The sequence below is a fragment of the Nonomuraea marmarensis genome, assembly GCF_043197025.1.
GTDB lineage: Bacteria > Actinomycetota > Actinomycetes > Streptosporangiales > Streptosporangiaceae > Nonomuraea > Nonomuraea marmarensis.
In genome coordinates this window covers 1-55957 of record NZ_JBICRM010000045.1, presented here as the reverse complement: position 1 = coordinate 55957, position 55957 = coordinate 1, and the positions used below count along the sequence as shown (strand labels likewise).

Annotated in this window: 54 protein-coding genes and 1 pseudogene (1 of these 55 cut by a window edge); 37 read left to right on the top strand and 18 right to left on the bottom strand. The window is 70.3% G+C overall.

From position 1 onward, the window contains the following. From murJ to ACFLIM_RS44430, 6 genes are all read left to right on the top strand, one after another. Nucleotides 1-1061, top strand: partial view of a murein biosynthesis integral membrane protein MurJ gene (gene murJ, locus ACFLIM_RS44455; RefSeq protein ID WP_393175821.1) — the 3' portion only. 574 nt of this gene lie to the left of the window's left edge; only the last 1061 of its 1635 coding nucleotides appear in the window; its start codon lies beyond the left edge, outside the window; its stop codon occupies nucleotides 1059-1061. Between the two features lie 184 nt (nucleotides 1062-1245). Then, nucleotides 1246-2472, top strand: a complete 1227-nt coding sequence (locus ACFLIM_RS44450; protein ID WP_393175819.1) for a glycosyltransferase — start codon at nucleotides 1246-1248, stop codon at nucleotides 2470-2472. Between the two features lie 175 nt (nucleotides 2473-2647). Next, the gene (locus ACFLIM_RS44445; protein ID WP_393175817.1) at nucleotides 2648-3631 is read left to right on the top strand and encodes a TerC family protein; all 984 of its coding nucleotides are present in this window, start codon (nucleotides 2648-2650) and stop codon (nucleotides 3629-3631) included. Nucleotides 3632-3740: 109 nt separating this feature from the next. Beyond that, on the top strand, nucleotides 3741-4382 hold the full coding sequence (locus ACFLIM_RS44440) for a phosphatidylserine decarboxylase (protein WP_393175815.1): 642 nt from the start codon (nucleotides 3741-3743) through the stop codon (nucleotides 4380-4382). Continuing rightward, nucleotides 4369-5190 carry a CDP-diacylglycerol--serine O-phosphatidyltransferase gene (gene pssA / locus ACFLIM_RS44435; RefSeq protein WP_393175813.1) on the top strand — a complete coding sequence of 274 codons (822 nt, stop codon included), beginning with the start codon at nucleotides 4369-4371 and terminating at the stop codon, nucleotides 5188-5190. Before ACFLIM_RS44440 ends, pssA begins: the two co-directional genes overlap by 14 nt. A gap of 36 nt (nucleotides 5191-5226) precedes the next feature. After that, nucleotides 5227-5502, top strand: coding sequence for a hypothetical protein (locus tag ACFLIM_RS44430; RefSeq protein ID WP_393175811.1), 276 nt, complete (start codon nucleotides 5227-5229; stop codon nucleotides 5500-5502). Nucleotides 5503-5605: 103 nt separating this feature from the next. On the opposite strand, the gene ACFLIM_RS44425 is transcribed toward ACFLIM_RS44430, so the two are convergent. Continuing rightward, nucleotides 5606-6262: an MBL fold metallo-hydrolase gene (locus ACFLIM_RS44425; RefSeq protein WP_393175809.1), complete on the bottom strand. Its 657-nt coding sequence runs from the start codon at nucleotides 6260-6262 to the stop codon at nucleotides 5606-5608. A 505-nt stretch (nucleotides 6263-6767) separates the two neighbouring features. Here ACFLIM_RS44425 and uvrA point away from each other — a divergent pair. Continuing rightward, nucleotides 6768-9608, top strand: coding sequence for an excinuclease ABC subunit UvrA (gene uvrA / locus ACFLIM_RS44420; protein WP_393175807.1), 2841 nt, complete (start codon nucleotides 6768-6770; stop codon nucleotides 9606-9608). Between the two features lie 28 nt (nucleotides 9609-9636). Here uvrA and ACFLIM_RS44415 read toward each other — a convergent pair whose 3' ends face one another. Then, on the bottom strand, nucleotides 9637-10395 hold the full coding sequence (locus ACFLIM_RS44415) for a DUF2306 domain-containing protein (protein ID WP_393175805.1): 759 nt from the start codon (nucleotides 10393-10395) through the stop codon (nucleotides 9637-9639). Between the two features lie 206 nt (nucleotides 10396-10601). Between ACFLIM_RS44415 and ACFLIM_RS44410 the strand changes: the two genes are divergently transcribed. From ACFLIM_RS44410 to whiA, 7 genes are all read left to right on the top strand, one after another. Then, complete coding sequence (locus tag ACFLIM_RS44410) at nucleotides 10602-11045, top strand: Rieske (2Fe-2S) protein (RefSeq protein WP_393175803.1); 444 nt, start codon at nucleotides 10602-10604, stop codon at nucleotides 11043-11045. A gap of 110 nt (nucleotides 11046-11155) precedes the next feature. After that, nucleotides 11156-11608 carry a Rieske (2Fe-2S) protein gene (locus tag ACFLIM_RS44405; protein ID WP_393175801.1) on the top strand — a complete coding sequence of 151 codons (453 nt, stop codon included), beginning with the start codon at nucleotides 11156-11158 and terminating at the stop codon, nucleotides 11606-11608. A 45-nt stretch (nucleotides 11609-11653) separates the two neighbouring features. Continuing rightward, a complete protein-coding gene (locus tag ACFLIM_RS44400) occupies nucleotides 11654-12100 on the top strand; it encodes a Rieske (2Fe-2S) protein (RefSeq protein WP_393175799.1) in 447 nt (148 codons plus the stop codon). A gap of 116 nt (nucleotides 12101-12216) precedes the next feature. Next, nucleotides 12217-14121 carry an excinuclease ABC subunit UvrC gene (gene uvrC, locus ACFLIM_RS44395; RefSeq protein WP_393175863.1) on the top strand — a complete coding sequence of 635 codons (1905 nt, stop codon included), beginning with the start codon at nucleotides 12217-12219 and terminating at the stop codon, nucleotides 14119-14121. A 58-nt stretch (nucleotides 14122-14179) separates the two neighbouring features. Then, a complete protein-coding gene (gene rapZ, locus ACFLIM_RS44390; protein WP_393175861.1) occupies nucleotides 14180-15088 on the top strand; it encodes an RNase adapter RapZ in 909 nt (302 codons plus the stop codon). A gap of 101 nt (nucleotides 15089-15189) precedes the next feature. Then, the gene (locus tag ACFLIM_RS44385; RefSeq protein ID WP_393175798.1) at nucleotides 15190-16143 is read left to right on the top strand and encodes a gluconeogenesis factor YvcK family protein; all 954 of its coding nucleotides are present in this window, start codon (nucleotides 15190-15192) and stop codon (nucleotides 16141-16143) included. 71 nt (nucleotides 16144-16214) lie between these two features. Next, on the top strand, nucleotides 16215-17195 hold the full coding sequence (gene whiA, locus ACFLIM_RS44380) for a DNA-binding protein WhiA (RefSeq protein WP_026214667.1): 981 nt from the start codon (nucleotides 16215-16217) through the stop codon (nucleotides 17193-17195). A 243-nt stretch (nucleotides 17196-17438) separates the two neighbouring features. Here the strand turns inward: whiA and ACFLIM_RS44375 are convergent, their stop codons facing one another. Together ACFLIM_RS44375 and ACFLIM_RS44370 are read right to left on the bottom strand one after the other, a co-directional pair. Next, on the bottom strand, nucleotides 17439-17912 hold the full coding sequence (locus ACFLIM_RS44375) for a hypothetical protein (protein WP_393175795.1): 474 nt from the start codon (nucleotides 17910-17912) through the stop codon (nucleotides 17439-17441). Between the two features lie 90 nt (nucleotides 17913-18002). Further along, on the bottom strand, nucleotides 18003-18641 hold the full coding sequence (locus ACFLIM_RS44370; RefSeq protein WP_393175793.1) for a hypothetical protein: 639 nt from the start codon (nucleotides 18639-18641) through the stop codon (nucleotides 18003-18005). 185 nt (nucleotides 18642-18826) lie between these two features. On the opposite strand from ACFLIM_RS44370, the gene gap reads away from it, so the two are divergent. The 5 genes from gap (at nucleotide 18827) to ACFLIM_RS44345 (ending at nucleotide 22585) form a co-directional block, all read left to right on the top strand. Then, nucleotides 18827-19831 (top strand): type I glyceraldehyde-3-phosphate dehydrogenase, encoded by a 1005-nt coding sequence (gap, locus tag ACFLIM_RS44365; RefSeq protein ID WP_393175791.1) that lies wholly within the window; start codon nucleotides 18827-18829, stop codon nucleotides 19829-19831. Between the two features lie 34 nt (nucleotides 19832-19865). Then, nucleotides 19866-21053, top strand: coding sequence for a phosphoglycerate kinase (locus ACFLIM_RS44360; protein WP_393175859.1), 1188 nt, complete (start codon nucleotides 19866-19868; stop codon nucleotides 21051-21053). A 1-nt stretch (nucleotide 21054) separates the two neighbouring features. After that, the gene (gene tpiA / locus ACFLIM_RS44355; protein WP_393175789.1) at nucleotides 21055-21837 is read left to right on the top strand and encodes a triose-phosphate isomerase; all 783 of its coding nucleotides are present in this window, start codon (nucleotides 21055-21057) and stop codon (nucleotides 21835-21837) included. A gap of 99 nt (nucleotides 21838-21936) precedes the next feature. After that, a complete protein-coding gene (gene secG / locus ACFLIM_RS44350) occupies nucleotides 21937-22167 on the top strand; it encodes a preprotein translocase subunit SecG (protein ID WP_352364424.1) in 231 nt (76 codons plus the stop codon). Nucleotides 22168-22240: 73 nt separating this feature from the next. Beyond that, nucleotides 22241-22585 carry an RNA polymerase-binding protein RbpA gene (locus ACFLIM_RS44345; RefSeq protein WP_090942943.1) on the top strand — a complete coding sequence of 115 codons (345 nt, stop codon included), beginning with the start codon at nucleotides 22241-22243 and terminating at the stop codon, nucleotides 22583-22585. Nucleotides 22586-22641: 56 nt separating this feature from the next. On the opposite strand, the gene ACFLIM_RS44340 is transcribed toward ACFLIM_RS44345, so the two are convergent. Next, complete coding sequence (locus ACFLIM_RS44340) at nucleotides 22642-24243, bottom strand: amidohydrolase (RefSeq protein WP_393175786.1); 1602 nt, start codon at nucleotides 24241-24243, stop codon at nucleotides 22642-22644. A gap of 148 nt (nucleotides 24244-24391) precedes the next feature. Here ACFLIM_RS44340 and ACFLIM_RS44335 point away from each other — a divergent pair, with 148 nt between their 5' ends. Further along, a complete protein-coding gene (locus ACFLIM_RS44335; RefSeq protein ID WP_393175784.1) occupies nucleotides 24392-25414 on the top strand; it encodes a GNAT family N-acetyltransferase in 1023 nt (340 codons plus the stop codon). A gap of 210 nt (nucleotides 25415-25624) precedes the next feature. On the opposite strand, the pseudogene ACFLIM_RS44330 reads toward ACFLIM_RS44335, so the two are convergent. Then, nucleotides 25625-26041: pseudogene (locus ACFLIM_RS44330) on the bottom strand (Clp protease N-terminal domain-containing protein); the annotation flags it as partial. Between the two features lie 92 nt (nucleotides 26042-26133). Between ACFLIM_RS44330 and ACFLIM_RS44325 the strand changes: the two are divergent. The 3 genes from ACFLIM_RS44325 (at nucleotide 26134) to ACFLIM_RS44315 (ending at nucleotide 28440) form a co-directional block, all read left to right on the top strand. Then, complete coding sequence (locus tag ACFLIM_RS44325; RefSeq protein ID WP_393175782.1) at nucleotides 26134-26895, top strand: hypothetical protein; 762 nt, start codon at nucleotides 26134-26136, stop codon at nucleotides 26893-26895. A gap of 79 nt (nucleotides 26896-26974) precedes the next feature. After that, entirely contained in the window at nucleotides 26975-27844 is an 870-nt protein-coding gene (locus ACFLIM_RS44320; protein WP_393175780.1) for an oxidoreductase, read from the top strand. Nucleotides 27845-27855: 11 nt separating this feature from the next. Beyond that, the gene (locus ACFLIM_RS44315) at nucleotides 27856-28440 is read left to right on the top strand and encodes a TetR/AcrR family transcriptional regulator (protein WP_393175778.1); all 585 of its coding nucleotides are present in this window, start codon (nucleotides 27856-27858) and stop codon (nucleotides 28438-28440) included. Here the strand turns inward: ACFLIM_RS44315 and ACFLIM_RS44310 are convergent. Then, entirely contained in the window at nucleotides 28420-29166 is a 747-nt protein-coding gene (locus tag ACFLIM_RS44310; RefSeq protein WP_393175776.1) for a class I SAM-dependent methyltransferase, read from the bottom strand. The genes ACFLIM_RS44315 and ACFLIM_RS44310 overlap by 21 nt on opposite strands. Nucleotides 29167-29263: 97 nt before the next feature. Between ACFLIM_RS44310 and add the strand changes: the two genes are divergently transcribed. Beyond that, nucleotides 29264-30304: an adenosine deaminase gene (gene add / locus ACFLIM_RS44305; RefSeq protein WP_393175774.1), complete on the top strand. Its 1041-nt coding sequence runs from the start codon at nucleotides 29264-29266 to the stop codon at nucleotides 30302-30304. Here the strand turns inward: add and pgl are convergent. The 6 genes from pgl to tkt are packed head-to-tail and all read right to left on the bottom strand — an operon-like array spanning nucleotide 30281 to nucleotide 38417. Further along, complete coding sequence (pgl, locus tag ACFLIM_RS44300) at nucleotides 30281-31054, bottom strand: 6-phosphogluconolactonase (RefSeq protein WP_393175772.1); 774 nt, start codon at nucleotides 31052-31054, stop codon at nucleotides 30281-30283. The genes add and pgl overlap by 24 nt on opposite strands. 2 nt (nucleotides 31055-31056) lie before the next feature. Further along, nucleotides 31057-31971, bottom strand: coding sequence for a glucose-6-phosphate dehydrogenase assembly protein OpcA (locus ACFLIM_RS44295; RefSeq protein WP_393175770.1), 915 nt, complete (start codon nucleotides 31969-31971; stop codon nucleotides 31057-31059). Next, a complete protein-coding gene (zwf, locus tag ACFLIM_RS44290) occupies nucleotides 31971-33596 on the bottom strand; it encodes a glucose-6-phosphate dehydrogenase (protein WP_393175768.1) in 1626 nt (541 codons plus the stop codon). The genes ACFLIM_RS44295 and zwf overlap by 1 nt, the downstream gene beginning before the upstream one ends. 1 nt (nucleotide 33597) lies before the next feature. Continuing rightward, nucleotides 33598-35211 carry a glucose-6-phosphate isomerase gene (locus ACFLIM_RS44285; protein ID WP_393175857.1) on the bottom strand — a complete coding sequence of 538 codons (1614 nt, stop codon included), beginning with the start codon at nucleotides 35209-35211 and terminating at the stop codon, nucleotides 33598-33600. Further along, the gene (gene tal, locus ACFLIM_RS44280) at nucleotides 35211-36302 is read right to left on the bottom strand and encodes a transaldolase (RefSeq protein WP_393175766.1); all 1092 of its coding nucleotides are present in this window, start codon (nucleotides 36300-36302) and stop codon (nucleotides 35211-35213) included. The genes ACFLIM_RS44285 and tal overlap by 1 nt, the downstream gene beginning before the upstream one ends. A gap of 6 nt (nucleotides 36303-36308) precedes the next feature. Further along, complete coding sequence (gene tkt, locus ACFLIM_RS44275) at nucleotides 36309-38417, bottom strand: transketolase (RefSeq protein ID WP_393175764.1); 2109 nt, start codon at nucleotides 38415-38417, stop codon at nucleotides 36309-36311. 258 nt (nucleotides 38418-38675) lie between these two features. Between tkt and ACFLIM_RS44270 the strand changes: the two genes are divergently transcribed. From ACFLIM_RS44270 to ACFLIM_RS44255, 4 genes are read left to right on the top strand one after another with little or no spacing between them, the layout of a single operon-like run. Beyond that, nucleotides 38676-39617, top strand: a complete 942-nt coding sequence (locus ACFLIM_RS44270; protein ID WP_393175762.1) for a heme o synthase — start codon at nucleotides 38676-38678, stop codon at nucleotides 39615-39617. Nucleotides 39618-39663: 46 nt separating this feature from the next. Then, a complete protein-coding gene (locus ACFLIM_RS44265; RefSeq protein WP_393175760.1) occupies nucleotides 39664-40047 on the top strand; it encodes an ArsR/SmtB family transcription factor in 384 nt (127 codons plus the stop codon). Beyond that, complete coding sequence (locus ACFLIM_RS44260; RefSeq protein WP_393175758.1) at nucleotides 40044-40997, top strand: cation diffusion facilitator family transporter; 954 nt, start codon at nucleotides 40044-40046, stop codon at nucleotides 40995-40997. The genes ACFLIM_RS44265 and ACFLIM_RS44260 overlap by 4 nt, the downstream gene beginning before the upstream one ends. Continuing rightward, nucleotides 40984-42177: a PrsW family intramembrane metalloprotease gene (locus tag ACFLIM_RS44255; RefSeq protein WP_393175756.1), complete on the top strand. Its 1194-nt coding sequence runs from the start codon at nucleotides 40984-40986 to the stop codon at nucleotides 42175-42177. The genes ACFLIM_RS44260 and ACFLIM_RS44255 overlap by 14 nt, the downstream gene beginning before the upstream one ends. Here ACFLIM_RS44255 and ACFLIM_RS44250 read toward each other — a convergent pair. Together ACFLIM_RS44250 and ACFLIM_RS44245 are read right to left on the bottom strand one after the other, a co-directional pair. Then, on the bottom strand, nucleotides 42153-42860 hold the full coding sequence (locus ACFLIM_RS44250; RefSeq protein ID WP_393175754.1) for a SanA/YdcF family protein: 708 nt from the start codon (nucleotides 42858-42860) through the stop codon (nucleotides 42153-42155). The genes ACFLIM_RS44255 and ACFLIM_RS44250 overlap by 25 nt on opposite strands. A 62-nt stretch (nucleotides 42861-42922) precedes the next feature. After that, the gene (locus tag ACFLIM_RS44245; RefSeq protein ID WP_393175752.1) at nucleotides 42923-43900 is read right to left on the bottom strand and encodes a COX15/CtaA family protein; all 978 of its coding nucleotides are present in this window, start codon (nucleotides 43898-43900) and stop codon (nucleotides 42923-42925) included. Between the two features lie 358 nt (nucleotides 43901-44258). Here ACFLIM_RS44245 and ACFLIM_RS44240 point away from each other — a divergent pair, with 358 nt between their 5' ends. The 8 genes from ACFLIM_RS44240 (at nucleotide 44259) to ACFLIM_RS44205 (ending at nucleotide 51532) form a co-directional block, all read left to right on the top strand. Beyond that, nucleotides 44259-45401: an NAD(P)/FAD-dependent oxidoreductase gene (locus ACFLIM_RS44240; RefSeq protein ID WP_393175750.1), complete on the top strand. Its 1143-nt coding sequence runs from the start codon at nucleotides 44259-44261 to the stop codon at nucleotides 45399-45401. Continuing rightward, nucleotides 45398-45640 carry a (2Fe-2S)-binding protein gene (locus ACFLIM_RS44235; RefSeq protein WP_393175748.1) on the top strand — a complete coding sequence of 81 codons (243 nt, stop codon included), beginning with the start codon at nucleotides 45398-45400 and terminating at the stop codon, nucleotides 45638-45640. The genes ACFLIM_RS44240 and ACFLIM_RS44235 overlap by 4 nt, the downstream gene beginning before the upstream one ends. Next, nucleotides 45637-46968, top strand: coding sequence for an FAD-dependent oxidoreductase (locus ACFLIM_RS44230; protein ID WP_393175746.1), 1332 nt, complete (start codon nucleotides 45637-45639; stop codon nucleotides 46966-46968). The genes ACFLIM_RS44235 and ACFLIM_RS44230 overlap by 4 nt, the downstream gene beginning before the upstream one ends. A gap of 17 nt (nucleotides 46969-46985) precedes the next feature. After that, complete coding sequence (locus ACFLIM_RS44225) at nucleotides 46986-47894, top strand: dihydrodipicolinate synthase family protein (protein WP_393175744.1); 909 nt, start codon at nucleotides 46986-46988, stop codon at nucleotides 47892-47894. Next, on the top strand, nucleotides 47891-48892 hold the full coding sequence (locus ACFLIM_RS44220) for a proline racemase family protein (protein WP_393175742.1): 1002 nt from the start codon (nucleotides 47891-47893) through the stop codon (nucleotides 48890-48892). Before ACFLIM_RS44225 ends, ACFLIM_RS44220 begins: the two co-directional genes overlap by 4 nt. A 64-nt stretch (nucleotides 48893-48956) precedes the next feature. Continuing rightward, nucleotides 48957-49922: a proline racemase family protein gene (locus tag ACFLIM_RS44215; protein ID WP_393175740.1), complete on the top strand. Its 966-nt coding sequence runs from the start codon at nucleotides 48957-48959 to the stop codon at nucleotides 49920-49922. Further along, a complete protein-coding gene (locus ACFLIM_RS44210) occupies nucleotides 49919-50854 on the top strand; it encodes an ornithine cyclodeaminase family protein (RefSeq protein WP_393175738.1) in 936 nt (311 codons plus the stop codon). Before ACFLIM_RS44215 ends, ACFLIM_RS44210 begins: the two co-directional genes overlap by 4 nt. A gap of 12 nt (nucleotides 50855-50866) precedes the next feature. Continuing rightward, nucleotides 50867-51532, top strand: a complete 666-nt coding sequence (locus ACFLIM_RS44205; protein ID WP_393175736.1) for a GntR family transcriptional regulator — start codon at nucleotides 50867-50869, stop codon at nucleotides 51530-51532. 12 nt (nucleotides 51533-51544) lie between these two features. On the opposite strand, the gene ACFLIM_RS44200 is transcribed toward ACFLIM_RS44205, so the two are convergent. Next, nucleotides 51545-52756: an MFS transporter gene (locus ACFLIM_RS44200; RefSeq protein ID WP_393175734.1), complete on the bottom strand. Its 1212-nt coding sequence runs from the start codon at nucleotides 52754-52756 to the stop codon at nucleotides 51545-51547. Nucleotides 52757-52877: 121 nt separating this feature from the next. Here ACFLIM_RS44200 and ACFLIM_RS44195 point away from each other — a divergent pair, with 121 nt between their 5' ends. Further along, on the top strand, nucleotides 52878-53798 hold the full coding sequence (locus tag ACFLIM_RS44195; protein WP_393175732.1) for an EamA family transporter: 921 nt from the start codon (nucleotides 52878-52880) through the stop codon (nucleotides 53796-53798). Nucleotides 53799-54091: 293 nt separating this feature from the next. On the opposite strand, the gene ACFLIM_RS44190 is transcribed toward ACFLIM_RS44195, so the two are convergent. Together ACFLIM_RS44190 and ACFLIM_RS44185 are read right to left on the bottom strand one after the other, a co-directional pair. After that, a complete protein-coding gene (locus ACFLIM_RS44190; protein ID WP_393175730.1) occupies nucleotides 54092-54871 on the bottom strand; it encodes an ABC transporter permease in 780 nt (259 codons plus the stop codon). After that, the gene (locus ACFLIM_RS44185) at nucleotides 54868-55776 is read right to left on the bottom strand and encodes an ABC transporter ATP-binding protein (protein ID WP_393175728.1); all 909 of its coding nucleotides are present in this window, start codon (nucleotides 55774-55776) and stop codon (nucleotides 54868-54870) included. Before ACFLIM_RS44185 ends, ACFLIM_RS44190 begins: the two co-directional genes overlap by 4 nt. Between the last annotated feature and the right edge of the window lie 181 nt (nucleotides 55777-55957).

Genomic DNA, 55957 nt, shown 5'->3' with positions numbered 1-55957 from the left:
TGGCCTACCTGCTGTTCGTGCCGCTCAGCGGCGGGGTGATCGATCCCGCCGCGGTCCCCGGGCCGGCCGAGCTGGCGTTGTCGGTGGGGACGAGCCTGGGGGTGTTGTCCCTGGTGCTGGCCGTGATCGGGCCGGTGGCCCGGCTCGGGTCGCGGTGGCGGCCCACCTTACGGTTCCCCGACGGGGTGGCCGGGCAGGTGCGCCGGCTCGCCGTGGCCGGGATCGCCGCCCTCCTGGCGCAGCAGGCCGCCATGATCGTGGTGCTGGTGTTGTCCAACAAACAGATCGGCAACGGGGCCATCACCGTCTACAACTACGCGTGGGCGATCTATCTGGTGCCGTACGCGGTGCTGGCCGTACCCATTGCCACCAGCGCGTTTCCCCGGCTGTCCGCGCAGGCGGGCGACCCGGTGGCGTTCTCGGCGCTCGCGGCTCGCACGACGCGGGCCGTGGTGCTGGTGTCGGGGCTGGCCGCCGGTGTGCTGGCCGCCGCCTCGGGGCCCGGTGCCGTGGTGTTCCTGGGGTCCAGGAGCGAGGTGCCCGCGCCCGAGCTGGCGGCGGCGATCGCGCTGTTCGCGCCGGGGCTGGTGGGCTATGGGCTCATCGCCCACCTGAGCCGGGTGCTGTACGCGGCCGGTCGCGGCAGGCAGGCCGCCACGGGGACCGTGGCGGGGTGGGTCGTGGTGATGGTCGCGCAGACCGTCTTCGTGCTGGTGCTGCCCGGAGAGTGGAAGATCGGGGGGATGGCGCTCGGGATGAGTGTGGGCATGAGTGTGGGCGGAGCGCTGCTGCTCGGCTCCGTGGCGCGGGCCCGGGGGAGCGGGGCCGTGGCCGGGCTGCTCCGGGCTGGCGGTGCCGCGGCTGCTGGGGGGCTGCTGGGGTACCTGGCGGGGGCCGGTGTCGTGGGGTGGCTCGGGGTCCGGGGCATCTGGCCGAACGTGTGGGCCACCGTGCTGGCCGCCCTTGTGGCGCTGGTGGTGGGGGCGGTGGTCGTGGCGCTGGTGGACCGCGCGGATGCCGGTGCGGTGGCCGGACTGCTACGGCGCGGCGGATCCGGTTGAGACGGTGCCGTCGGGCCGCTCGAGGCTGGGCCTGTGGTGTGGGAGGGGCGGTGAGCCGACGCTGTGGTGGACCGGTTGAGCCGGCGCTGTGGACGCGTCGTATCGGCTTGGGTCGTCATGGGGGAAGTCGTGAGGGAAGTCATAGGGGAAGTCGTGAGGGAAGTCGTGGAGGAAGGAGCTTGTCGTGCGGGTGGCTTTCGTGCTGGGCACCACGTCCGGGGGGACGGGGCGGCATGTCCTCATGCTGGTGGAAGGGCTGGTGCGGCGGGGGAATCAGGTGCTCGTCGTCGGGCCTCGGAGCGTTGAGGAGAAGTTCTCGTTCGCCGGGGCGGGGGCTCGGTTCGTGGATGTGACCGTCTCGGACCGGCCGCATCCCGTCAACGACCTGCGTGCCGTGCTCGCCATCAGACGGTTGACGCGCGACGCCGATGTCGTGCACGCCCACGGGCTGAGGGCCGGGGCGCTGGCCGCGCTGGGGAAGAGGGGCGGGTGGAAGGCGCTCGCCGCTTTGCGGGCACGGTTCGGTGGCCGAGAGGCCGTGGGCAGGCGCGATGCTGCGGAGGCGGGAAGTGGCCGCGGGCAGCGGGCTGCGCAGGCCGGGCATGGCGGCGGGCAGGGGCTGGTCGTGACTCTGCACAACGCGTTGACGGCCGGTGGGTTCGTCGGGGTCGTCTATGGGGTGCTGGAGCGGATCGTGGCCCGGCGGGCCGATCACGTGCTGGTGGTGTCGCCGGATCTCGGCGAGCGGATGGTCGCGTTGGGCGCCAGGGACGTGCGGGCCGCCGTGGTGGGCGCGCCCGTGCTTCCCCCCGCCAAGCGCACCCCTCAGGAGGTCAGGGACGAGCTGGAGGCCGGGGAACGGCCTATTTTGCTGACCATTGCCAGGCTCGCCCAGCAGAAGGGGCTGGAGACGCTGCTCGACGTCGCCGCCGGGCCGTGGAACGCGGACGCGGGGATCGAGGGGGCTCCGGCGCCGTTGTTCGTGGTCGCGGGGGAAGGGCCCCTGCGCGGCGAGTTGCAGGCCAGGATCGGCGCCGAAGGGCTTCCCGTGACGCTGCTGGGAAACCGGGATGACGTGCCGGACCTGCTGGGTGCCGCCGTCGCCCTGGTGATGCCGAGCCGGTGGGAGGGGCAACCACTCACCCTCCGTGAGGCACTCATGGCGGGCAAGCCGGTTATCGCCACCAAAGTGGGGGGAATTCCGGAAATTTTGGGGAACGCCGGGATCCTCGTTCGCTACGGGGACGTCGGAGGGTTGCGCGGGGCCGTACGGGAGCTGCTCGCAGAGCCGGGAGCTGCGGAAACGCTCGCGGCGGCGGCCGCGCGGCGGGGGCGGGAGATGCCCGACGGCGACGATGTCGTGGAGAGCGTGCTGGGTGTTTACCGCAGCGGAGACCGAACGGATGATTAGGTACGGTCGGGGCGTTCTCATATACTGCCTGGGTTAAGGGAGGGGAGTATCCCTTCGCGACAGCCTCGTCATCACGGTGTAGCCCCACTCCACGGGGCCCCCGGGGCTGCCGGTCCGCAGGTTTGGCGGGCGGGAGAGACCTCCGGCAGTGAGTCGTGCACGCCGGAGGGTTTGAGTGAGCGTACCCGTGTGGGCCTGGATCGCCGTCATCGGCGGCCTCATCGTCGTTCTTGCCATTGACCTGTGGATTGTCGATCGTGGAGAAGCCCGTGAGTTCTCCATGCGGCAGGCCGGCTACTGGGTGACGTTCTACGTCGTCCTCGCCGCGGTGTTCGGACTGGTGTTGTGGGCCACGTTCGATGGTGCCAAGGCAGGTGAGTTCTTCGCCGGCTACATCACCGAATACAGCCTCAGCGTCGACAACCTCTTCATCTTCTTCATCATCATGAGCAGGTTCGCCGTGCCGCGGGCGTACCAGCACAAGGTCCTGCTCGTCGGCATCCTGCTCGCGCTCGTCATGCGCGGCATCTTCATCGCGCTCGGGGCCGCGGCGCTCGAGCGGTTCAGCTGGCTGTTCTACGTGTTCGGCGCCTTCCTCGTCTACACCGCGGTCAACATCGTCCGCCAGCACCTCAAGGGTGATGAAGAGGAGTTCAACGAGAACATGCTGCTCAGGTGGGTGCGCAGGGCATTCCCCACCACCGAGGGGTACGTCGGATCGAAGGTCACCGTCAAGATCGACGGCAGGCGCATGGTCACGCCCATGCTCATCGTGATGGTCGCCATCGGCAGCACCGACCTGTTGTTCGCGCTCGACTCGATTCCCGCGATCTTCGGGCTCACGAAGGACCCCTTCATCGTCTTCACGGCCAACGCGTTCGCCCTGATGGGGCTGCGTCAGCTCTACTTCCTGCTGGGCGGGCTCCTCCAGCGGCTCGTCTACATCAGCTACGGTTTGGCGTTCATCCTCGGGTTCATCGGGGTTAAGCTGGTATTGGAGGCGTTGCATGCCAGCCATGTCTCCTGGGCGCCCGAAATTCCCATCTGGGTGTCGCTCTCGGTCATTGGCGCCACCATGGTCATCACCACTGTGGCGAGCCTGATCAAAGCCCGCATGGACGCGCGCAAGGGCGAGGAACCGCACCCGGAGCAGGTCTAGCGAAAAGGGCTTCGAGGCGCTTTGCTTGTGTAGTTGCGCCGTGTAATAGTTGCTAGTTTCTGTAGCATCACGGCAAAGCGCCCAGTCCAGTCTCCACCAAAGGTTGTACGTGTCAGACGATTCTGCTAAGCCGAGCCGCGCGAGGCTCGCGCGCGGGGTCTCCCCGTGGCTCTTCCCGACGGCGGCCGCGGCGGTCGCCACCGCGCTGCTGACGCGCAAGGACCGGCGATGGGCGCTCGCGGCGGTGCCGCTGAGCGCTCTCACCGGCGGCATGCTCTGGTTCTTCCGCGACCCCGATCGCACGCCGGGCGAGGGACGCGTCCTGTCGCCCGCCGACGGCGTGGTGCAGAGCATCGACCCGTGGCCGGACGGCCGCACCAGAGTCGCGATCTTCATGAGCCCGCTGAACGTACACGTCAACCGGGCCCCTCTTGCGGGAAATGTCACATCCGTGCAGCATGTGGCAGGTGGGTTCCTGCCGGCTTTCAACAAGGACAGCGACCAGAACGAACGCGTGGTGTGGCATTTCGAGACCGCGCTCGGCGACATCGAGATGGTGCAGATCGCGGGCGCTGTGGCGCGCAGGATCGTGCCATACCTGAGCGCGGGCGCGAAGGTCACGCAGACCGAGCGGATCGGGCTCATCAGGTTCGGTTCGAGGGTCGACATCTACCTTCCCGAAGGAATGGCTCCCGCGGTGTCCGTGGGGGAGAAGACGGTTGCGGGGGTGACCAGAATTGACCGCGGCTGACGCCGGCAGTTGGCAGGCGGACGAGGACGAGCCTCGTGGTCCCGTCGGCAAGGCGTTCCGCCTGTCCGCCGCCGACTCCCTCTCGCTGGGCAACGCGGTCTGCGGGTTCCTCGCCGTGTGCGTCCTCGCCTACTCCGCCATCAAGCAGCTCCAGGTCGGCGGTCATTTCACGCCCGATCCGAGCTACTTCGCCACCGCCATCGTGCTGCTGCTCATCGGCGCGACGTGCGACCTGTTCGACGGCCTCGTCGCGCGGCGCTTCCGCGCCTCCGCGATGGGCGCCGAGCTCGACAACCTGGCCGACGTGATCAGCTTCGGGTTCGCGCCCGCGTTCATGGTCGTGATCTGGGCCGGGTTCACCAACCAGGTGCCGTTCCCGGCGGTGGTCGGCGCGGCGGTGGCGGTGCTGGTCGCCGGGGTCGTGCGCCTGGCCAGGTTCGCCTGCGTCAAGACCAAGAGTGGCGACTTCATGGGGCTGCCCATCCCGATGGGCGCCATGACCGTGATCTCCATCGTGCTGTTGTTCCAGCCCAGCATCTGGTCCCTGCTGGCCGTGCTCGGCGTGGCGTGGCTGATGGTCAGCCGGATCGAATATCCGAAGCCGAAGGGGCAACTCGCGGCGGTCGTGCTCGGCTGGATCATGGTGAACGTGGCGTTCCTGACGTTCTGGGTCGCCTGGCCCGAGGGTGGCGACCTGCCGATCAAGATCGGTGCGAGCATGCAGATCGCGCTCGTGGCGGCGATTCCGCTGCGGGTGTTGTTCTACAAACGCGAGCAGCGCAAGGAAGCCGAGCGCATCGGCAACTGACAGGATTTTTCAGCATTCTTCGGCTTTGATGGAGCCATGTCGGCCACGCCGCGCGAGCACACGCGCACGTACTATCTCGGCAAGCTGGCCACGGAGCTGGAGCAGCGCGGGTTGACGGCCACGCTCCGGTCCTACCCGCCCGCCCTGCGGATCAGCGATCCCGACACGGTCATACTGGCCGAGACCATTGACTGCGTGCCGCTCTCCGAGGGGTGGTTCTACCGGTGGTCGTGGGGCGAGGTCGTCGGCCTGGCCGACGATCCCGCCCTCGCGGCCGAGCGGATCGTGCACGTCCTGGCCGCCCGCCAGTGACCTTGTCAGGCCCGCCGCCCGCGCGGGTGCGGGGCGGCGAGCCGTACATGTGGCGGGCGATCGGCCGGTGGCCGATCCATGAGAGGGTCCGGTATGTACGCGGCTACCAGCCGCGGGCCTTCCACTCCGGGAGTGACGGGCGTTCGGCGCCCAGCGTGGTGTCCTTGCCGTGGCCCGGGTAGACCCAGGTCTCGTCCGGGAGGCGGTCGAAGACGCGCTCGACCACGTCGTTGTAGAGCTGGTTGAAGCGCTCCGGGTCCTTCCAGGTGTTGCCGACGCCGCCGGGGAACAACGAGTCGCCCGTGAACAGGTGCTGCCCCGCCGCGCCGCCGTCGTACAGCAGGGCGATCGAGCCCGGCGTGTGACCCCGCAGGTGGATGACCTCCAGGGTGATCGGACCGACGGCGATCGTGTCGCCGTTCTCCACCGTGCGGCCCACGGGGAGGGGGAGGGCGGGCGCGTCGAGGGGGTGGGCGATCACCTGGGCGCCTGTGACCTTCGTCACCTGCTCCAGCGCCTGCCAGTGGTCGCCGTGCTGGTGCGTGGTGACGATCGAGCCGACCGGCTGGTCGGCTATCAGGGCGAGCAGGCGGTCGGAGTCGGCGGCCGCGTCGATGAGCAGGCCGTCGCCGGTCTCGGTGGAACGCAGCAGGTAGGCATTGTTGTCGTACGGGCCGACGGCGAGCTTGCAGATCGTCAGCGCGGGCAGCTCTCGCACGTCGGCGGGACCGCCGACCTGGACGTCACCTGTGTAGGTCATCGATAGTCCTTTGGGGGCGTCGTGGGCAGATCAGCGGGGGCCGGCATCGTCAGCCACGGCGGCGGCTCTGGAAGCCCTGTGCCCCCGGGGCCGGGTATGAACGACTGCCCCACGGGCACCAGACTAACGCCCTTGCCGTCCGACCTCCCGGTGAGCCAGGCCAGCATGTCGGCCGGCGTCCCTTCGACGGCGGGACCCGGTCCGAGGCCGGGCCAGCTGTCGATGATCTCGCGGACCGGCGATTCGCGCCGAGGCCAGCTCGGCCTGCAGCACGGGTAAGACCGTCATGTCTGGATATTTCATCATTTAGGGGTACGAGGTGGGAGGCGGGCATAACGCTGCAGGTCAGATGGTTGAATGCTGAAGGGCTCCTGCCGGGGTGGCAGATGGCCGTAACCTGTGGGGGACGGATTTTCGGGGGTCGTGGATCGGGCCGCCGAAATTGTCGGAGCCCCCGTCTACCATCCCCCTCGGACCTATCCGCCTTTCGACTTCCGGGATCGCCGTGGCAGACCGCCTGATCGTGCGTGGTGCACGAGAACACAACCTCAAGGACGTCTCGCTCGACCTGCCGCGAGACTCGCTGATCGTCTTCACCGGCCTTTCCGGCTCGGGCAAGTCCAGCCTGGCCTTCGACACGATCTTCGCTGAGGGCCAGCGGCGTTATGTCGAGTCGCTGTCGGCCTACGCGCGCCAGTTCCTCGGCCAGATGGACAAGCCCGACGTCGACTTCATCGAGGGCCTGTCGCCGGCGGTGTCGATCGACCAGAAGGCGACCAGCAAAAACCCGCGCTCGACCGTTGGCACGATCACCGAGGTCTACGACTACCTGAGGCTGCTGTGGGCGCGCATCGGCAAGCCCCACTGCCCGGTGTGCGCGCGGCCTATCGCCAGGCAGACGCCGCAGCAGATCGTCGACCGGGTGATGGACCTGGAGGAGGGCACCAGGTTCCAGGTGCTCGCGCCGGTCGTACGCGGTCGCAAGGGCGAATACGCCGAGCTGTTCCGCGAGCTGCAGACCAAGGGCTTCGCCAGGGCCAGGGTCGACGGCACCGTCGTGCGACTGGAGGAGCCGCCGACGCTGAAGAAATACGAGAAGCACGACATCGAGGTCATCGTCGACCGCCTGTCGGTCAAGGAGTCGGCGGTGCGCAGGCTCACCGACTCGGTCGAGACGGCGTTGCAGCTGTCCGGCGGCACGATCACGCTCGAGTTCGTCGACCTGCCCGAGGACGACCCCAACCGCGAGCGTTTCTACTCCGAGCACCTCTACTGCCCCTATGACGACCTGTCGTTCGAGGAGCTGGAGCCGCGCTCGTTCTCGTTCAACTCGCCGTTCGGCGCCTGCCCCGAGTGCACGGGGCTCGGCACGAAGATGGAGGTGGACCCCGACCTGGTGGTGCCCGACCCCGAGCGCGCGCTCGGCGACGGCGCGCTGCACCCCTGGTCGGGCGGCCACACCAGCGAATACTTCGCCAGGCTGATCGAGGCGCTCGGCCACGCGGTCGGGTTCACGCTGGACACGCCGTGGGAGAAGCTGCCGAAGAAGGCGCAGAAGTCCCTGCTGTACGGCCACGACGAGCAGGTGCACGTACGCTACAGCAACCGTTACGGCAGGCAGCGCTCCTACTACACCACCTACGACGGCGTCATCCCGTGGGTGCAGCGCCGGCACGCGGAGGCGGAGAGCGACTCGGCCCGCGAGCGGTTCGAGGGCTACATGCGTGAGATCCCGTGCCCGGCCTGCAAGGGGGCCAGGCTCAAGCCGGTCACCCTGGCGGTGACCGTCGCGGGCAGGTCGATCGCCGAGGTGTCGGCCATGTCGATCGGCGAGTGCGCGAAGTTCCTGGCGGCGCTCAAGCTGTCCGACCGCGACATGCAGATCGCCGAGCGGGTGGTCAAGGAGATCAACGCCCGCATGGGGTTCCTGCTCGACGTCGGCCTCGACTACCTCACCATGGACCGGGCCGCGGCGACTCTGGCGGGTGGCGAGGCGCAGCGGATCAGGCTGGCCACGCAGATCGGCTCCGGTCTGGTCGGCGTCCTGTACGTCCTCGACGAGCCGTCCATCGGCCTGCACCAGCGCGACAACATGCGGCTGCTCGACACGCTGGTCAGGCTGCGCGACATGGGCAACACGCTGATCGTGGTCGAGCACGACGAGGAAACGATCGCGGCGGCCGACTGGGTGGTCGACATCGGTCCGGGCGCTGGCGAGCACGGTGGCCAGGTCGTCGTGTCCGGCACCGTGCAGGACCTCCTCGCCAGCGAGGAGTCGATGACCGGTCAGTACCTGTCCGGGCGTAGGAGCATTCCGATTCCGGCCAAGCGCCGCAAGCGCGACAAGAAGCGGCAGATCACCGTGAAGGGGGCGCGGGAGCACAACCTCCAGGGGGTCGACATCGACTTCCCGCTGGGCGTGTTCACGACGGTCACGGGGGTGTCGGGGTCCGGGAAGTCCACGCTGGTCAACGACATCCTCTACAGCGCGCTGGCCAAGGAGCTCAACGGCGCCCGTACGGTGCCGGGGCGGCATTCGCGGATCAACGGCATGGATCAGGTGGACAAGGTCGTCCATGTCGACCAGTCGCCCATCGGGCGGACTCCGCGCTCCAACCCGGCCACGTACACCGGGGTTTTCGACCACGTACGCAAGTTGTTCGCGGCCACGACCGAGGCGAAGGTGCGCGGCTACCAGCCGGGGCGGTTCAGCTTCAACGTCAAGGGCGGGCGTTGCGAGGCGTGCGCGGGCGACGGCACCATCAAGATCGAGATGAACTTCCTGCCGGACGTCTACGTCCCCTGCGAGGTCTGCCACGGCGCCCGCTACAACCGGGAGACGCTGGAAGTCCACTACAAGGGCAAGACGATCGCCGAGGTGCTCGGCATGCCCATCGAGGAGGCCCTCGGCTTCTTCGAGGCCATTCCCGCGATCAAGCGCCACCTGCAGACGCTCAACGAAGTGGGGCTGGGTTACGTGCGGCTCGGGCAGCCGGCCACCACCTTGTCTGGCGGGGAGGCGCAGCGGGTCAAGCTCGCCTCCGAGCTGCAGCGGCGGCAGACGGGGCGGACTATCTACGTGCTCGACGAGCCGACCACCGGGCTGCACTTCGAGGACATCCGGCGGTTGCTGGGGGTTCTCGGGCGGCTGGTGGAGGGCGGGAATACGGTGATCGTCATCGAGCACAACCTGGATGTCATCAAGACCGCCGACTGGATCATCGACATGGGGCCCGAGGGTGGGTCCCGTGGCGGGACGTTGGTGGCCAGTGGGACTCCTGAGGAGGTGGCGCTCGTGGATGAGAGCCACACGGGGCGGTTCCTGCGGAAGATCCTCTCGTTCTGAGGTCCGCGCTCGGGTTTTGAGGGGGAAGTCAGCGGGCGGCGCGGGCGCGGCGGCGTTTGGCGACGTCGCCGCGTTCGAGCCACCACTCCGCCAGCAGCAGCGGGAGGACCCAGCCCAGCCAGGCGCCCAGGGCCGCCACCGTGCTGACCAGCAGCGCCTCGTCGCCGTGGAACGTCGTGTTCAGCTGCGGCGACAGCAGGATCACGAGCACGACGCCCCAGAGGCGGTTGGTGATGATGGACATGGTCAGGGCGAAGCTGCGCACCATCCAACGGCGATGGTCGACGAACCTGCGCTGCCTGGCCATCCGCCAGCCCGTCAGCGTGCAGCTCAGCCACAGGAGTGCCAGCAGGACGTCGCTGACCATCGTGATCGGGCCGAACGGGGTGGCCACGCCGACCACCAGGCCCAGCAGGCCGCTGGGGAGGCAGCCGCCGAAGACGTACACGCGGCCGATCATACGGTGCGCCCGGGGGTGGCGCCGGCGGAACCACGGCCAGATCTGCAGGCAGCAGGTGATCATCGCGACCGAGCCGAAGACGACGTGCAGAGAGAGCATCACGAAGTGCGGCGGGAAGAAGTCCGGGGCGGGCACTCGGGATTGGGCCGGGTCCATCGACAGGTAGGGCGGTAGCGAGAACGCGAGGAACGCGGCCGCCACCACCGCCAGCGGCGCCATCCACGGGCGACGCCACCAGCGGGGGCGCGGCCGGGAAGGTTTGGCGGGGGACGCGGGTGGGGGCGTCGCAGGAGCGGTGGAGGTCGTGGCGGGCGTGTGCGGAGTCATGGGCGCAGCTTGAGCCGGGCCGCTGACCGCCCGCCTACCGTGCGCTGACCGGGCCGGAGGGCTGTGCTGACAGAGGTACGTCAGCTGGGCCGGAGGCTGGCAACCCGTACCCGATGGGCGGACCGAGGGGTGGCGCCAATAAAGTTGAGGTCTGGTAACGACCTGACCTGCAGGGGGTCAGCGGAGACGCGGAGGGTCGGCAAAAAATGACGGTTACGGAGCGGGGCGGAGCCATGCCCGAGAACGGGCCCCGGAACGGATACGCGCGGCGCGAGATGCTGGGGGTGGCCGGGGTCGCGGCGTGCGGGCTGGCACTCGCGGGATGCGGTACGGGCGGCGCCAAGGCCCAGCCGAGCATCAAGGGCAAGGTCATCGCCAAGACGGCCGACGTGCCCGTGGGCGGCGGCACGCTGGTCGAGGACCTGAACGTCGTGGTTACGCAGCCCACGCAGGGCGTCTACAAGGCGTTCAGCTCGGTCTGCACCCACAAGGGCTGCGCGGTCAGCGCCCCCAAGGAGAACGTCATCAGGTGCGCCTGCCACGGCAGCGAGTTCGCCGCCGACAGCGGGAAGGCCACCAAGGGACCCGCCACCGCCCCGCTGGCCTCGTTCCAGGTCAAGGTCGAGGGCGACGGCATCGTGGTCGTCTGAGCAGGCCAATGGGTAATTGTGCGTAGTTAGCCGGATTGGGTTCGGGCACGCTGAACCGGCGCGAGGGCGCTGGCCGTACCTGAAGTAAGAACAATCTGGGAGGACGCACCATGACGGAAACGACGCGCCGAGCGATGGTGCTCGGCGCTGGGAGCGCCGGGCTCGCGGCGGTCCTGACGGCGTGCGCGAGCTACGGTTCGCCGACGACGGAAGCGAGCGCGGAGCCGCCGGCGGAGGAGGAAGCGTCGTCCGACGCACCGAAGAAGAAGACGGCGAAGAAGGCGCTGGCCGACACCGCCGACATTCCCTCAGGAGGCGGGAAGGTCTTCGAAGGACAGAAGGTCGTGGTCACGCAGCCGGTGGACGGAGAGTTCAAGGCGTTCACGGCGGTCTGCACCCACCAGGGCTGTACGGTCGCCACCGTCTCGAACGGGACCATCAACTGCCCCTGCCACGGCAGCAAGTTCAAGATCGAGGACGGATCCGTCGCCAACGGGCCCGCGAGCGAGCCGCTCAAGGAGAAGAAGATCACCGTGGACGGCGGCAAGATCAGGCTCGCCTAGTCCGCGTCTCATGAATTTCTCACCTGGGTGCGGTTGGGTGAGCGCATGGGAGATGACCTTCAGAGCCGCCGGGCGGTGATCGCGAGCGTAGGAGCGGGTGGCCTGGCGCTGGCGATCACTGCCTGTGGCGGCGGCACCGACACCGCACAACCCGCCAGTGGCGCCACGGAATCGGGTGCTCCTGCGTCCAGCGCGCCGCAAGCCGGTGGGGCGCTGGCCAAGACCGCCGACATCCCCGTCGGCGGTGGCGCGGTCTTCAAGGATCAGAAGATCGTGGTCACGCAGCCGACCTCGGGCGAGTTCAAGGCGTTCAGCGCGGTCTGCACCCACCAGGGCTGCACGGTCGGCAGCGTCTCGAGCGGGACCATCAACTGCCCGTGTCACGGCAGCAAGTTCAACATCGCCGACGGTGCCGTCGCGGACGGGCCGGCCGACAAACCGCTGCCGGAGCAGCAGATCAAGGTCGAGGGCGACCAGATCACGCTCGCCTAGCCACGTATCCCGTACAGGGTGGAGTTTGCCCGTCGTGCGCGTGAAAAGCACGGCGGGCCACCTTGTCGGTGTGGGCTACTAGGCTTTGAAGTGTGGCGAGATCAGCGGGCAACACCTTGAGTTTCCGGCCCAAACCGGGATCGATCCCCGATTCCCCGGGGGTCTACCGGTTCAGGGACGCGCGCGGCCGGGTGATCTACGTGGGCAAGGCCAAGAGCCTGCGGCAGCGGCTCAACTCGTACTTCGCCGATTTCGCCGCGCTCCACCCGCGCACCCGGTCGATGCTCGACACGGCCGCCGACGTCGACTGGACCGTGGTCGGCACCGAAGTCGAGGCGTTGCAGCTCGAATACTCCTGGATCAAGGAGTTCGACCCGCGCTTCAACGTGAAATACCGCGACGACAAGTCCTACCCCTACCTCGCGGTCACCATGGGCGAGGACTTCCCGCGGGTTCAGGTCATGCGCGGGGCCAAGCGTAAGGGCACCCGTTATTTCGGGCCCTATTCGCATGCGTGGGCCATTCGCGAGACCGTCGACCTGCTGCTGCGGGTGTTTCCCGTGCGCACGTGCAGCGCGGGGGTGTTCAAGCGGGCCGGGCAGATCGGCAGGCCGTGCCTGCTCGGCTACATCGACAAATGCTCGGCGCCGTGCGTCGGCCGGGTGACCCCTGAGGAGCACCGCGACCTGGCCGAGGAGTTCTGCGACTTCATGGCGGGCAACACCAGCCGTTTCATCAAGCGGCTGGAGAAGGAGATGCGCGAGGCCGCCTCCGAGGAGGAATACGAGCGCGCGGCACGGCTCCGCGACGACATCCAGGCGCTGCAGCGCGCCCTGGAGAAGCAGGCGGTCGTGCTCGGCGAGGCCACCGACGCCGACGTGATCGCGCTGGCCGAAGATCCGCTCGAAGCGGCCGTACAAGTCTTCTACGTGCGCGGCGGCCGCATCCGCGGCCAGCGCGGCTGGGTGGTCGACAAGGTCGAGGAGACCACGCCGGGCGCGCTGGTCGAGCAGTTCCTGCTGCAGATGTACGCCGAGGCGAGCCCCGACTCGATGCCCCGCGAGGTGCTCGTGCCCGAGCTGCCGCCCGACAGCGAGGCCGTCGCCGAGTTGCTGACCGAGCAGCGCCGCGCCCGCGTCGAGGTGCGCGTGCCGCAGCGTGGCGACAAGAGATCGCTGATGGAGACCGTCGAACGCAACGCCAAGGAGTCGCTCGCGCAGCACAAGATCCGCCGGGCCAGCGACCTGACCACCCGCAGCCGGGCGTTGCAGGAGATCGCGGACGCGCTGGGCCTGGACCAGGCGCCGCTGCGCATCGAGTGCTACGACGTCTCCCACCTGCAGGGCGAAAACGTCGTGGCGTCGATGGTGGTGTTCGAGGACGGCCTGGCGCGCAAGAGCGAATACCGGCGCTTCGCCGTCAAGACCAAGGAGGGCGACGTCGCCTCGATCCACGAGGTGATCATGCGGCGGTTCCGCCGCTACTTGGAGGAACGCTCCGCCACCGGCGAGCTGGCCCCCGACGACGAGAACGGTCACGGGCCCATCGATCCCGAGACGGGCAAGCCGCGCAAGTTCGCCTACCCGCCCAACCTGGTCGTGGTCGACGGCGCGGGCCCGCAGGCCGTGGCGGCGCAGCGGGCGCTCGACGAGCTGGCCATCGACGACGTGGCCGTGTGCGGCCTGGCCAAGCGGCTGGAGGAGGTCTGGCTGCCCGGCGATGACCAGCCGGTGATCATGCCTCGTTCAAGCGAGGGTCTCTACCTGCTGCAACGGGTGCGGGACGAAGCACACAGGTTCGCCATCACCTACCATCGTTCCAAGAGGTCCAAGTCGGTGAAGGAGAGCGCGCTCGACGGCGTGCCCGGCCTCGGCCCGGCCCGCAGGCAGGCGCTGCTCAAGCACTTCGGCTCCGTGAAAAAGCTACGCGAGGCCACTGCCGCCGAGATCTGCGAGGTTCCCGGCATCGGCCCGTCCACCGCCGAGGTCATCGTGTCGACGCTGAAAGGAGACTCGCCTTGATCTCGCCAGGATGCCCGGGGAGGGCACTGACATGAACACCCGTGAGGCCGATGCTGACATGAGCACCCGCGAGGCCGAGCCCGGCGGACGGAGTGAGGCGGCGACCAGCGAGCGGGCGTTCGTCATCGTCACCGGCATGTCCGGGGCGGGGCGGAGCACGGCGGCCAAGGCACTGGAGGACCTGGGCTGGTTCGTCATCGACAACCTGCCGCCCGGGCTGCTGTTCGCGATGGCGGAGGAGGCGGGCAAGGTCAAGCTCGCCGCCGACAAGGTGGCCGCCGTCGTCGACGTGCGCAGCCTGGCCTTCACCACCGACCTCAACGCGGCCATCGAGGAGCTCGAAGGGCGCGGCGTGGGGGTTCGGGTGGTGTTCCTGGAGGCCAGCGACGAGGAGCTGGTGCGCAGGTTCGAGAACGTCCGCAGGCCGCACCCGCTGCAGGGCGAAGGCCGCCTGGTCGACGGGATCACCCGGGAGCGGGGGATTCTTCGAGAAGTCCGGGCAAATGCCGATCTCGTGATCGACACGTCGTCCCACAACGTGCATGATCTACGTAACAAGATCGTCGCGTACTTCGGCGGGGAGGATCGACCAGGGTTGCGGCTCAACGTGGTGTCGTTCGGATTCAAGTACGGGCTGCCGGTCGATGCGGACCTCGTGGTCGACTGCCGGTTCCTGCCCAATCCACACTGGGTGCCCGAACTACGGCCGATGAACGGGCTCGACCCGTCCGTCCGCGACTACGTGCTCGGGCAGCCGGGGGCCAAGGAATTCCTCGACGCGTACGAGGAGGTCCTGCAGGTCGTCGCCGCCGGGTACGCGCGCGAAGGCAAGAGCTATGCGACGTTGGCGGTGGGTTGCACGGGTGGCAAGCACCGCAGCGTGGCCATGGCCGAGCAGGTCGCCGCCCGGCTGCGCGACCGCGGGATGGAGGTCCAGGTGAGTCACCGGGATGTGGGGCGGGAGTGACGGATGAAGGCTTCACGGCAGCGACATCGGCTTTGCCGGATCCGGTAGAGGAAGGCTCGGGGCGGCCATCGGACCCCTGGCGGGCCGAGGGGCGGCCGGAGGTGGACGGCGCACTCCACGCCGGGATCGGGCCCCCGGTGGTGGCGCTGGGAGGCGGGCACGGGCTGTTCGCGTCCCTGTCCGCCTTACGAGTCGTCACCGACCGGCTGACCGCCGTGGTGACCGTCGCCGACGACGGCGGGTCCAGCGGGCGGTTGCGCCGCGAGCTCGGCGTGTTGCCCCCCGGCGACCTGCGGATGGCGCTGGCCGCGTTGTGCGGCGACGACGAGTGGGGCAGCACCTGGAGCGAGGTGGTGCAGCACCGCTTCCGCAGCGAGGGCGAGCTGCACGGCCACGCCGTCGGCAACCTGCTGATCGTGGCGCTGTGGGAGCTGCTCGGCGACCCCGTGGCCGGGCTTGACTGGGTCGGGCGGCTGCTCGGGGCGCACGGCCGGGTGCTGCCGATGGCGTCGGTGCCGCTCGACATCGTGGCCGAGGTGGAGCTCGACGGCGTCACCTCGACCGTACGCGGGCAGGTGGCGTGCGCGCTGACCCCCGGCCGGGTGCAGGCGATCTCGCTGGTGCCCGAGGACCCGCCCGCGCGGCCCGAGGCGATCGCGGCGGTGCTGGAGGCCGACTGGGTGGTGTTCGGGCCGGGGTCGTGGTTCACCAGCGTGCTGCCGCACCTCAAGGTGCCCGAACTGGCCAGGGCGCTGCACGAGACCAGAGCTAAACGGCTCGTCACGCTCAATCTGGCGCCCCAGCCGGGCGAGACAGACGACTTCTCCCCCCAGCAACATCTGGAGGTGCTCCGGCAGCACGCTCCCGACCTGTCGATCGACGTCGTACTCGCCGACACGGGAGTCGTCGACGACCCCGACGCCCTTGACAAGGCCGCCGCCGCGCTCGGCGCGCGGCTCGTCATGGCGGACGTGGCCGCCGGCGACGGCTCGGCGAAGCATGACCCACGACGTCTTGCCTCCGTCCTGGACGAGATTTTCCTCCAGAAGCGTTGATCCTGGTCGGCGTGGCGCGAAGGTGCGAGAGACTGACGGGAGCCGGTCTGAATGGGGGAGAGGACTAACGCATGGCCATGACAGGTGTGGTGAAAGACGAACTGAGCCGCCTCCCGGTGCTGAAGCCGTGCTGCCGCAAGGCGGAGGTCTCGACGCTGCTGCGGTTCGCCAGCGGCCTGCACCTGGTGGGCGGGCGGATCGTGATCGAGGCGGAGCTCGACACCAACGCCACCGCACGGCGACTGATCAAGGACATCGGCGAGGTGTTCGGGCACAAGGCGGAGGTGCTCGTGCTCGCGCCCGCGGGGCTGCGCAAGGGCTCCCGCTACGTGGTGCGCGTCTACCGCGACGGCGAGGCGCTGGCCCGCCAGACGGGCCTGATCGACAACCACGGCCGCCCGGTGCGCGGCCTGCCTCGCCAGGTGGTGGCGGGGGCCGCCTGCGACGCCGAGGCCGCCTGGCGCGGCGCGTTCCTGGCGCACGGGTCGCTGACCGAGCCGGGGCGTTCCATGTCGCTCGAGGTCACCTGCCCCGGGCCCGAGGCGGCGCTCGCGCTGGTGGGCTCGGCGCGGCGGCTGAAGATCCACGCCAAGGCGCGCGAGGTGCGCGGCGTGGACCGGGTCGTGGTGCGTGACGGCGACGCGATCAGCGCGCTGCTCACCCGGCTCGGGGCGCACGACAGCGTGCTGGCCTGGGAGGAGCGGCGGATGCGCCGCGAGGTGCGGGCCACCGCCAACCGCCTGGCCAACTTCGACGACGCCAACCTGCGGCGCTCCGCCCGTGCGGCGGTGGCGGCGGGGGCGCGGGTGCAGCGGGCGCTGGAGATCCTCGGTGACGAGGCGCCCGAGCATCTGGTGGTGGCCGGGCGGCTGCGGGTGGAGCACAAGCAGGCGTCTCTGGAGGAGCTGGGGCAGATCGCCGACCCGCCGCTGACCAAGGACGCGATCGCCGGGCGAATCCGGCGGCTGCTCGCCATGGCCGACAAACGCGCCTCCGACCTGGGCATCCCCAACACCGAGGCCAATCTCACCGTCGACATGCTCGCCCCGTGAGCGGCTTTCCGGTCTGTGGGTTGGTTTAAGAGCCTCATCTTGTACGGCTTCGCACGGTGGGCCGCCACTCGCCGCACGTGGCTGGTGGCCTCCAGGAAACGCCCGCTGACCGCCACGGGGCCGGGCGCCGTTACGTGCGCACTGTGGGCCGGGTGTTCCGTTGCTCGTTGCCCGTGGTGACATCGGCCGGTCGCCGTTTGGTGGGCGCCGCCCAGTGGTGGCGGCGCCCACCGTGCCCCTGCGTCAGCTCTGGGCCGGGCTGGTCGGCTGGGGCTGGTCGGCTGGCTCGTTGGCGGCCTTGACGCGCTTGTTGACGAAGGAGAAGGCCGCTGCCGCGCCGATCGCCCAGAACAGCAGCGACTTGGGGTCTTCGCTGATCAGCGCGCCGAACTCGCCGGTGATCTCGCCCGCGGCCGTGGTGTAGCTCATCGTCACGCCCTCGTCCTGGGCGAACTCGACGAGCAGGATCGTGGCGCCGACGATCTGGCCGAGCGCCGCGCCGGCCAGGCCGAACACGGCGGCGAGCGGCGGCAGGACCGGGCTGGTGGGCTTGACGGCCATGATGCCCAGGCCGACCAGGACGCCCACGCCGATGGTCGCGATGCCGATCTCGTACTTGGTGATGCCGATGATCGCGCCGTAGAGGGCCGCTCCGGCGAGCATGGCCACGAGGCCGACGATGATGCCGGGGACTAAACCTGACTTCTGGTTCGACATGTTGGGGGGTTCCTATGAGGTTAGGAGTTACTTGCCTTGATGGAGCACGCACCTTACTTGAGAGTTGGTTCGGCTTGCTGGGGATTTTTCTTAGTCCCGGGCGGGCTTGCGGGGAGTGAAGAAGTCGGTCGAGGGTTGCTCGTCCGGTGACTGGGCGGGCTCGAACGGGGCCCGGTACTCGGGCTCCTTCGTCTCCTCCGCCTCGGCCGCCCGGGCCCGCTGGGCGCGGCGGACGCGGACGACCCGCCGCATGAGCAGGGCGAGCGCGGCCAGGGCGGCGACGGCGATGTAGAGCCAGGCCGCCCACGTCTCCGCCAGTGGGTCCCGGTAGAGCGACGACGCGTAGGGGAGGCCCGCAGAGAGGTTGTCCAGGGTGATATCGGCCAGGTCGGCGGGGCCGCGTTCGGCCGGCGGGGTACGCAGAGTGGCGCCGATCATGATCGACGAGCCCACGATCTGGCCCGAGACCACGGCACCGCCCGCGTACAGCGCCGCCACGGGGATCAGGGCGATGCTGCGGGGGCGCACCGAGCCCATCGCCAGGGCGACCAGCAGGGCGATCGCGAGGGACGAGGTCACGGAGAGGGGATGGCCGTTGCCGAACGTCGTGACGGCGGCGGGCAGGCGGCTCTGGAACAGGACGGCCGCCCCCAGAGCGGCCGCGCAGACCAGCGCGGCGAGCAGGCCTAAGATGAGTCCGGGTAGTAGGCCGGACCGCTTATGTGACATCTCAGCCCCCAGAGAATGCACGAATTTACATCGATGAGTCGGGCACTTTACTCGAACCTCGCAAAACGTGTCCCCCGAACGGTCATTCACAGGGCGGTACCTGAAGTGGTCTAAACCAATTTGGGTCCGATAAGGTTCGTGGTTGAGGTTTCAGCCGCCATCTGGTTTCGAGGAGATCGGTTTCCGTGAGCATCCGCGTAGGCGTCAACGGCTTCGGCCGCATCGGTCGCAACTTCTGGCGCGCTGTCGCCGCCAGCGGCAAGGACATCGAGATCGTCGCGGTCAACGACCTGACCGACAACGCGACGCTCGCTCACCTGCTGAAGTACGACAGCATCCTGGGCCGCCTGCCCTACGAGGTGAAGGCCAACAGTGACGAGATCGTCGTGGACGGCAAGGCGATCAAGGTCTTCGAGGAGCGCGACCCGGGCAAGCTGCCCTGGGGCGACCTCGGCGTCGACGTGGTCCTGGAGTCCACGGGCCTGTTCACCGATGCCACCAAGGCCAAGGTGCACGCCGACAACGGCGCGAAGAAGGTCATCATCTCCGCCCCGGCGAAGAACGAAGACGTCACGATCGTGATGGGCGTCAACGACGGCGCGTACGACCCGTCCAGCCACACGATCATCTCCAACGCCTCCTGCACCACCAACTGCCTGGCGCCGATGGCCAAGGTCCTGCACGACACCTTCACCATCGAGAAGGGTCTGATGACCACCATCCACGCCTACACGCAGGACCAGAACCTGCAGGACGGCCCGCACAAGGACCTGCGCCGCGCCCGCGCCGCCGCGCTCAACGTGGTGCCCACCTCCACCGGCGCCGCCAAGGCCATCGGCCTGGTCCTGCCCGAGCTCAAGGGCAAGCTCGACGGCTTCGCCATGCGCGTGCCGATCCCCACGGGCTCGGCCACCGACCTCACCGTCGACGTCAGCCGCGACGTCACCGTCGAGGAGGTCAACGCCGCCGTCAGGGCCGCCGCCGAGGGCCCGCTCAAGGGCATCATCAGCTACACCGAGGACGAGATCGTCTCCTCTGACATCGTCACCGACCCGGCCTCCTGCATCTTCGACGCCGGGCTGACCAAGGTCATCGGCAACCAGGTCAAGGTCGTCGGCTGGTACGACAACGAGTGGGGCTACTCCAACCGCCTCGGTGACCTGATCGAGCTGGTCGGCCGCGGCCTGTGATTCCGGCCCACCCCGGAAGGACAGGAGCATGAGGATGCGCACGCTCGACGATCTCGACGTGAAGGGGCGGCGTGTGCTCGTACGCGCCGACCTCAACGTCCCCCTCGACGGGCAGACGATCACCGACGACGGCCGCATCCGGGCGTCGGTGCCGACGATCAAGGCGCTGGTCGGCAAGGGCGCCCAGGTCGTCGTCTGCGCCCACCTGGGCAGGCCCAAGGGCCAGGTCAACCCGAAATACTCGCTCGAGCCGGTCGCCAGGCGGCTCGGCGAGTTGCTCGGTCAGGACGTGGCCTTCGCCGCCGACGTGGTCGGCGACAGCGCCCGCGACACCGTTGCATCGCTCCAGGACGGCCAGGTGGCCCTGCTGGAAAACCTGCGCTACGAGCCCGGCGAGGAATCCAAGGACGACGCCGAGCGGGGCGCGTTCGCGCAGCGGCTGGCCGGGCTGGCCGAGCTCTACGTGGGTGACGGCTTCGGCGCGGTGCACCGCAAGCACGCCAGCGTCTACGACGTGCCCAAGCTGCTGCCGCACGCCGCGGGCGGCCTGGTCGTGGCCGAGGTCGAGGTGCTGAAGAGGCTGACCGAGGACACCGAGCGGCCCTACGTGGTGGTGCTGGGCGGCGCGAAGGTCTCCGACAAGCTCGGCGTCATCGCCAACCTGCTGACCAAGGTCGACCGGCTGCTGGTCGGCGGCGGCATGGCGTACACGTTCCTCAAGGCCCAGGGGCACGAGGTCGGCAACTCGCTGCTCCAGGAGGACCAGCTCGACCAGGTGCGCGGCTTCCTCGAAGAGGCCGCGCAGCGGGGTGTCGAGCTCGTCCTGCCGGTGGATGTGCTGGCGGCGGTCACGTTCGCGGCCGACGCCGAGCACGAGGTGGTCGAAGCCACCGCGATCCCCGCGGACCGGGAGGGGCTCGACATCGGGCCCAGGACGCGCGAGTTGTTCGCCGCCAAGCTGGCCGACGCCAAGACCGTGTTCTGGAACGGGCCGATGGGCGTGTTCGAGTTCGACGCGTTCTCGGGCGGCACCAGGGCGGTGGCCGAGGCGCTGATCACCTCCGGCGCCTTCACGGTGGTCGGTGGCGGCGACTCGGCGGCGGCCGTACGGAAGCTCGGCCTGCCCGAGGACGGTTTCTCGCACATTTCCACCGGCGGCGGGGCCAGTCTCGAATACCTTGAGGGGAAGACCCTTCCCGGACTCGCGGCCCTGGAGGAGTGAGTTGGTGCGACGCAAGCCGCTCATCGCCGGCAACTGGAAGATGAACCTCAACCACCTCGAGGCCATCGCGCTGGTCCAGAAGCTGGCCTTCGGGCTCAACGACAAGGACTTCGACAAGGTCGAGGTGGCGGTCCTGCCGCCGTTCACCGACCTGCGCAGCGTGCAGACGCTCGTCGACGGCGACAAGCTCAGGATCGTGTACGGCGCCCAGGACCTGTCCCAGCACGACGGCGGCGCCTACACCGGTGAGGTGTCGGGCGCCATGCTGGCCAAGCTGGGCTGCACGTTCGTCACGATCGGCCACTCCGAGCGCAGGCAATACCACGGCGAGGACGACGACCTGGTCAACGCCAAGGTGCAGGCCGCCTACCGGCACTCGCTCACCCCGATCCTGTGCGTGGGAGAGGGGCTGTTGGTGCGTCAAGAGGACGGCCACATCACGCACTGTCTCGGTCAACTCGACGGCGCGCTGCGCAAAATCACCGCGGAGCAGGCAAAATCGATAGTAGTGGCCTACGAACCGGTGTGGGCGATCGGCACCGGCGAGGTGGCCACCCCTGAGGACGCCCAGGAGGTCTGCGGAGCGTTGCGAGTGCGACTCGCGGAGCTCTACGACCCCGAAGTGGCCTCTGCGGTCCGTATCCTTTACGGTGGCTCGGTCAAGTCAGGCAATATCGCGGGGATCATGGCTCGGCCCGATGTCGACGGCGCGCTCGTGGGCGGTGCCAGCATCGACGCCGGAGAGTTCGTAAAGATCTGCCGATTCTCCGATAAGCCAGGCTAACTGAGACGTTCTGGGGGTGCGACTTGACACCAGGCCGTACCCTCAGAAGGCAAGTTTGAATCGTCACGCGTAACAGAGCATTGAAGGAACAGGCATACCGTGGAAATCGGAATCTCCATCGCCCTCATCCTGGCGAGCGGCCTCATGATCCTGCTCGTGCTGCTCCACAAGGGCAAGGGTGGCGGCCTGTCTGACATGTTCGGCGGTGGATTCTCGTCGAACTTCGGTGGTTCCTCGGTGGTGGAGCGTAACCTCGACCGGCTGACCGTCATCACGGGCACGATCTGGTTCGTCTGCATCATCGCTCTCGGCCTGCTCATGAGGCCCTGAGCAACAAGTTAACGCGTGACAGTGATTCTCCCCCCGTGTCCGCACACGGGGCGATCGAGCGAGGAGTTCATCCGTGGGTAGTGGCAACGCGATCCGTGGCAGCCGTGTCGGCGCCGGCCCGATGGGGGAGGCCGAGCGCGGCGAGGCAGCTCCGAGAGTGCGGGTCTCGTTCTGGTGCGCCAACATGCACGAGACGCGCCCCAGTTTCGCCAGTGACGCGGCGGTCCCGGAGCTGTGGGACTGCCCGCGTTGCGGCCTCCCAGCCGGACAGGACGAGGAGGCCCCGCCTGCCCCGCCCAAGAACGAGCCGTACAAGACGCACCTGGCTTACGTGAAGGAGCGCAGGAGCGACAAGGACGGCAAGGCGATCCTCGAGGAGGCACTGGAGCGCCTGCGCAACAACAAGTCCCCCTGGTAGTCGATTCGGCGAAGGGCCCCGGTGCTTCGGCCTCCGGGGCCCTTCGCCGTATCCGGCTAGCGGCGTTCGTAGACGGGCTCGCCGTCCACGAACGTCAGCCGCACCCCCGTCGTCCAGAGGTCGCCCGGCGGGAGCTCGAACGGGTCGCGGTCCAGCACCACCAGGTCGGCCGGGCGGCCCGGCTCGATGACGCCGGCGGGGGAGCGGTTGATCCAGGCGGAGCCCGCCGTGTACGCCGTCATGGCCGTGGCCAGGTCGATGCGCTGGCCGGGCAGGAACGGGGTCTGCGCGGTCGGGTAGCCGGCGTGGACCGAGCCGCCCGGCTCCGTGCGGTTCACCGCGACGTGCATGCCCTGCAGCGGATCCGCGCTCGAGACCGGCCAGTCGCTGCCCGCGCAGAAACGGGCGCCGTGCGCCAGCAAGTCCGCGAACGGATACTGCCACGACGAGCGTGGCTCCCCCAGGAACGGCAGCGTCAGCTCGTCCATCTGCGCGTGGTGCGTGGCCCACAGCGGCTGCAGGTTGGCCGTGACGCCCAGCGCGGCGAAGCGCGGCACGTCCGAGGGCTCGATGATCTGCAGGTGGGCGATGTGGTGGCGGTTGTCCGGGTCCGTGCCCTCGAAGCTGTCCAGGGCCTCGCGCACGGCCCGCTCGCCGATGGCGTGGAAGTGCACCTGGAAGCCGAGCCTGTCCAGCTCGGCCACGTACTCCTTGAGCTTGCCCGGGTCCACGTACGACAGGCCCGTGCCGCCGCACTGGCAGTACGGCTCCAGCGTGGCGGCCGTGAAGTTCTCCGTGATGCCGTCCTGCATGATCTTGACCGAGGTGGCGCGGAAACGGTCGAGGCCCTCGGCGGCGGCCCGGCGCGCGACCAGGTCGTCGATCTGGTCCAGGCCCCGCGTCCTGTCCCACCACAGGGCGCCCACCACCCGCGCCCGCAGCTCGCCCGAGCGGGCCGCCGCCAGGTAGGTGGGCAGCTGGTCCTCCGAGCCCGCGTAGGAGCCCACGATGGCGTCCTGCCAGCCGGTGATGCCCAGCGAGAACAGATGGGCCTGCGCGTCCGCCAGGGCGTCCTGGAGGTCCTGGGGGGTGGGACGGGGGGTGAGCAGGCCGACCAGGTCCATCGCGCCCTCGTGGAGTACGCCGGTCGGGGCGCCGGCGGCGTCGCGCTCGATCCTGCCGTCGGCCGGGTCCGGGGTGTCCCTGGTGATGCCGGCGCGATCGAGGGCGCGGGTGTTGACCCAGGCGGCGTGGTGGTCACGCTGGATCAGGTAGGCGGGGCGGTCGAGGAAGTCGAGCTGATCGCGGTGGGGGAGCCCGCCGGGGAACGCCGACATGTCCCAGCCGCCGCCATCAATCCACTCTTTATCCCGATTTTTCGCGGCATAGTCTTTGATCTTCGCCAAGTACTCATCTAGGCCGAAATTTTCGGACAAGTCGCACTTTGCCCGTTCCAGACCTGCCTGGACCGGGTGCAGGTGCGCATCGACGAACCCCGGCGCCAGCAGGCCGCCGTCCAGGTCCACCGTCTCGTGGGGCGGGTGCGCGAGATCCCGCTCCGGGCCCACGGCCGCGATCACGCCGTCACGAACGAGCACGGCCTCGGCCAGGACGCCTCTCGGGGTGAAGACGCGGCCCCCTCGGAAGAGGATGTTCATGGGGTCTCCCTAGCTCAATGGGTCGTTCGCCGTACATCTTGCCGCCCTCGTCCTGAGGGAATCGGGCCATATCGGCATAAGTGGGTGCATCTCGCGATGAAACACACCGTTAGCGGTTGCGTAACAGCTGCCAGGCATGCTCGTGGCCATGGGATTCTTGCGCATCCGCACCACAGTGGACGAGCGGCCCGGGCGGCTGGCCTCACTCGCCTCGGCCCTGGCCGCCAGGGGCGGTAACATCCTCGGCCTGAGCGTACAATCCGACGCCGACGGCACCGTCGACGAGTTCGTCGCCGACATCCCCGCCAACCCCGAGATCGTGCGCGCGGCCCTGGAAGCGGCCGGAGGGCGCCGGGTCCAGGTGGTTCCGGCCACCGCGCACGAGCTGACCGACGAGCCCACCAGGGCGCTGCTGCTGGCCTCCAGGCTGCGTTCGATGCCGTGGCGGCTGCCCGAACTCCTGGCCGAGCTGCTGCGCGCGGACGACGCCAGGTGGATCTATGGTGAAGCGGTGAGTGATCTACCCGACCCCACCCAGCTGGTCGTGCCCGTGGCGCCCAGGCGCGCGGTCCGGCTGCGCCGCGCCGAGCTGCCGTTCACGCTGACCGAGGCGGCCAGGGCGGCCTCCTTCGCCAGGCTCGCCCAGCCGGCCACCGAGCAGAGCGGCACCGAGCGCGGGGTCAAGCTCTCCGACGGGGTGGAGGTCACGGTGCGCCCGCTCACCTCGATCTACCGCGAAGCCGTACGCGACCTGCACGACAGGTGCTCGCCCGAGTCGCGCAGGTTCCGCTACTTCACCTCGATGCCGGCGCTGCCGCCGCGCATGTTCGACCGGCTGTGCGACAGGAGCAGGGGACATTCGCTGGTCGCCGGGCACGACGGGCAGGTCGTGGCGATGGCGAACCTCATGTTCACCCCCGACCCCGGCATCGCCGAGATGGCCTTCCTGGTCGAGGACCGCTGGCAGGGGCGCGGTCTGGGCGCGGGGATGGCCAGGATGCTCGTACGGGCGGCGCGCGATCTGGGATACGCCGAGGTCAGGGCCACCATGTTGTCCGACAACACCAGGATGCGCAGGCTGCTGATCTCCCTGGGCGCCACGCTGGGCTACACCGAGGACCCCGGCGTGGTGGAGGCCAGGCTGCCGGTCGGCACGATGGCGTCCGCCTGAGGCCCGCTGAGCCGGTCAGCCCAGGCCCTCCTCGGGCTCGTCCGGCTTCTTCTCGGTTTCCTGCTGGGGGGCCTTTTCCGGCAGGATGCCCAGGTGGCGTTCGATGCGTTCCAGGCTCTGCTCGATCCGGGTGAGCCGCTCGCCCAGCACCGAGCCGCCGGCGAAGAACATCTCGCTCGGGCGTTCCTTGGAGCCGCGTCCCACACGGTCGAGCAGGCGCTGCCGTACGTCCGGCAGATCCGCGCCGGCGTCCATGAGCGCATGGGCGGCCAGCCCCTCGCCCTCCCTGATCAGCCCCAGCAGGATGTGCTCGGTGCCGATGTAGTTGTGGCGTAGCTGCAGCGCCTCGCGCAGCGACAACTCCAGGACCTTCTTGGCCCGCGGCGTGAACGGGATGTGCCCGCCCGGTGACTTGGCGCCGCGGCCCACCTCGCGCTCGACGAACGCGCGTACGTGATCGAGCTCCACGCCGCAGTCGTCGAGCACCAGCGCGGCCAGTCCCTCACCCTCGTGGATGAGGCCGAGCAATATGTGTTCCGTGCCGATGTAGTTGTGGCTCATCATCCGCGCCTCCTCCTGGGCGAGGACGACGACCCTGCGCGCACGGTCGGTGAAGCGTTCGAACACCAGGGGGGCCTCCGTTCGACTGGGGGGCTGCCTCCACTATGCGCTACAAACGCGCGGATGTGGGGTATTTGTCCTGTGTGGATCTTGACGAGGTGGCTGACCGGCTCTACGCGCTCCCGCCGTCCGAGTTCACCGCCGCCCGCGAGGCCGAGGCCCGCGCGGCGAAGGACGCCGGCGACGTACGGCTGTCGCGCGACATCGCGAAGCTGCGCAGGCCCACGGTGTCCGCCTGGGCGGTGAACCTGGTCGCCCGCGAGCATCCCGGCGAGCTGGCGCAGCTCCTGGAGGTGGGCGAGCGGCTGCGCACCGCCTGGCAGGAGCAGGACGCCGGCGCGCTGGCCGAACTGACCCAGCGCCGCGGCGAGGTCACGGCCAAGCTGGGCAGGCTCATCAGGCGGGACGGCGAGCTGTCGCCGGCCGCGGGCGCCGAGGTGGACCAGACCCTGGAGGCCGCCGTGGTCGACGCCGACGCGGCCGACCAGGTGCGCCGCGGCAACCTGGTCAAGCCGCTCAACTACAGCGGCTTCGCCCCCGCCCCCATACCTCGCGAACGCCCGGCCCCCAGGAAGAAGCCCACCAAGGAGGAGGCGGCCAAGGCGAAGGAGCGCGAGGAGGCCGAGGCCCGGGAGCGGCAGGAGGCCAGGGCCAGGGAGCGCCGGGAGGCCGAGGCCGCGCACCGGGAGTGGCGCGAGGCGCTGGAGGCGGCCACCAAGGAGCACGACGAGCGCGCCGAGACGGTCGCCCGGCTGGAGCAGAAGCTGGCCAAGGCGCGCAAGAGGCTCGACGACAGCCGGCAGCGCCTGGAGGTGACGCGGCGCGAGGAGCGGCACGCGCGGCAGCGACTGGAACGCTAGGCTAAGGTGTACGAAACGGTTTCGTACCGCGAGTCGCGTCCCGCGCGGCAGGTAGCGGTTAGTGCACACCGGAGTGGCGATGACATCCTGGACTCCCGCCTCCATACCCGACCTGACGGGCAAGGCGGCCATCGTGACCGGCGCCAACAGCGGCATCGGCAAGCCCACCGCGCTCGAACTGGCCAGGCACGGCGCCCGCGTCGTCGTGGCCGCGCGCAATGCGGACAAGGGCCGGGCCGCGGTCGCGGACATCCTGCGGGCCGTGCCCGGCGCGCAGGTCGAGTACGGCCACCTCGACCTGGCCGACCTGGACTCCGTCAGGCGGTTCGCCGCGGGCGTCGGCAAGCTGGACCTGCTGGTCAACAACGCGGGCGTCGGCATGGTCCCCCGGCAGGAGACCAAGGACGGCTTCGAGCTGCAGTTCGGCACCAACCACCTGGGGCACTTCGCGCTCACGGGACTGCTGCTGCCCCTCCTGCTGGCCGCCCCCGGCGCCCGCGTGGTGAACGTCGCCAGCGACGCGCACAAAATGGCCACGCTCGACTTCGACGACCTCGGGCTGGAGCGCGGCTATCGCAAGATGAGCTCGTACGGGCGGTCCAAGCTGGCCAACCTGCTCTTCACCTTCGAGCTCCAGCGGCGCGCCCAGCGGGCCGGTGCGGACCTGACCAGCGTGGCGACCCACCCCGGCATGACCGGCACGAACTTCTTCAAGGCGGGCATCCTCCAGCCCGTCGTGGGTCTGTTCCTGAAGTCGGCGGCGGCCGGCGCGGTGTCCTCGCTCTACGCCGCCACCTCGCCCGACCTCCGCGGCGGCGAGTACATCGGCCCCACGCTCAAACGGCTCACGCCCTCGCGGACGGCCCGCTCCGAGGAGGTCGCCAAGCGGCTCTGGGACCTGTCCACGCAGCTGACAGGCGTACGATTCGATGAGATCGCCTACAGCTGAAGGACGTTTACGTGGCTCCACTCGACCCTGAGCGTGACAGGGCCATCCTCGACGCCACGATGGAGCTGCTGTCGGAGGTCGGCTACGACCGGATGTCGGTCGATCAGATCGCCAAGCGGGCCAGGGCCAGCAAGGCCACCATCTACCGGCGCTGGGCGGGCAAGCCCGAGCTGGTCGTGGACGTCATCTGCCGGCGGTTCGACATGGACACGCCGCCGGGCGAGGACACCGGCTCGCTCCGCGGCGACCTGACCTCCATCTTCGGCGGGCTGTGCGAGGCGGTGGAGCGCAAGCACACGCTGGTCATCGGGCTGTCCTCGACGCTGGTGTCCAACCAGGAGCTGGCGCGCACGCTGCGCGAGCACATGCCGACGAAGAACCTCGGCGACGTGCGGGCGCTGCTGGAGCGGGCCACCGAACGCGGGGAGCTGGCCGGGCCGGTCGATCCCGGGAGGCTCTTCGCGGTGGCCGAGGCGCTGGTGTGGCATCGCATGATCTTCGCCGGGCCGCCGTTCGATGCGGAGTTCGTCCGGGAGTCGGTGGACGGAGTGCTGATGCCGCTGGTGAACGCCTGGTCAGCGGGTGGCGTGGGCTAGGTAGGCGCACACCGGAAAACCCTCTCGCGCGTACGGGGCCGCCAGCCGGGTGTAGTGGGCCCTGATGCGCTCGACGGTCTCCGGCGGCTGACTGGCGATCATCGCGAAGCGGGGGCCGCCCGCCTGCACGATGTTCGTCCACCACGTCGCCAGGTCCACCTGGTGGCGCCAGCGCACGGTGTCCACGGCCGCCTCCTCGAAACCCGCCTTCTCCAGCAGCTCCGTGAAGCGTTGCGGCGTGTCGTTGGCGGTGAACGGGCGGGGCGGCGGATCGTAGGGGACCTCGGCGGCGATGATGGCGTCGGCGAAGACGTTGGTGGCGGTCATCTCGTCGGCCTTCCACCAGGTCAGGGCGATCGTGCCGCCCGGGCGCAAAACGCGGTGGAACTCCTTGAGCGCCTTGGTGGTGTCGGGCACGTGATTGATGACGAAATTTCCGGCTATGGCGTCGAACTGCTCGTCCCCGAACGGCAGGTCGGGGAGGGTGGCAGGCCGGATCGTCGCGTAGGGGTGGCGGCGGGCGGTCAGCTCCAGCATGCCGGGATCGGCGTCCACGGCGGTGACCTCAGCGCCTAACGCGAGCGCCGCCGCCGTGACCACGCCGGTGCCGCAGCCCACGTCCAGCAGGCCGAGAGCACCCTTCTCGCGGGCCTGTGCGAGGAGGGGGCCGACGGTATGGGAGCTGAGGTGGGCGAAGCCGCGGTCGTACGCTTCGGCGTTGGTCACGGGCCAAGCCTATCCCAGTGAGCGAACTTAACATTTCCCGGTGAAGTTCACGCCGAAGTATGGTTTTTCCGGAAATTTCGCCCATAAGGTCGTCGCCATGACCATCGACGCCTTCATCGACGCACTGCCCAAGGTCGAGCTCCACGTCCACCTGGTCGGCTCGGCCTCGGTCCCCACCGTGCAGGAACTGTCGCGCCGCCACCCCGGCAGCGAGGTTCCCACGAGCGAGGAGGAGCTGCGCCGCTTCTACACCTTCCGCGACTTCCCCCACTTCGCCCAGGTCTACCGGGCCGTCAACCGCCTGGTCCGCGAGCCTGAGGACGTGGCCACCCTGGTCCTCGGCCTGGCCAGGGACCTGGCCGCGCAGGGCGGTCGGTACGCGGAGCTGCAGGTCACGCCCTATGCCCACCACGTCGTCGGCCTGCCCATGCGCGAGGTGACGCAGGCCCTGGACCTGGCCGCCCGGCGCTCGCTGGACGAGCACGGCGTGGAGATGGCGTACATCTTCGACATCCCCGGCGAGTACGGCGAGGAGGCCGCCAGGATCACCGTCGAGCACGCCCTCCAGGAACCTCCCACCGCCCTGGTAGGTTTCGGCATCGGCGGGATCGAGCAGGAGCGCCCGAAATATCGCGACGCCTACAGGGACGCCTTCTCGGCGGCCAGGGCGGCCGGCCTGCACAGCGTCCCGCACGGTGGCGAGATGAGCGGACCGGAGACGATCTGGGAGGTGATCGAGGGCCTGGGCGCCGAGCGCATCGGCCACGGCATCAACTGCCTGTCCGACGACCGCCTGGTCGCGTACCTGCGCGAGACGCAGCTCCCGCTGGACGTCTGTCCCACTTCGAACGTCTGCACCGGCCAGATCGCCGCCATCGGCGACCACCCGCTGCCCCGGATGCTGGAGGAGGGCTTGTACGTCACGCTCAACAGCGACGACCCGCCCATGTTCGCCACCACGCTGGCCGAGGAGTACCGGGTGGCCGCGGAGGTGTTCGGGTTCGGGCGGAAGGAGCTGGCCCAGCTGGCCAGGAACGGCGTCCAGGCGTCATACCTGGCCGAGGAGCGCAAGCAGGCGCTGCTGAGCGAGATCGACGACCTGCTTACGCAGACCTCACGGGGACGACAGACGCCCTAATTCCGGCGGGATCTTGCCGGCCGCGGCCCGGTCCAGCAGGAACAACGTCCGCCCCCGGCCCCTGGCCCCCGCCGCGGGCACCTGGATGTGGCCCGATTCCGACAGTGCCAGGCGTACCGCTCCCGACTTCTCCTCGCCGGCCGCCACCACCCACACCTCGCGCGAGGCCTGGATGGCGGGCAGGGTCAGCGAGATGCGGGTGGGCGGCGGTTTCGGGGAGCCGTGCACCGCCACCACCGAACGTGTGTCGTACAGGGCCGGCAGGCCCGGGAACAGCGAGGCCACGTGCGCGTCGGGCCCCAGGCCGAGCAGCATCACGTCGAAGCTCGGCACCGGCCCGTGGTCCTCCGGCCTGGAGGCCGCGCGCAGTTCGGCGGCGTAGGACTCGGCGGACTCCTCGGCCGTCATGCCCGAGTCGGGGCCGCGCATGACGTGCACCCGCTCGGGGGCCAGGTCCACGTGGTCGAGCAGGGCCTCGCGGGCGCCGGTCTCGTTGCGTTCCTGGTCGCCGGTGGGCAGGAACCGCTCGTCGCCCCACCAGACGTCCAGGTGCCGCCAGTCCACGGCGTCGCGCGCCGGCGTCGCCGCGATGGCGGCCAGCGTGGCGACGCCGACCGTGCCGCCGGTCAGCACGATCGACGCCGACCCCTTGGCCGACTGCACGTCGACCAGCCGGGTGATGATCCGCGCCGCGACCGCCTTGGCCAGGACGTCGGCGTCGCGGTGCACGACCACGTTGGGAACGCTCACGGTCATCCCTTGTACGTCCTGGCGAACCGCTTGACCGCGGCCTCGTAGATCTCGTCGCTGTCGAGCCTGCGCAGCTCCTCGGCCATCAGCTCCGAGGTGTGCCGCCTGGTCAGGGCCACGTTCCGGTCCGGCTGGCCGGGGCGCGACAGCGTGGCCAGGCGGGCGTCCGACCTGACCACGGCCAGCTCGCCGTCGTTCAGCTGCAGTCGTACGGCCGTCAGGCCAGGGCCGGAGGACTCGGCGACCTTGATCGGCGCGCCGATGCGTTCCGACAACCAGGCGGCCAGCAGCGGCGCGCTCGGATTGCCCGGGGAGGCCTCCACGAGTCCCTTGCGCACCTTGCCCACCGGCTGGTCGAACGCGGCGGCCAGCAGGCTGCGCCACGGCGTCAACCGGGCCCATGCCAGGTCGGTGTCGCCGCTGGCGTACCCCCTGGCCCTGGTCACCAGCGACTTGACGCCGCCGTCGTCGAAGCCCCTGGCGTCGGTGATGCGCCGCTGCGCGAGGGCCCCGATCGCGTCCTTGGACGGCACGTCGGGGGCCGCGCCCGGCCACCACACCACGACCGGCGTGTCGGGCAGCAGCAGCGGGCTGACCACGGAGTCGGCGTGCTGGGTCAGCTCGCCGTACAGCCGCAACACCACCACCTCGCCCGGCGTGGACTCGCCGATGCGCAGCTCCGCGTCGAGCCTGATCGGCTCCTCCACCTCGCGGCTGATCACCACGATGATGCGCGAGGGGTGTTCGCGGGCCGCGTCGGTGGCCGCGCGCAGGGCGTCGTACTGGTGGCGCTCCTCGCACACCACGACGAGTGTGAGGACCATGCCGATGGCGGGCGCGCCCATCTGGTGGCGCAGGTGCGTGAACTGGGCCGAGATCTTCCCGGCCGTCGTGTCCGACAACATAAAGGTAGTCATCAGAGCCTCCTCCACACGCGGCCGTCGCGGGCCATCATCTCGTCCGCCGACTCCGGCCCCCACGAACCGGACTCGTAGCCCTCCGGCTGGCCCTGCGTGGCCCAGAACGCCTCGATCGGGTCGAGGATCTGCCACGACAGCTCGACCTCCCGCTGGTGCGGGAAGAGCGGCGGGTCGCCGATCATCACGTCGAGCAGCAGCCGCTCGTACGCCTCGGGAGACGACTCCAGGAACGACTCCCCGTAGGCGAAGTCCATGGAGACGTCGCGGACCTCCATGGCCGTCCCAGGGACCTTGCTACCGAATCTGACCGTGATGCCCTCGTCCGGCTGCACCCTGATCACCAGCGCGTTCTGGCCCAGGATCTCGGTGTCGTCCTTGCTGAACGGCAGGTGCGGCGCCCGCTGGAACACCACCGCCACCTCCGTCACCCGCCGGCCCAGCCGCTTGCCGGTGCGCAGGTAGAAGGGCACCCCGGCCCACCGCCGGTTGGCGATCTCCAGCTTGATGGCCGCGTACGTCTCGGTGGTGGACTCCTGCGAGATGCCCTCCTCCTGCAGGTAGCCGACGACCTTCTCGCCGCCCTGCCAGCCCGCGGAGTATTGCCCGCGCGCCGTGTTGAGCCCCAGGTTGGCCGGCAACCGCACGGCCTTGAGCACCTTCTCCTTCTCCCGCCGCAGCGACTGGGCCTCGAACGAGGTCGGATCCTCCATCGCGACCAGCGCGAGGAGCTGGAGCAGGTGGTTCTGGATCACGTCGCGGGCCGCGCCGATGCCGTCGTAGTAGCCCGCGCGCCCCCCGATGCCGATGTCCTCGGCCATCGTGATCTGCACGTGGTCGACGAAGCTCCGGTTCCAGATCGGCTCGTAGAGGTTGTTGGCGAACCTCAGCGCCATGATGTTCTGGACGGTCTCCTTGCCCAGGTAGTGGTCGATCCTGAAGATCGAGCTCTCCGGGAAGGCCGAGGTGGTGATCTCGTTCAGCTCGTGCGCGGACTGCAGGTCGTGACCGAACGGCTTCTCGATGACCACCCGCCGCCACGACCCGTCGGGCGCGTCGGCCACTCCGGTCCGCTTGAGCTGCTCGACCACCACGGGAAAGTACTTCGGCGGCACCGACAGGTAGAAAGCGTAGTTTCCGCCCGTGCCCCTCGTCTCGTCGATCTCGCTCAATGCCATGGCCAGCGCGTCGAACGCGCCGTCGTCGTTGAACTCGCCCGGCACGAAATGGATGCCCTCGCGGATCTGCTTCCAGACCTCCTCGCGGAAGGGCGTCCTGGCATGCGCCTTGACGGCGTCGTGCGTCAACTGGGCGAAATCCTGGTCCTTCCAATCCCGCCTGGCGAAACCGACCAGGGAGAATCCGGGCGGCAGCAGCCCCCGGTTGCCCAGGTCGTAAATCGCCGGCAGCAACTTGCGCTTGGCCAGGTCACCCGTCACGCCGAACAACACCATCACGCACGGTCCCGCCACCCGGGGCAACCGCTTGTCGCGCGGGTCGCGCAGCGGGTTGGCGGCCACCACCTTCTCGGTGGTGGCGGTGCCCGCGGCTGAGGTGGCTACTGTCGCCGCCGTCGTATTGTCAACGGCTGCGGCCTCCTCCGCGGGTGCTGCCGGTTCTGTCATCTCAAACCTCCTGTGCGGCTGCGAGCAGAAGCGCGACTCCCGCCGCGCGGTCGGTCAAATGCAGGCGTACGGCGGGCCGCCCGCGGGTTTCGAGCGCCCCCAGGTCGCCGAGCGCCTGGGCGAGCTGGAGCCGGCCCAGCGTGTACGGCCGGCCGGGGACCGCCACGTCGTCGGCCACATCCCCGGTGATCTGCAGGAACACCCCGTTCTGCGGCCCGCCCTTGTGATATTGGCCGGTCGAGTGCAGGAACCGCGGCCCCCACCCGAACGTCACCGGCCTGTTGGTACGCAACGCGAGCAGCGCCCGCAATGTCGCCGGGTCGGCCATCATCCAGGCATCGGTCATCTGCTCGAAGTCGGCCCCGTCGGGCACCGCGGCGTCGAACGCCGCCATCCGGTCCAGGTAGGCCATGATCGACAGGTAACCGCCGGCCGGAATGGCGTGCAGCAGCTCGGCGAACACCCCGGGCAGATCCGTGGCCGTCGGCGAGCCGTACACCTCGACCGGGCCGTCGGCGAACGCCGGGGCGCCGGTCGGCAGGTCGGGCAGGGTCAGCAGGGCCGCGGTGTTCTCCTTCGACTCGGCCACGTTCGGCTGGTCGAACGGGTCGATCTCCAGCAGCAACCCGGCGACGGCCGTGGCGTATTCCCAGATCAGGAACTGCGCGCCGAGCGGCCCGTCCACGCGCACGTCCCCCAGGTCCGATTCGATGGCGACGACCAGCTCGTCGCCGGTCTCGTTGGGGTCGGCGCCCACGACCGGCAGGATCCCCCTGCCCTGCTTGCCGGTGGACTCCGCGACGAGCTGCTCGATCCAGTCGGGCAGCCCGTTGGCGGCCGAGAGCTGGTCTTCGAGCACCAGCTTGTCACGCCCGCCCAGGGCGGCGCCGCCGAGCGCCGCCCCCAGGTCGAGCCCGTAGTTGCCGGTGTCCAGCGCCAGCAGCGGCAGGACCTCCTCGGCGTCGTCGAGCAGCCGCTCCACGTCGGCCCCGGCCAGCGCGCTGGGCACCAGCCCGTACGCCGACAGCGCAGAGTAGCGGCCGCCCACGTTGGGCACGGCCAGCACGATCTCGAAGCCGCCTTCGACGGCCCGCTGCTCCAGCGGCGAGCCGGGGTCGGTGACGACCACGATGCGGCCGCCGGGCGCGATGCCCGCCTCCGCGAACAGCCGCTCGTAGATCCGCAGGTGGCAGTCGGTCTCCACGGTCGAGCCGCTCTTGCTGGCCACGACCACGATCGTGGTGTCGAGCGGGTCCGCCAGCGCGCGGCGCACCTGCCCGGGGTCGGTCGTGTCGAGCACGGTGAGCGGCACGTCGGCGGTCGCGCAGATGACCTCCGCGGCCAGCGACGAGCCGCCCATCCCGGCCAGCACCACGTTCGTCAGGCCCTCGGCGCGGGCCCGCTCGACGAGCTTGCCCAGCTCGGGCAGCAGCTCGCGAGAGGTGCGGGGCAGCGTCAGCCAGCCGAGCCTGACCGCCGCCTCCGCCTCGGCGTCCTCGCCCCACAGCGTGGGGTCGCCGCCGGCGAGCCGCGCGGGCACGCCGTCGGCGACGAGGCGCCCCGCGACGGAGGCGGCGGCCGAGGCCACCCCCTCGTCGCGGTAGGACACGTTCATCACGGAACCAGGTTCTTGGTGACGCTCTCGAGCAGCTCGTTCCAGGACGCCGCGAACTTCTCCACGCCCTCCTCCTCCAGCACCCGCACCACGTCGTCGTAGTCGACGCCGGCGTCCTTGAGCGCGGCCATGGTGTTCCAGGCCTGCTCGTAGAAGGGGCGCACGGTGTCGCCGGTGACGTCGGCGTGGTCGGCCGTCGCGTCGAGCGTCTTCTCCGGCATCGTGTTGACGGTGCCGGGGGCGACGAGCTGGTCGATGTAGAGGGTGTCGGAGTATTCGGGGTTCTTCACGCCGGTCGAGGCCCACAGCGGCCGCTGCGGGCGGGCGCCCGCCGCCCGCAGGCGCTGCCAGCGCTCGGAGTTCATCACGTCCTCGAACGCCGCGTACGCCAGCCGCGCGTTGGCCACGGCCGCCTTGCCCTTCAGCTCCGCCTTGCCCAGCTTGTCGAGCCGCGCGTCGATCTCGGTGTCCACGCGGCTGACGAAGAACGACGCCACCGACTCGATCGTGGCCAGGTTGAGCCCCTTGGCCTGGGCCGCCTCGAGCCCGGCCAGCCAGGCGTCCATGACGGCGCGGTAGCGCTCCAGGGAGAAGATCAGCGTGACGTTGACGCTGATGCCCTCCGAGAGGGCCTGCGTGATCGCGGGCAGCCCCTCCAGCGTTGCCGGGATCTTGATGAACAGGTTGGGCCTGTCCACCAGCCACCACAGCGCCCGCGCCTCGGCGACCGTCCTGTCGCTGTCGTGGGCCAGGCGCGGGTCCACCTCCAGCGAGACGCGGCCGTCCACGCCGCCGGTGGCGTCGTAGACCGGGCGCAGCACGTCGGCGGCCCAGCGGATGTCGTAGGTGGTGATGGCGCGCACGGCCTCGCCCACGTCCACGCCGCGCACGGCCAGGTCGTGCAGCTGGGCCTCGTAGGCGTCACCCTTGCTGAGCGCGTTGGCGAAGATCGTCGGGTTGGAGGTCACCCCGACGACGTTCTTCTCGCGGATCAGCTGCTCCAGGTTGCCGCTGCGCAGGCGCTCGCGGCTGATGTCGTCGAGCCAGATGGCCACGCCCTGGCCGGACAGTTTATTGAGGATCTCGCTCATATTCGTTCAGTTTCCCGTCGTCTCGCCCTTTTCCTGGCCGAGTTTGGCCAGGCTCGCCTTCGCCGCCGCCGCCACGCGCTCGGCCGTCAGCCCGAACTGCTCGTACAAAGTCTTGTACGGGGCCGACGCACCGAAGTGTTCGAGGCCGACCACTTCGCCGCATTCGCCGACGAACTCGTGCCAGCCGAGCGCGACCCCCGCCTCGACCGCGACCCGAGCCCGGATCGACGACGGCAGAACCGTCTGCCTGTATGCGATGTCCTGCCCCTTGAACCATTCGACACACGGCATCGACACCACCCGCGTCGGGATGCCCCGTGCCTCGAGAATTTCCCGGCCCTCGACCGCGATCTGCACCTCGCTGCCGGTGGCGATGAGGATGACCTTGGGCTGGCCGTCGGACGCATCGCGCAGCACGTAGCCGCCGCGGGCCACGCCGTCGGCGCTGGTGCCCTCGTAGACCGGCAGGTTCTGCCTGGTCAGCGTCAGGGCCGCGGGCCGGTCTTTGTGCTCGAGCACGGTCTTCCAGGCGTACGCGGTCTCGTTGGCGTCGGCCGGGCGGACCACGTCGAGGCCGGGGATCGCGCGCAGCGCCCACAGGTGCTCGATCGGCTGGTGGGTCGGGCCGTCCTCGCCCAGGCCGATGGAGTCGTGCGTCCAGACGTACGTGACCGGGAGCTTCATCAGCGCGGCCAGCCGCACCGACGGGCGCATGTAGTCGGAGAAGACCAGGAACGTGCCGCCGTACGGGCGGGTGCCGCCGTGCAGGGCGATGCCGTTGAGAATGGCGCCCATGGCGTGCTCGCGGATGCCGAAGTGCAGCGTGCGGCCGTAGCGGTTACCGGGGAAGTCCTTGGTCTGGTATTCCTCCGGGATGAAGGACGGCTCGCCCTTCATCGTGGTGTTGTTGGACTCGGCCAGGTCGGCCGAGCCGCCCCACAACTCGGGCAGCACTGGCGCCAGCGCGCTCAGCACCTCGCCGGAGGCCTTGCGGGTGGCGATCGACGCGCCGGTCTCGAACGACGGCAGCGCCTTGGCCCAGCCGTTGGGCAGCACGCGGTGGGAGATGCGGTCGAACTCGGCGGCCCGCTCGGCGTTGGCCAGGCGCCATTCGGCGTAGCCCTTCTCCCACTCGGCGTGCAGGGTGCGGCCGCGCTGCGCGATGCCGCGGGCGTGCTCCAGCACCGCGGCGGGCACGTCGAAGGTCTTGGCCGGGTCCATGCCCAGAATTTCCTTGGTGGCGGCGATCTCCGCCTCGCCCAGGGCCGCGCCGTGGATCTTGCCGGTGTTCTGCTTATTGGGGGCGGGCCAGCCGATGATCGTGCGCAGCCGGATGAACGACGGCCGGTCGGTCTCGGCCTTGGCCGCCTCCAGCGCGTCGTAGAGGGCCTGGATGTCCTCGGCGTAGTCGCCGTTGACGGTCCAGTCGACGCTCTGGGTGTGCCAGCCGTAGGCGTCGTAGCGCGCGACCACGTCCTCCGACTTGGCGATCAGCGTGTCGTCCTCGATGGAGATGTGGTTGTCGTCGTACAGGACGATGAGGTTGCCCAGCTGCTGGTGGCCGGCGAGCGAGCTGGCCTCGTGGCTGATGCCCTCTTCGATGTCGCCGTCGCTGACGACGCACCAGATGTGGTGGTCGAAGGGGGAGGAGCCGGGCTCGGCGTCCGGGTCGAACAGGCCGCGCTCGCGGCGGGCCGCCATCGCCATGCCGACCGCGTTGCCCAGGCCCTGGCCCAGCGGGCCGGTCGTGGTCTCCACGCCCGCCGTGTGGCCGTGCTCGGGGTGACCGGGCGTGAGGCTGTCCCACTGGCGCAGTCGCCGCAGGTCGTCGAGCGTCAGACCGTAGCCGGACAGGTAGAGCTGGATGTAGAGCGTCAGGCTGGTGTGGCCGCACGACAACACGAACCGGTCGCGGCCGAGCCAGCCCGGATCGGTCGGGTCGTGGCGCATCACGCGCTGGAACAGCAGGTATGCGGCGGGGGCCAGGCTCATGGCGGTGCCGGGATGACCCGAGCCCGCCTTCTCCACTGCGTCCATCGCCAGGGCTCGAACGACGTCGACCGACTTCTTGTCGAGGTCGGTCCATTCGAGTGCTGGCACGAGTTCGGTGCTCAAGTGCTCGATCTCCGGAATCTAGTTGTCATTGGTTGTGCCGGTTGGCTATCCCGCCCAACACGGGACCCTAACCGAGTGGAGGTGGCGATCGATTCCCATTCCACTCGCGCGTGTCCATGTGTGGCGCAAGCCCCCCATTGGCCGGACCGGCCGACCCTGCGACTACAGTTTGTTTGTTCGCAGGGGCGTCACGGCGCCCACCCATGGATCCGCTCTTATCAGAGGTTACGCGTTGACCCCGCACAGGCTGGAAGCGCCTTGACGGTGCTGACCAACAGGCAGGCCACGGCACCCGCCCCTCCGCAGGCGCCGCGCACCGTCGGCATGATCATCAAGGCCTACATCGCGCTCACCAAGCCGCGGATCATCGAGTTGCTGCTGATCACGACTCTACCGGTGATGTTCCTCGCGGCGGGCGGCCTGCCGCCGCTGTGGACGTCCATCTCGGTCATGGTGTTCGGCACCCTGTCGGCGGGCAGCGCCAACGCGCTCAACTGCTACGTGGACCGCGACATCGACAAGAAGATGCGCCGCACCCGCCGCCGGCCGCTGGCCAGGCACCAGGTGTCGCCGCGCGGTGCGCTCGTCTTCGGGATCGTGCTCGGCGTCCTGTCCACCCTTGGCCTGTGGGTGACCACCAACTGGCTGGCCGCGCTGCTGTCCACCGCGGCGATCCTGTTCTACGTGCTGGTCTACTCGATGATCCTCAAGCGCCGCACGGCCCAGAACATCGTGTGGGGCGGCATCGCGGGCTGCATGCCGGTGATGATCGGCTGGGCGGGCATCACCGAGCGGCTCGACTGGGCGCCGCTGGTGTTGTTCGGGGTGGTGTTCTTCTGGACGCCGCCGCACACCTGGACGCTGGCCATGCGCTACAAGGACGACTACGCGGCGGCCAAGGTGCCGATGTTGCCGGTGGTGGCCACCGAGCGGCGGGTGATCCTGGAGTCCATCGCCTACACCTGGGCGACCGTGTTGTGCTCGCTGGCGTTGTGGCCGGTGGCGGGCACCACGTTGTTCTACCCGGCCGTGGCCGCCGTGCTCGGCGTCATGTGCCTGTGGGAGGTGCACCGCCTGCTGGCCCGGCTCAACGCCGGCAAGACCGGTGTCGACCTGCGGCCCATGCGCTTCTTCCACTGGTCCAACGCCTACCTGGCGCTGCTGTTCCTCGCCGTGGCGATCGACCCGCTGCTGTCCTGATCCTCGCTTCCTTGGCCGCTGCGGCAGGTTCGCTTATAGTCAACATATGAACAGCTCTTCAGATGTTGTGGCGGGACTGGACGGTTGCGTGGTGCAGGAGCCCGACGCGGCCAGGGTCGCGGCCACCCGCGACCGGCTCGTGACGCCCGACGAGGCCACCCGGCTGGCCGAGCTGTTCCGCCTGCTCGGCGACCCGACCAGGGCCCGGCTGCTGTACGCGCTGCTGGAGGCCGGGGAGCTGTGCGTGTGCGACCTGTCCGACGCGGTCGAGGTGACCGACACGGCCGTCTCCCACGCGCTGCGCCTGCTGCGTACGGCGGGCATCGTGGCCAGCCGCAGGGCGGGCCGGATGATCTACTACCGGCTGGCCGACGCCCACGTCCGCATATTGCTCGACCTGAGCCGGGAGCATCTCAAGGAGACCGGATGAGCGGCGGTCACGGGCATGGCCACGGGCTGAACGCGAACGCGGACAAGCGCTACCTGATCGGAGCATTGGCGCTCATCGTCGGCTACATGGCGGTCGAGGTGATCGCCGGGTTGATCGGCAACTCGATCGCGCTGCTCTCCGACGCCGCCCACATGCTGACCGACGCGAGCGCCATCGCGCTGGCCCTGATCGCCATGCGCATCGCCGCCAGGCCCGCGAGCGGGGCCTACACGTTCGGCTGGAAGCGGGCCGAGATCCTCTCCGCGCAGATCAACGGCGTGACGTTGCTGCTGCTGGTGGCGTACTTCGTCTATGAGGGCGTGCGCAGGCTCATCGAGCCGCCCGAGGTGTCGGGACCCGTCGTGTTGGTCACGGCCGTGGCCGGGATCGGGGTCAACGCGCTGGCCGCCTGGCTGCTGTCCAGGGCCGACCGGCGCAGCCTCAACGTCGAGGGCGCCTTCCAGCACGTGCTCAACGACCTGTACGCCTTCATCGCCACCGCCGTGGCCGGCCTCGTGGTCTGGCTGACCGGCTTCCGCCAGGCCGACACCATCGCCGCCCTCGTCGTGGCCGCGCTCATGCTCAAGGCCGGCTGGGGCCTGCTGCGCGACTCCGGCCGGGTGCTGCTCCAGGCGGCGCCCAGCGGCCTCGACCCCGACGAGATCGGCCGCGTGCTGGCCGCCGAACCCGACGTGGAGGAGGTGCACGACCTGCATGTCTGGACGGTGACGAGTGGCTATCCCACGCTGTCGGCGCACGTGATCGTGGCGGGGGGCTCCGACTGCCACCGGGTGCGCACGCGCCTCGCCGACCTGCTGCACCACCGCTTCGAGATCGGCCACACCACGCTCCAGGTCGACCACGGCATCCCCGGCCTCGATCGGCACTGCGACGACCCGCACGGACCCCGGCACTCTGATCCGTTAAAGTCACCCTATGGCGACCCGTGATCCACGCTGGGTGTTGAAGGACCGCCCATCGTTCGTGTTGATCACCGGGCTGGTCCTCACCGGCCTGTGCGCTCTGGTCTCGTTCTCGTTCGACGTGCTCAACGGCGCTCCGGTGCAGTTCTTCATCGCGCTCATGCTGGCGCTGGCGCCGGTTCCGCTGCTGCTGGCCGCCGTGCTGGCGCTGGACAGGATGGAGCCGGAGCCGCGCAGCAACCTGATCTTCGCCTTCGCCTGGGGCGCGGGCATCGCCGTGTTGATCGCCGGCGTGATCAACTCGCTCAACCTGCACTACATCATCGATGCCGCCAGGCTGTCGGAGGCCAGCGCTCGCAACATCGCGGCCACATTCGGGGCGCCCGTGGTGGAGGAGACGATGAAGGGCCTGGTGCTGCTGGGGCTGCTCAAGTTCCGCAGGGCCGAGCTGGACGGGTCGACCGACGGCATCATCTACGCCAGCATGGTCGGCCTCGGCTTCGCCATGAGCGAGAACGTCAGCTACTACATCGCCGCGCTCAACTCCGAGTCCGGGGTCAAGGGGCTGGCGGTCACGGTGGTGCTGCGCGGCATCCTGTCGCCGCTCGCGCACCCGCTGTTCAGCTCCATGATCGGCGTCGCCGTCGCCTACGCGGCCCAGCGCGGCGGGTCCGAGCGGGTGATCTACATCCTGGCCGGCTGGTCGGGCGCGATGATCCTGCACGGCCTGTGGAACGGCCTGGCCTCCTACGGCGGCTTCCCCGGGCTCGTGGTGGCCTACCTGGCGCTGCTGGTCGTGCTGATCGTGCTCATCGGCGTGGTGTTCAGGGACCGGCGGCGCATCGTCGCCCTCATCCAGCGCTACCTGCCTCCGTACGAGCCGACCAAGCTGGTCGGCCAGGCCGACATCTTCATGTTGTCGGCGTTCGCCAGGCGGCGCCAGGCCAGGCAGTGGGCCAGGGCCTACGGCGGCAAGCGGGGGCTGCGCGCGATGCGCGACTACCAGCTCGCGGCCACCGAGCTGGGCCTGCTGCACGAGCGGGCGGCCCGCCACATGGTCGATGAGCAGACCTTCCACGAGGAGCAGCGGGCCCTGCTGGAGTGCATGAGCACCGCCCGCGCGGACTTCCCCGCGCCGCCGATGCGCGCCAGGTCGGCCGCCGGCGGCACCCCGCCGTCCGGTTACGCCCCCGGCGCCCCGGGCTGAGCCAGGATGTTCGTGAGCGAGACCTCGCGCGGCCCCGGATAGACCGGGTCGGAGTGCAGGACCATCGCGTCGGCGAACGCCTTGGCGGTGGCGAACAACTCCCGGGCGGCGTAGACGTAGGTGGTCGAGGCGAACTGCCTGGTCGAGTCGTCACCCACCCCGAACGCCGCCAGCCCGGCCGTCCGGCACAACGTCACCGCCCTGGGCAGGTGGAACTCCTGCGTCACCACGGTCACCCGCTCGGCCCCGAACACCTTGCGCGCCCGCACGCACGAGTCCCACGTGTCGAACCCGGCGTAGTCCAGCACCATCACCGCGTCGGGCACCCCCTTGCCGCGCAGGTAGTCGCGCATGGCCGTCGGCTCGTCGTAGTCCTTGCGGCTGTTGTCGCCCGACAGCAGCAGCGCCCGCACCTTGCCCGCCCGGTAGAGCTCGGCGGCGATGTCGAGCCTGCGGGCGAGCATGGCCGTGGGCTGCGTGCCGTACAGGCCCGCGCCCAGCACCAGCGCGGCCTGCGTCGCAGGCACGCGCCCCAGCCAGCCGCCGCCCCCGGCCACCACGCGATGCTCCGAGCTGCCGAGCCAGGCCCACGTCATGGGCGCGAGCGCGAGCACGCTGAGCGCCACCAGCACCTGGTACGCCCGGCGCAACGTCTTCCGAGTGGGGCGGACTTTTCCCAGCAAATCGCACCCTGCCTCAGGTGGGGGAGTGGCGGACCTAACCCCACATACCCTGGCATATCTGCTCAGAAGGCGGCGGCTGCTTCGGCGGGGGAGTGGGCGGCCTTCGGGGCCCGGGTGCGCAGCGAGGTGACCACCCTGAGCGCGGCGATCCAGACCAGCGTGGAGCCGAGGACGTGCAGCAGGACCAGCATCGCGGGCACGGCCAGGAAGTATTGCGTGTAGCCGATCACGCCCTGGCCCAGCTCCACCGCGAACAACACCAGAGTCGCCCGCCTGGCCGGGCGTGGCGAGTTGTTCACGTGCAGGGCGAACAGCAGCGCGAACGTCAGCCCGACCACGATGTAGACGACGTCGGCGTGCAGCCGCGCCACGGCCTCGATGTCCAGGTCGAAGCGGGAGGCCATCTCGTCGCCCGAGTGCGGGCCGGTGCCGCTCACCACCACCCCGGCCACCAGCAGCACGAACACCGCCGCGAGCAGCACGTAGCCGAGCCTGCGGATGTCGGGGTGCGTCACCCGCCGGGCCGGGCCGTCGCCCTCTCCCGCGCGGGCGTAGAGCGTCCAGCAGGCGGCGATCAGCCCCGCGGAGATCAGGAAGTGCATGCCGACCGTGAACGGGTTGAGCATCGTGCCGACCACCAGCCCGCCCCACAGGGCCTGGGCCATGATCCCCACCGGCTGCAGCCACGCCAGCCAGATCAGCGAGCGCCTGCGCGGCGCCAGCCGCAGCGCCGACAGTACGCACGCCACCCCGACCGCCAGCACCAGGAACGTGAGCAGCCTGTTGCCGAACTCGATGAGCATGTTGAAGATCGACGCCTCGGGGTGCGCGACCGGGATGAAGCTGTCCGGCGTGCACTTCGGCCAGGTCGGGCAGCCGAGCCCGGAGCCGGAGACGCGCACGCCCGCGCCGGTCACCGCGATGCCCGCGTTCACTACCACGGAGGCCATGGCCCAGCCCCGCATCGACTCCGCCGTGGGCGCCCAGAAGGACAGCAGGCGGCGCACGAGAGGGTTGGGATGGTCCGTGGGTAGCTTCACGTCATCGATGGTAAGGGCCTGCCCAGCCGGTCCCGCCATCGGGAACGGGGCACCTGCGGGGACACACCTGCGGGGACACACCTGCGGGGACACCCCGCATACCCCGAACAAAGGAAGACGCCCCCTGACAAAGGAAGACGCCATCTGCGGGGACACCCCGCATACCCCGAACAAAGGAAGACGCCCCCTGACAAAGGAAGACGCCATCTGCGGGGACACCCCGCATACCCCGAACAAAGGAAGACGCCCCCTGACAAAGGAAGACGGCACCTGCGGGGACACCCCGCATACCCCGAACAAAGGAAGATGCCTTCCCTAAGCAAGAAGGTATGTGACATATTACTGGTAGGAGGTGTTGATGTCCGACGTGATCGTCGTCGGCGCCGGAGTCGTGGGGGCGGCCTGCGCCTACTACGCCGCGCGCGCGGGGCTTGACGTGACCGTGGTCGACCGGGGGCCCGTGGCGGGCGGCACGACCGGCTCCGGCGAGGGCAACATACTGGTGTCCGACAAGGAGCCGGGACCCGAGCTGGACCTGGCGGTGTTGTCGAACCGGCTGTGGCGCGAGCTGGCGGATCTCGGGGGCTTCGAGTTCGAGGCCAAGGGCGGGCTGGTCGTCGCCGAGACCGACGAGGTCCAGCGGCGGCTCGCCGAACTGGCCGCCAAGCAGGACGTGGAGCACACCCCGGTGCCGGGCGAGTCGCTGCGCGACTACGAGCCGCACCTGGCAGGCGGGCTCGCCGGTGGCGTCTACTACCCGCAGGACGCCCAGGTCCAGCCCATGCTGGCGGCCGCGCGCCTGCTCCGGCACGGTGCCGAGAGCTTCGGCCACGGCACGCTCCACCTGCGCCTCGGGGCCACGGTGACCGGGTTCACGCGGTCCGGGGACCGGGTGACGGGCGTACGCACTTCGCACGGCGACATCCTCGGCGGCGCGGTGATCAACGCGGCGGGCACCTGGGGCGGCGAGGTGGCCGCGCTGGCGGGCGTGGACCTGCCGATCCTGCCCAGGCGCGGGTTCATCCTGGTCACAGAACCGCTGCGGGAGTCGCTGATCAGGCACAAGGTCTACACCGCCGCCTACGTGACGAACGTGGCCAGCGACTCCGCCGACCTGGAGACGTCGGCCGTGGTGGAGGGCACGCCCGCCGGGACCGTGCTCATCGGGGCCAGCAGGGAGCGGGTCGGGTTCGACCGGACGACGTCGGTGCCGGTGCTCGCCCGGCTGGCCGCGCAGGCGGTCGCGCTCTTCCCCGCCCTGCGCGAGGTGCGGGCCATCAGGTCCTACTGCGGGTTCCGGCCGTACTGCCCGGACCACCTGCCCGTCATCGGCGCCGACCCGCGAGTGCCCGGGCTGTACCACGCATGCGGGCACGAGGGCGCCGGCATCGGGCTGGCGCCGGTGACCGGGCATCTGCTCGCCCAGGTCCTCACCGGCGGGCAGCCCGACCTGGACCTGCGGCCCTTCCGGCCGGATCGTTTCTCGGAGGAGTCCTCTTGACGTTCCACATCACGATCGACGGGCGTGCGGTTCCCGTGGTGCCCGGCCAGACGATCGGCGCGGCGCTGCACGCGGCCGGCGTGCGCTCGTGGCGCACGACCCGGTTCGGCGGGCGGCCGCGCGGGCTGTTCTGCGGGATCGGGGTCTGCTTCGACTGCCTGATCTCCGTCAACGGGCGCGCTCCAGAACGGGCCTGCCTGCTCGAGGCCGAGCCCGGTGACGAGGTGACCACGTCATGACGTACGACCTGGTCGTGATCGGCGGCGGCGCCGCGGGGGTGACGGGCGCGCTCACGGCGGCCCTGGCCGGGCTGCGGGTGGCGCTCGTCGACTCCGGCGTACGGCTCGGCGGCCAGTACTTCCGCCACCCGGCCGTCCCCGGCGCGGCGCCCGGGCTGGACCGGTTCTTGCGGCAGGCGCGGGCCCTCGGCGAACGGGCGGACCTGCTGCTGGGGCACCAGGTGTGGAGCGTCACCCGCGAGCCGGACGGCGACCTGGTCGTGCACTGCGTGACCCGAGAGCCGGCTGAGCGTCCGGTGGCTGTTCGAGGGCGGCGGCTGCTGATCGCCACCGGCGCCTACGACCGGCCGCTGCCGTTCCCCGGATGGGACCTGCCCGGGGTGCTCACGGCGGGTGGCGCGCAGGCGCTGCTCAAGGGCAACGGCGTCGTGGCGGGCCGGCGGATCGTCGTCTCGGGCACCGGGCCCTTCCTGCTGCCGGTGGCCACCGGGCTGGCCGGGGCGGGGGCGCGGGTACTCGGGGTGTTCGAGGCCAACGGCGGGCTCGGGCTGGCCAGGCATCCACTGCTGGCCCTGGGCAAGGCCGGGGAGGCGGCGGGGTACGCGGCCGCCCTGGCCAGGCACCGGGTGCCCTACCGGACGCGGCAGGCGGTGGTCGCGGCGCACGGCGAGCACGAGGTGGAGGCCGTCACCGTGGCCCGCCTCGACCAGGAGTGGAACGTTCTCGCCACCCGCGTCGTCGAGTGCGACACCGTGGCCGTCGGCTACGGGTTCGTGCCGCAGATCGAACTCGGTACGCAGCTCGGCTGCGGGGTCCGGCACGACGTGGACGGGAGCCCCGTGCTGGTGGTCGACGCCGCCCAGCGCACGACCGTGCCCGGAGTCTGGGCCGCGGGCGAGCCGACGGGCGTGGGCGGCTGGCGCCTGTCCGAACTGGAGGGCCGCATCGCGGGCCGCGCCATCGCGGAGGCCGGGGAAGTTCCCGGTGTGCTCGTGCGGCGGCGGGAGCGGTGGCGGGCGTTCGGCGCGGCGTTGCAGCGGGCGTACCCGGTCCAACCCGGCTGGCAGACGTGGCTGCGCGACGACACCCTGGTGTGCCGGTGCGAGGAGGTGCCGCTGGCGCGCGTACGCGAGGCGCAGGACCTCGGCGCCACCGACGCGCGCGCCATCAAGCTGCTGGCCCGGCCGGGCATGGGCTGGTGCCAGGGTCGCATCTGCGGCTACGCCGTCTCCTGCCTGGCCGGAGAGCGGCAGCAGCCGCCTCGCCGCCCCATCGCCCAGCCCATCGCCCTGGGCGCACTCGCCGACACCGATCCGCTCGATCACTGACATGCTCGATCACTGACATGGAGGACTACCTGATGGAGAACCGCAGCAAGCCCTGGCACGGCGTCATGGTGGCCACCGCGCTGCCCCTGCGCGAGGACCTGTCGGTCGACTACGACCGCTACGCCGAGCACTGCCGCTGGCTGGTCGCGAACGGCTGCGACGGCGTGGTGCCGAACGGGTCGCTCGGCGAATACCAGACGCTCACCCCGCAGGAGCGGGCCAAGGTGATCGAGACCGCGGTCGAGGCCGTCGGCGGGGGCAACGTGATGGCCGGGGCCGGTGCGTACGGCGCCGCCGAGTCGCGCCGGTGGGCCGAGCAGGCGGGCGAGGCGGGCTGCGGCTCGGTGCTGCTGCTGCCCCCGAATGCCTACCGGGCCGACGAGCGGGCCGTCGTCGAGCACTACCGCGAGGTCGCCGCGGCGGGCGTGCCGATCGTGGCCTACAACAACCCGTTCGACACCAAGGTGGACCTCACTCCCGCGCTGCTGGCCAGGCTGTACGAGGAGGGCCTGATCGTGGCGATCAAGGAGTTCACCGGCGATCCGCGCCGGGCGTACGAGATCGGCGAGCTGGCACCGGAGCTGGACGTGCTGATCGGCTCGGACGACGTGCTGCTCGAACTCGCCGTGGCCGGGGCGGTCGGCTGGATCGCCGGTTACCCCAACGCGCTGCCCGCCTCCAGCGTCGCGCTCTACCGCGCCGCGATCGCCGGCGACCTGGACACCGCGCTGCCCCTTTACCGGCGGCTGCATCCGCTGTTGCGCTGGGACTCCAAGGTCGAGTTCGTGCAGGCCATCAAGCTGTCCATGGACCTCGCGGGCCGCTACGGAGGCCCGTGCCGGCAGCCCAGGCAGTCGCTGACCGGCGAGCAGGCGGCTATCGTTCGGGCGGCGACCGAGAAGGCATTGGCAGAAGGGCTGCGATGAGGACCAACCGCGTTTTCCATGCCGTCGACTCCCACACCGAGGGCATGCCCACCCGCGTGATCACGGGTGGGATAGGTGTGATCCCCGGCGCGAGCATGGCCGAGCGGCGCGTCTACTTCCGCGACCACCTCGACCACATCCGCACCCTGCTGATGACCGAACCGCGCGGCCACGCGGCCATGAGCGGCGCCATCCTGCAGCCGCCCACCAGGCCGGACGCGGACTTCGGGGTGCTGTTCATCGAGGTGTCGGGGCTGCTGCCGATGTGCGGGCACGGCACCATCGGCGTGGCCACCGTGCTGGTCGAGACCGGCATGGTGGAGGTCGTCGAGCCGGTCACCACCGTGCGCCTGGAGGTGCCCGCCGGGCTCGTCGAGGTGGACGTGGCCGTCGAGGACGGGCAGGCGATGTCGGTGACGCTGCGCAACGTGCCCTCCTACTGCGACCGGCTCGACGCCGCGGTGACCGTGCCGGGCTTCGGGGAGATCCCGTACGACCTCGCGTACGGCGGCAACTTCTACGCCATCGTGGACCTCGACTCCTACGGCCTGCCCTTCGACCGCAAGGCCAAGAACGAGATCATCGCCGCCGGCCTGGCCACCATGGAGGCGATCAACGCCGCCGACGAGCCCGTGCACCGCGAGGACGACCTCATCCGGGGTTGCCACCACGTCTACTTCGCCGCCCCCGGCTCCGACGCCCACCACTCGCGGCACGCCATGGCCATCTATCCGGGCTGGTTCGACCGCTCGCCGTGTGGCACCGGCACCAGCGCCCGCATGGCGCAGCTGCACGCCCGGGGCGAGTTGCCGCTCGGGCGGGACTTCGTCAACGAGTCGTTCATCGGAACCCGGTTCATCGGCCGGCTCCTGGAGGAGACCACCGTGGGCGGCGCGCCCGCGGTCCTCCCGTCGATCACCGGCCGGGCCTGGGTCACCGGCACCGCCCAATACTTCCTCGACCCGCGCGACCCGTTCCCGGCGGGGTTCGAGCTGTGAGCGAGCGTAGCGAGTGAACCGATCAACGCAGCATCTTGATCATGGTTTCGGCGAAGCCGGGACCATGATCACGACCGTCGACTACCACACGGGCGGGGAGCCGTTCCGGATCGTGACCGGCGGCGTGCCCGAGATCCCCGGCGCCGACGTGCCCGAGCGCCGCGTCAACGCCATCGCCCGCCTCGACGACGTGCGGCGGCTGCTCTGCCACGAGCCGCGCGGGCACGCCGACATGTACGGCTGCTTCCTGGTCCCGCCGAACGACCCCGGCGCGCACCTCGGGGCGCTGTTCTGGCACAAGGACGGCTTCTCCACCGCCTGCGGCCACGGCACCATCGCACTGGGTGCCTACGCGGCGCACGAAGGACTGGTCGAGGCCGACCCCGACGGCGAGACGGACGTGGTCGTCGACGTCCCCTCCGGGCGGGTCACCGCGCGGGTGCGCAGCTCCGGCGGGCGGGTGCAGGCGGTGACGTTCGTGAACGTCCCGTCCTACGTGATCGCGCGGGACGTGGCCGCCGCCGGGGTAAAGGTCGATATTTCGTACGGTGGTGCGATCTATGCGTCGATGTCGGCCGGGGCCTTGGGGCTGTCGGTGGAGCCCGCGCAGCTCGGCGCGCTCATCGAGCACGCCCGCCGGATCAAGGCGGACCTGGCCGATCATCCCGCCTCCAGGCACCCTGCCGACGACCGGCTGTCCGGCGTCTACGGGGTGATCTTCTACGACGAGCTGCCGGACGTGGACGGTGTGGCGCACCAGCGCAACGTCACGGTGTTCGCCGACGGGGAGGTGGACCGCTCGCCCTGCGGGTCCGGCACGGCGGCCAGGCTGGCCCTGCTGTACGACTCCGGCCTGCGACGGCCGCTGATCCACCGCAGCATCGTCGGCAGCACCTTCCGCGCCCGGGTGGCGGAGGTGGCGGCGGAGGGTGTCGTGCCGGAGATCGAAGGCATGGCCTACCGCACCGGGAGGCATGCCTTCGAGCTCGATCCCGAGGATCCGATGGGGACGGGGTTCACGCTGCGATGACCGGGTTGCCGTATCTCGACGCGGGCACTCTGGAGCGGCTGGTGCCGGTCGGGCGGGCCGTACAGATCCTGGAGGACGCCCTGCGGGGCGGGCTCGATCCGGAGGCGACGCCGCAGCGGCCGGTCGTGGACGTGCCCGCCGGTCAGCTCCTGCTGATGCCCGCCGCCACGACTCGGTACGCAGGGGTGAAGGCGGTCAGCATCGCGCCCGGCAACCCCGAGCGCGGGTTGCCCCGGATCCAGGGGACGTACCTGCTGTTCGACGGGGACACGCTGACGCCGCTGGCCGCCCTGGACGGGATCGCGCTCACCTCTCTGCGCACGCCCGCAGTCTCGGCGCTGGCCGTCCGGCACCTGGCCGACGAAGGGGCGCGGCGGCTGGTGGTGTTCGGCAGCGGGCCGCAGGCGTGGGGGCACGTGCTGGCGTTCATGGCGGTGCGGCCCATCGACGAGGTGACGGTCGTGGGACGCGACCTGGGCCGGGCTGAGGCGCTCGCCGACCGCTGCCGCGCGCTCGGGCTGACCGCGCGAGCCCTGATCAACGGCCCAGAAGTGGATGCGGTGGCCAGAGCGGATCTCGTCGCGTGCTGCACGACGGCCAGAGAACCGCTGTTCCCCGGTAAGCTCGCCCGCGACGGCGTCACCGTCGTCGCGGTCGGGTCGCACGAGCCCGGCGCCCGCGAGCTCGACGGCGACCTGGTCGCCCGCGCCACCGTGGTCGTCGAGGCCAGGGCGGCCGCCATGGAAGAGGCCGGGGATGTGATCATCCCGATCCGCCACGGTACGATCACCACTGGTCATCTCGCCGGTAACCTCGCCGAGCTGATCGCCGGAGGGGTGGTGACCGGTCCCGGGCCGCGCGTGTTCAAGAGCACGGGCATGGCGTGGGAGGACCTCGTGGTCGCGGCCGCCGCTTACGAGGCGTGGACCTAGGAAGGGATGGCGATGGCCGAGGACCGGCTCGACCTGCCGATGGTGGGGGAGCGGCAGAGCCTGCGCGAGCAGGTCGCGCAGGCGCTGCGCGCGGCGCTGATCACCGGTGAGATGCGCCCGGGGGTGGTCTACTCCGCGCCGGTGCTGGCGGCGCAGTTCGGCGTCTCGGCCACGCCCGTCCGCGAGGCCATGCTCGACCTGGCCAAGGAGGGCCTGGTCGAGGCGGTGCGCAACAAGGGCTTCAGGGTGACCGAGCTGTCCGACCGCGACCTCGACGAGCTCACCGAGATCCGCCACCTCATCGAGGTGCCCACGGTCGCCAGGCTGGCCGACACCTCGCGGGCGGAGGAGTTCGAACGTCTGCGGCCCATCGCCGAGGAGATCGTCGCCGCCAGCGAGCGCGGCGACCTGCTCGCGTACGTGGACGCCGACCTGCGCTTCCACGTCGAGCTGCTGGCCCTGTGCGGCAACGCCCACCTGGTCTCGGTGGTGCGCGACCTGCGTAACCGGGCCAGGCTCTACGGCCTGTCCCAGCTGTCCGAGCGCGGCACGCTGGGCGGCTCGGCCAGGGAGCACCTCGCCCTGCTCGACGCGCTCAAGAGCGGCGACGGCGCGGCCGTGGGGCGGATTATGGCAGAGCACATCGGCCACGTACGCGGCATCTGGGCCGAGCACTGAGGTCTGGGCCGGTCACTCGGGCTGGGGCTGGGGGTTCTCCGTTCTGAGCGCGCCGTAGCGGCGCCTGGTGAGGGCGGCCACCGCGGTCAGCGGGATCGCGGCGGCCGCGGCCAGGCCGAACAGCAGGTCGTACCGGCCCTGCTCGGCCAGCGGGCCGGCCGCCCACGAGGAGACCGCGCTGCCCACGAACAGGGCGGAGGCGAAGAACGCGATGGTGGTGCCCCTGGCCTCGGGCACCACCGAGGTGGCCCACGTCTGCAGCGAGGAGTGCAGGAACGACCAGCCGGCGCCGAGCAGCAGCGCGGTCACGGTCACCGTCGCCATGTTCACGTGCACGGTCACGATCGCGAACCCGGCGCACAGCAGCGTCCCGCCCACGGCCATCAGCACCGGCGTGGGCCAGCGCCCGGTCAGCCGCTTGACCAGCTTCGAGAACATCCACAGCCCCAGCCCGTACGCGGTGATGCCCAGGCCCGCCACGGCGGTGGCCATCCCGGCGTGTTGCAGGGCGGTGGCCAGGAACGGCATCGCGCCCAGCATGATCGCCCCTTCGGCGAACGCCAGCCCGAACACCAGCAGAGCCCACCGGTGCCCGAGCACCATCCCCAGGTACCGGACCGCTCCGGCGCCCGCGTGCCGGTCCGGCTGGGCGCGGGCCGGCTCGGGGAGCGAGCGCAACGTCAGCGCGCACACCAGGGCGCAGGCGGCGGGCACGGTGAACGCCACGCGCCAGTTCACCAGGTCGGCGAGCACGCCCCCGAGTCCCGTGGCCAGGGCCGTGCCGAGCGCGGCGGCGCCCATGAGGTCTGTCAGGGCCCGCTGGCGTACCGAGGCGTGGATGGTGTCGCCGACGTACGTGAGGCTCGTGGGGATCACGGCGCCGAAGCAGGCGCCCGTCACGATCCTGGCCACCACCAGCGCCCCCAGCGCCGGCATCAGCGCCGAGACCACTCCCGCCAGCGCGGCGCCGAACAGCGCGGCGCGCATCAGCCGTACCCGGCCGAACCGGTCGGACAGCACCCCCCACAGCGGCTGCGTCAGCCCGTAGGCCAGGTAGTAGCCGCTGGCGGCGGTGACGGAGGCCGACAGCGGGACGCCCAGATCCACCGCGATCAGCACGAGCATGGGGCTCACGGCGAAGCGGTCGAAGCTGCTGACGAACGACGACACGGACAGAGCCAACGGCGGCCCGGCGATGCTCACGGGGAGGGTGGGGGATTTCATACGTCCACGTTGGTTTTGTCGGAATAAATGATCCAGGCAGAAGTACTACCACCTTAGATGGGGACATGTCGCCCGCTATGAGTAGGCTCTGACGGCTGCCCTCGTACCCGTGAGGAGTTCCGTGACCGCCTTCGCCCTCGACGACCCCTTCGACCGCGGCTCCGGCCTGCCCAGGCCGGGAAACCTGCTGCGGACGACCGCCGACTCGATCCCGCCTTCCGGGCTCGTGCTGCTGGCGATCTTCTCGGTGCAGCTCGGGGCGGGGTTCGCCAAGGAGTTGTTCGCGACACTGCCGCCGAGCGCGGTGGTGTTCCTGCGCATCGCGGCCGGGGCGCTGATCATGGGCTCTCTCGTCAGGCCCAGGCTGAAGGGGCTGGCCTGGCGTGACTGGGCGGTGGGGCTCGGCTTCGGCGTGACGCTCGCCCTCATGAACCTGGCCTTCTACGAGGCCCTGTCACGGCTGCCGATGGGCATCGCGGTGGCGATCGAGTTCCTGGGGCCGCTGGGCGTGGCGGTGGCGGCCTCGCGGCGCAGGATCGACCTGTTGTGGGTCGGGCTGGCCGCGGCGGGCGTGGCGCTGCTCGCGCCGTGGGGACAGTCGGCGTCGGTGAGCTGGGCCGGCATCGGGTTCGCGATGGTGGCGGCGGTCGGCTGGGCCGCGTACATCCTGCTGTCGGCGGCGGCCGGGCGGCGTTTCCCCGGCACGAGCGGGTTGTCGTTCGCGATGATCGTGTCGGCCGTGGTGATCGCGCCCGTCGGGGTCGCGACGGGCGGGGGCGAGTTGCTGCAGCCGGAGTTGCTGCTGATCGGGCTGGGGGTGGGGCTGCTGTCGTCGGTGATCCCGTACTCGCTGGAGCTCCAGGCGCTGCGCCGCATGCCCAAGCACGTGTTCGGGATCCTGATGAGCGTGGAGCCCGCTGTGGCGGCGCTGATCGGGGTGTTGCTGCTGGGCGAGCTGCTGCGTGCGCAGCAGTGGGCGGCGATCATCTGCATCGTGGCCGCCAGCCTGGGCTCGACCCGGATGGCGAAACGCCGGAAATAGCCGCCGCGCGCCCGTGGGTTGGGGTCTCGGGCGCGCGGCGGGGGGCTCGGCTCTTCGGTGGGCGGGGTAAGCCGAGCCCGGTGTAGGTCAGCGGAGTGCGGGTGTCCGCTTGACCAGGCTTGATGCTCCCTCGCCGGTGAACAAGTCGCCGGCTGGCCGGTCCTCGTGCGGACCGCGGCCACGGGGCTGACAGCCGGCTGGCGTTCGCTCAGCCGGCCCGCATTGAGATTACCGCCAACGCGGAGTGCCCGATGCCCGAATATCGGAACTATCCAGCGAGAGCGGTGCAGGGGTCACTCCCAGCGGAACGTGCGCGAGACCAGGCCCAGCGACAACACCGCCCAGGCGGCGAGCACCGCCGGCGGGCCGAGCGGCAACGCGGCGCCCTCGGCCAGCACCGAGCGCAGGCCGCCGGTCAGCGCCGAGATGGGCAGCGCCTCCAGGACCGGCCGCACCCCCTCGGGGAACTTCGACAGCGGGAACACCACCCCGCCCGCCCCCAGCAGCACCAGGTAGACGAGGTTGGCGCCGGCCAGCGTCGCCTCCGCCCGCAGGGTGCCCGCCATGAGCAGTCCCAGCCCGCTGAACGCCGCCGTGCCCAGCACCACGAGCAGCGCCGCACTCAGGAACGACCCGTGCGGCCGCCACCCCAGCGCGAGCCCCACGCCCACGATGACGATCGCCTGGATGACCTCCACGGCCACCACCGCCGCCGTCTTGGCCAGCATGAGCCCGGCCCTGGACAACGGGGTCGCGCCCAGCCGCTTCAGCACGCCGTAGCGCCGCTCGAAGCCGGTTGCGATGGCCTGGCCGGTGAAGGCCGTGGACATGACGGCCAGCGCCAGCACGCCGGGCACCAGGAAGTCGACCCGCCTGCCGCCGACGTCGATCAGCGGCGCCACCGAGAAGCCGACCAGCAGCAGCACCGGGATGATCAGGGTGAGCAGGAGCTGCTCGCCGTTGCGCAACATCGCGCGCACCTCCGCGCCCGCCTGCGCCAGCACCATCCGCGGGAACGGCGCCGCACCGGGCGCCGGGGTGAAGTCCAGCACGGTGCTTCCTGAGCTCGTCATCGCAGCTCCCTGCCCGTCAGCTCGAGGAAGACGTCTTCGAGGGTGCGCCGCTCGATGCGCAGGTCGTCGGCCGTGACGCCCTCGGCCGCGCACCAGGCCGTCACTGTGGCGAGCAGCTCGGGGCCGACCTGGCCCTCGATGATGTAGTGCCCGGCGGGCGACTCCTTGGCCGCGCTCCCCGTGGGCAGCGCGTTGAGCAGCTCCTCCAGCGTCAGCCCTGGCCGGGCCCGGAACCTGAGCTGCCGCTCCGCCCCCGTCAGCGAGGCCGGGCTGCCCTCGGCCACCACCCGCCCCTTGTCGATGATCACGACGTGGTCCGCCAGCCGCTCGGCCTCGTCCATGTGGTGCGTGGTCAGCACCACCGACACGCCCGCCGCGCGCAGCTCGCCCACCAGGTCCCAGCAGGCGTGCCTGGCCTGCGGGTCGAGCCCGGCCGTCGGCTCGTCGAGGAAGACCAGCTCCGGCCGCCCGACGACGGCCGCGGCCAGCGACAGCCGCTGCTGCTGCCCACCCGACAACCGCCGGTACGGAGTGCGCGTGTGATCGGCGAGCCCGAGGCGTACCAGCAGCGCTTGGACGTCGAGCGGACGGGCGTAGAAGCGGGAGACCAGCCGCAGCCACTCGCCGCAGCGCATCGCCGGCGGCACGCCGCCCGCCTGCAACATCACCCCCACCCGCGGCCGCAGCTCGGGCACCGCGGGCGCCAGCCCCAGCACCCTGACCGTGCCCCCGTCGGCCCTGCGGAACCCCTCGCAGATCTCGACCGTGGACGTCTTGCCCGCGCCGTTGGGGCCGAGGACCGCGGTGACCGCGCGGCGCTCGGCGCGGAGCGTGAGGCCGTCGACGGCGGTCCTGCCGCCGTAGCGTTTGACCAGGTCGACGATCTCGACGGCTGGGGATTCCATGGCCACGAGTTTAGGGACTGCACGGGCCGGTCCGGGCCGCAGGTGAGGATGGCCGGATATGGACAGGTCCTGACCGGCGATGCTCTTCGATCCGCAGGGTGCGGCGGTGTCCATCATCCAGCTCCGCCAAACCGACCCGCGGGGGGCAAGCCCCCCGCGGGTCGGTTTGGCGGAGCTGGAT

Excerpts from the sequence above, each read along its gene's own strand:
- ACFLIM_RS44430 (WP_393175811.1), top strand. The coding sequence starts at position 5,227 with ATGTCGGCCACGCCGCGCGAGCACACGCGCACGTACTATCTCGGCAAG.
- ACFLIM_RS44425 (WP_393175809.1), bottom strand. The coding sequence starts at position 6,262 with ATGACCTACACAGGTGACGTCCAGGTCGGCGGTCCCGCCGACGTGCGA.
- ACFLIM_RS44415 (WP_393175805.1), bottom strand. The coding sequence starts at position 10,395 with ATGACTCCGCACACGCCCGCCACGACCTCCACCGCTCCTGCGACGCCC.
- ACFLIM_RS44410 (WP_393175803.1), top strand. The coding sequence starts at position 10,602 with ATGACGGTTACGGAGCGGGGCGGAGCCATGCCCGAGAACGGGCCCCGG.
- ACFLIM_RS44405 (WP_393175801.1), top strand. The coding sequence starts at position 11,156 with ATGACGGAAACGACGCGCCGAGCGATGGTGCTCGGCGCTGGGAGCGCC.
- ACFLIM_RS44400 (WP_393175799.1), top strand. The coding sequence starts at position 11,654 with ATGGGAGATGACCTTCAGAGCCGCCGGGCGGTGATCGCGAGCGTAGGA.
- rapZ (WP_393175861.1), top strand. The coding sequence starts at position 14,180 with ATGAGCACCCGCGAGGCCGAGCCCGGCGGACGGAGTGAGGCGGCGACC.
- whiA (WP_026214667.1), top strand. The coding sequence starts at position 16,215 with ATGGCCATGACAGGTGTGGTGAAAGACGAACTGAGCCGCCTCCCGGTG.
- ACFLIM_RS44375 (WP_393175795.1), bottom strand. The coding sequence starts at position 17,912 with ATGTCGAACCAGAAGTCAGGTTTAGTCCCCGGCATCATCGTCGGCCTC.
- ACFLIM_RS44370 (WP_393175793.1), bottom strand. The coding sequence starts at position 18,641 with ATGTCACATAAGCGGTCCGGCCTACTACCCGGACTCATCTTAGGCCTG.
- ACFLIM_RS44360 (WP_393175859.1), top strand. The coding sequence starts at position 19,866 with ATGCGCACGCTCGACGATCTCGACGTGAAGGGGCGGCGTGTGCTCGTA.
- ACFLIM_RS44340 (WP_393175786.1), bottom strand. The coding sequence starts at position 24,243 with ATGAACATCCTCTTCCGAGGGGGCCGCGTCTTCACCCCGAGAGGCGTC.
- ACFLIM_RS44335 (WP_393175784.1), top strand. The coding sequence starts at position 24,392 with ATGGGATTCTTGCGCATCCGCACCACAGTGGACGAGCGGCCCGGGCGG.
- ACFLIM_RS44320 (WP_393175780.1), top strand. The coding sequence starts at position 26,975 with ATGACATCCTGGACTCCCGCCTCCATACCCGACCTGACGGGCAAGGCG.
- add (WP_393175774.1), top strand. The coding sequence starts at position 29,264 with ATGACCATCGACGCCTTCATCGACGCACTGCCCAAGGTCGAGCTCCAC.
- ACFLIM_RS44295 (WP_393175770.1), bottom strand. The coding sequence starts at position 31,971 with ATGACTACCTTTATGTTGTCGGACACGACGGCCGGGAAGATCTCGGCC.
- zwf (WP_393175768.1), bottom strand. The coding sequence starts at position 33,596 with ATGACAGAACCGGCAGCACCCGCGGAGGAGGCCGCAGCCGTTGACAAT.
- ACFLIM_RS44285 (WP_393175857.1), bottom strand. The coding sequence starts at position 35,211 with ATGAACGTGTCCTACCGCGACGAGGGGGTGGCCTCGGCCGCCGCCTCC.
- tal (WP_393175766.1), bottom strand. The coding sequence starts at position 36,302 with ATGAGCGAGATCCTCAATAAACTGTCCGGCCAGGGCGTGGCCATCTGG.
- ACFLIM_RS44265 (WP_393175760.1), top strand. The coding sequence starts at position 39,664 with ATGAACAGCTCTTCAGATGTTGTGGCGGGACTGGACGGTTGCGTGGTG.
- ACFLIM_RS44260 (WP_393175758.1), top strand. The coding sequence starts at position 40,044 with ATGAGCGGCGGTCACGGGCATGGCCACGGGCTGAACGCGAACGCGGAC.
- ACFLIM_RS44255 (WP_393175756.1), top strand. The coding sequence starts at position 40,984 with ATGGCGACCCGTGATCCACGCTGGGTGTTGAAGGACCGCCCATCGTTC.
- ACFLIM_RS44240 (WP_393175750.1), top strand. The coding sequence starts at position 44,259 with ATGTCCGACGTGATCGTCGTCGGCGCCGGAGTCGTGGGGGCGGCCTGC.
- ACFLIM_RS44230 (WP_393175746.1), top strand. The coding sequence starts at position 45,637 with ATGACGTACGACCTGGTCGTGATCGGCGGCGGCGCCGCGGGGGTGACG.
- ACFLIM_RS44225 (WP_393175744.1), top strand. The coding sequence starts at position 46,986 with ATGGAGGACTACCTGATGGAGAACCGCAGCAAGCCCTGGCACGGCGTC.
- ACFLIM_RS44220 (WP_393175742.1), top strand. The coding sequence starts at position 47,891 with ATGAGGACCAACCGCGTTTTCCATGCCGTCGACTCCCACACCGAGGGC.
- ACFLIM_RS44215 (WP_393175740.1), top strand. The coding sequence starts at position 48,957 with ATGATCACGACCGTCGACTACCACACGGGCGGGGAGCCGTTCCGGATC.
- ACFLIM_RS44210 (WP_393175738.1), top strand. The coding sequence starts at position 49,919 with ATGACCGGGTTGCCGTATCTCGACGCGGGCACTCTGGAGCGGCTGGTG.
- ACFLIM_RS44205 (WP_393175736.1), top strand. The coding sequence starts at position 50,867 with ATGGCCGAGGACCGGCTCGACCTGCCGATGGTGGGGGAGCGGCAGAGC.
- ACFLIM_RS44200 (WP_393175734.1), bottom strand. The coding sequence starts at position 52,756 with ATGAAATCCCCCACCCTCCCCGTGAGCATCGCCGGGCCGCCGTTGGCT.
- ACFLIM_RS44190 (WP_393175730.1), bottom strand. The coding sequence starts at position 54,871 with ATGACGAGCTCAGGAAGCACCGTGCTGGACTTCACCCCGGCGCCCGGT.
- ACFLIM_RS44185 (WP_393175728.1), bottom strand. The coding sequence starts at position 55,776 with ATGGAATCCCCAGCCGTCGAGATCGTCGACCTGGTCAAACGCTACGGC.